This is a genomic window from Streptomyces sp. NPDC001393 (assembly GCF_053597455.1).
Window position 1 is genome coordinate 1 of sequence record NZ_JBSFIH010000043.1, and the last position, 55,837, is coordinate 55,837.

Below are 55,837 nucleotides of genomic sequence, written 5' to 3' on the forward strand. Positions count from 1 at the left end.
GACCAACGAGGCTCCCGAGCTGCTGAGTTGAGACGTCGAACACCTCTCTCAACGGAACGGGAGCCTCGTGCGTTGCGGGCGCCGGCCTCGTCACCCATCCGGTGGCCGCTCTGAAAGAGCTCAATGACTTCAATACTCGTGAATAAAGCCAGGTGACGATGCGGCCCGGCTGGGACGGCACAGCGTGCACACCGTTTTCTACACTCACCGGATGAGCAACTACACGTGCACTCATTGCGGCACCGTCGGCCTGATGGAAGGTTTCATCGAGGATGCCGGCGAGCACTCGCGTGGCTACGCGCGCTGGATAGAAGGGGCGTTGGAGCGGGGAATTTTCGGGGGCGCCAAGCGGATGGGCCGACCCCGGCGGCAGATCGAGGCGTTCCGCTGTCCCAAGTGCGGGCACCTGGAGCTGTTCGCCTCCAACGAGGCGTAGTTGACCCTCGAAGTCCCTGGACGCCCCGCACGGGCGTGAACGCGTTGCTCGCCGAGGCCCGGATGACCCGCGTCCGGGCAACGGCACGGTGACCGCGCTCAACGTCCGCGTCCGCTACCCCGGGACGAAAGCACTCGGCATCACCTGCGGCGGCAGCGGTGCACCACCGGCGGCACGACGTTCTACCAGCCGGTGCCCGAGGCGCTCAGCGCCTACGGCGTCAGCATCTACTGGACACCAGGGCACCGGCATCGAGCCGCCTGACCTGATGCTCAACGCGGCCAGGCGGCCCGGCTGTTGAGCCACCGTGGGTTCCGAGGACGGCCACCCCGAGACCATGATGTGGCCCATGAAGATTCCCGACCGACGGATCGAACTGTTCACCGGCACGGGCAGCGAACAGCGGTTCAGCGGCCCCGCCACCGGTGACGAGCGAACTATGCTGGTGGCTGTGCTGGACGCCCAGCGCGCCACCCTGAAGCTGAAGTGCTCCGGACTGGGACCGGAGTTGGCTCTGCGGTCCGTGTCCCCGTCCTCGCTGTCCCTGCTCGGCCTCGTCCGACACCTCGCCGACGTGGAACGCCGCTGGTTCCGGGCCGTGCTTGCCGGGCACGACGTCGAGCTGCGCTTCTCCACCGTGGACGTCCCCGAGGGCGACTTCGACGGCGCCGGCCCTGCCCCCGAGGTCGTCGCGGAGTCCTGGGCGGCCTGGCACGCCGAAGTCGCCTTCGCGGAAGCGTTCGTCGCCGAGGCCGCGCATCTGGACATCGAGGGCCACGACCCCTGGCGGGGAACGGTCTCCCTGCGCTGGGTGCTCATCCACATGATCGAGGAGTATGCCCGTCACAACGGACACGCCGACCTGATCCGCGAACGGATCGACGGCGCGGTCGGCGTGTGACTCCGGTCGGCCGCACCGGCAGCCCTGAGGCTCGGTGCCCCCACCGCGGCGCGCCGGCAGCTGGAGAGCCCCGTCGGACCTGTCTTTGGGCAGCCCCCGCCCTGACGAGAGTGAGGGGGGCACCCCCCGTGTGCACACCGATCGGCTCGCGGGGCCGAACCCGTTCGCCGACGGTTGTGAACAGGGACGCCGGAGCGACACCCGGCGGACGGGCCGGGGAAGACGGGCGAAAGCACGCATGAGGTGCCCCCGATGAGGTTGATCGGTGAGCACAGGCGAGGACATGCGGTCACGGTGGGCTGGACGGGCGTGACAGCACCGCTGGTGCTGTCGCATACAGTCTTCGGCCCGGTTTCGCCCCGAACCCCCGACCTTCGTGGGCGCTCGCCCTGACGAAAGTCATGGCTCAGGAGTCTGGCTCAGGAGTCGTCCAGTCCCGCGCTGTAGGCGAGGCGGACCGTCTGGACACGGCTCCCGGAGCCCAGCTTGTCGAGGAATCGAGGGCGACGACGCGCGCCCCCATGGCCTCGGCGAGATCACGCTTCGCCGCTACGGCGTAGCCCACGGCCAGCGGTCCCAGGATCAGCGCGATGGCATACCCGGCCTCGCGCACTCCGGCATTCGGCAGGCCGCCCCGCAGCCCCACGACGCCCGCCACGAACCCGGCGAGACCGAACCTGGCCAACGAACCCGGCCAACACCGGCAGGCGCCGGCACCGCGCACCCACGGTGTACATGGCCACGGCCAGCGCCACCGGGGTGAATGCCACGACATGCCCGCGCTTGATCCAGCTGTCCACGACTCCCAGGACGACGACGGTCACGGTGACGACGGCGTCCACGCGTCGCGGCGGCCGCGATACCCCAGCGCGCACGCGCATGCCGTCACCCTAGGCCGTGCACGGCGCCCCCGGCTCGCCGGGCCGACGGCCGGGCGGCCGGGCGGAGGCCCACGCGGGCGCAACCGCGTCGCACAGGTGGTGGGGGAGGCCTGGGACGTCCGTTCCAAGGTGGGCCGCGCACGCTCCCTGGCACCGGACGTGGTGCTCATGGACATCCGGATGCCGGGCGCGGACGGAATCGCGGCCACCCGCATGCGCGGGGAACTGCCGACGTCACCGACCGTAGTCGTGCTCACCACGTTCGGGTACGACGTCCACATCGAGTCCGCCCTGAAGGCCGGCTCATCCGGATTCCTGGTGAAGGACGCCCCGCCCGCCGAACTGCTCAAGTCCCTCATCTCGCTCACGGTCGGTGACGCGGCGCAGCCCGCGGACCCGGACAGCCTGCGCCTTGCATCCGATCCGGGACTGACCGAAGGCACGGTCAAAGGGCGCGTGACCCAGGTCATGGAGCGCCTCGGAGCCACCAACCGCGTGGAGGCCGCACGGGTCGCCTTCATCGGCCCCGCCCGCGCGCGGGGCAACCCTCCCGCAGGTGAATACAAGGAGTGGAAGGGGCACCGTCAGCCAGCGGACGTTCGACCGGTCTTCATTGCGAGGCACCTGAAGGCCGCGACGGCGCACCCCTAGTCTCCTAGCGCCTGATCAGAAAGGACCTGATCAGTGGACAACCTCCCTGCTCACCGCTCACACCGGAGGTCCACCGTGTCCTTGCTGTCCCGCATCAAGCGCTCGCGCCGGGCGCTCTCCCTCGCCGTCGCCCTCCCCGCCGTCCTGGTCGGAACGTGGGCCGCTGCCCCGGCTGCGCAGGCCGCCGCCCTGCCCACCCCCGACCACGTGATCGTCGTGGTGCTCGAGAACCACTCCTACGAGCAGATCATCGGCAGCACAAGCGCCCCGTACCTCAACAACACCCTCGTGGCCGGTGGCGGCAACCTCACCAACTCGTTCGCCATCACCCACCCCAGCCAGCCGAACTACCTGGACCTGTTCTCCGGGAACAACCAGGGCATCACCAACGACAACTGCTACACCCCGCAGTTCAGCAGCGCCGCGAACCTCGGCTCCGAGCTCATCGCCGCGGGCAAGACGTGGGGCAGCTACAACGAGGGGCTGCCTTCTGAAGGGTCCACGGTGTGCACCAACTCCGCCACCAAGTACGCCCGGAAGCACAACCCGTGGTTCGCCTTCAGCAACGTCCCGCTGAACACGGCGCACACCTTCACGCAGTTCCCGACGGACTACACCACTCTGCCCAAGGTCTCGTTCGTCATCCCGAACCTGTGCAACGACATGCACGACTGCTCCATCACCACTGGCGACAACTGGGTGAAGAACAACCTCAGCGCCTACGCCACCTGGGCCCGGATGCACAACAGCATCCTGGCCGTCACCTTCGACGAGGACGACAGCTCGCACGGCAACCACATCGCCACCGTGTTCTACGGTGCGCACGTCGCGCCGGGCAGTTCCACCTCGACGCACTACAACCACTACGACACGCTGCGCACCCTCGAGGACCTGGCCGGGCTGACCACGCACGCCGGGGCCGCGGCCAACGCCTCCGACATCAGCGGCATCTGGAACTGACCGTGCGGCAGGGTCCGCACACCGTCGGCCCGCAGCGGTGAAACAGCAGCAGGACCGCCGCCCCACACGAGGCGGCGGTCCTGCCACCCCGCCTCCCGGCCGTCGCCATCCCAGGCTTGCGGTGGGCGGATCCGCATCCCGGGTGGCAGGATCAGGGAGGTGTCCGTCATCAGCAAGCTTCAGATCAAGCCCGGTCAGGGTGTCGTCGTACTGGGCAAGCCCGAGGACGTCCATCTGGAGGTGGAATCCGCGGGTGACGCGGCCTCGGCCGATGCGGTGCTCGTCTTTGTGACCACCTCGGGTGAACTTCTCGGGGCGGATGCGCAGGCGGCGCTCGCCGCCGCGCAGCGCGATGCCCTCGCCTGGGTGGCCTACCCGAAGGGCGGGAGGCTCGGAACGGATCTGAACCGCGACACCCTGGCCGCCGCGCTTTCCGAACGGGGCGTGCGGCCCGTGCGACAGGTCGCCATCGACGACACCTGGTCGGCACTCCGGTTCCGCCCCGGCGCCTGACCTTCGGTTCTGCGCGGGATGGGGTAGAGACCGTGGCGTTCACGGAGCCGGGCGACGACGGTGGGTCCCTGTCCTCTCACACGTCGGCTCCCCGGCCCGAGCGGCGTTCCTGGGTGCCGCTTCTCGCGGTGTGCGCCGGGTATTTCATGGTCATCCTGGATGTGACGGTCATCAACGTCGCCGTGCCCGTGATCGGCCGGGACCTGGCGACCTCGCTCACCGGCATCCAGTGGATCACCGACGGCTACACGCTGGTCTTCGCCGGCTTCCTGCTGACCGGCGGCGCGCTGGGCGACCGGCTCGGCAACCGTCGGGTCTTCTGCTGGGGCGTGGCCGTGTTCACCGTGTCCTCGGCAGCGTGTGCCCTTGCGCCGGACGCCCCCTTCCTGGTCGCTGCCCGGCTGCTGGAGGGATTCGGCGCGGCACTGATCGTCCCCGGCTCCCTCGCCCTGCTTCAGCAGGCCTATCCGGGGCCGGCGGAACGCTCCCGGTCCTTCGGGCTGTGGGGTTCGATGGCGGGCATCGCGGCCTCGGCCGGGCCGCTGCTGGGCGGTCTGCTGGTGTCCACGGTGGGGTGGCGCTGGGTCTTTCTCATCAATCTTCCCGTCGGTGCCGTCTGCCTGCTGCTGAGCCTGCGGCACGTGGCGCGTTCACCCCGGCAGGCCGCCCGGCCCGTGGACCGGCCGGCACAGTGCGCGGTCGTCGCGGCGGTGGCGCTGCTGACCGCGGCGCTCAACGAGGCCGGACGACGAGGCTGGACGGACCCGGCCGTCCTCACCGGGGCCGGGCTGGCCGGGATGGCCGCCGCGGCCTTCGTGGTACGTGAGCGACTGGCACGCTCGCCCGTGCTGCCCCTGCCGCTGCTGCGCTCCCGGGCGATGAGCGGGGGAGCCGTCATGGGGCTGCTGTTCAATTTCGGCTTCTACGGCATGGTGTTCACCGCGAGTCTGGATTTCCAGCATCGACGCGGCTTCAGCGCCCTCGGCACGGGGCTGGCGCTGTTCCCGGCGGTGGCGATGACCATGTTCGCCTCCATCTTGTCCGGGCGGTTGTCCCGCCGTACCGGTGATCGTCCCCTGGTCATCGCCGGCATGCTGCTGGCCGCCCTGGGGCTTGCGGGCTGGGCCGCGGCGGGTGCCGAGCCCGCCTACCCGCTGCTGGTGGCCCCGATGATGGCCGCGGGATTCGGCACCTCCTTCGCTCTCACCGGCTCCACCGCGACGGTGATGGGTGCCGCGCCGCCGTCGTACTCGGGCGCCGCCTCCGCCCTGTTCAACACCGCCCGCCAGATCGGCAGCGCCACCGGCGTGGCGCTCGGGGGCAGCCTGCTCGCCACGGCCCACTTCACCACCGGTCTGCGCACCAGCATGACCGTCGGCGCGCTTGCCTACCTGACCGCAGCGCTTCTCGCATGGCTGTGCGTGCCGGCCGGGCCCCGAGGGAGGTAGCGGGCGCCGGCACGGGGCGACGCCGCCTCCCGTGTCGGCGGTACGGCGGCTCACAAGCCGGGATCATCGAACTGGTCGAGGAGGAAGTCGACCGGTGCGAGGGCCGGGGCGGCGGACGTGCCGTCGTGAAGAGCCTGTTCCGCCCAGATGACCTTGCCGCGGGTCGTGTACCGCGTCCCCCATCGCTCGGCGAACTGCGCCACCAGGAACAGCCCCCGTCCGCCTTCGTCCGTGGTCGCCGCCCGCCGCAGGCGCGGCGAGGTACCGCTGCCGTCCGACACCTCGCAGATCAGAGAGCGTCCGTGCAGCAGCCGCACGCCGACTGGCGGTGAGCCGTACCGGATCGCGTTCGTGACCAACTCGCTGACGATCAGTTCCGTGGCGAATCCCGTCTCCTGCAGTCCCCACTCCAGCAACGTCTCCCTGCACCGCGCCCGTACCGAGGGCACCACCGCCGGGTCCGACGGCACCTCCCACTCGGCCACGTGCGAGGGCGGGAACATCCGGGTACGTGCCGTGAGCAGAGCGATGTCGTCGGAGAAGTGCGACGGCTTCAGCGCGTCGATCACCGCCTGACAGGTCTCCTCCGGAGTACGGCCCCCGCAGCCGCCCAGCGCCCGGCGCAGCCTCTCCATCCCCACGTCGATGTCGTGGCTGCGGTTCTCCAGCAGGCCGTCGGTGTACAGCACCAGTTGTGAGCCCTCCGGCAGGGACACCTCGGTGGTCTCGAAGGGGTAGCCGCCCAGACCGAGGGGGGCCGACGCCGGCACACCGGGGCAGGCGACCGTTCCGTCCGGGCGCACCACCACCGGTTCCGGGTGTCCGGCACGGGCCATCGTGAAGGCACCCGCCACCGGGTCGTAGACCGCGTACAGGCACGTCGCTCCGGTCACGCCCGCCCCCTCGTGGCTGTCCGCGGCATCGTCCGTGTTCTCCTCGTTGTCCATGCGGACGACAAGGTCGTCCAGGTTCCCGAGCACCTCGTCCACGGGCAGGTCCAGGGTGGAGAAGTTGTGCACCGCGGTGCGCAGCCGGCCCATCGTCGCCGCCGCGTGCAGCCCGTGACCGACGACGTCACCCATCACCAGGGCCACGCGCGCGCCCGGCAACGGGATGACGTCGAACCAGTCCCCGCCCACCCCCGCTTCCGCGGGCAGATAACGCCAGGCCACCTCCAGCGCGTCCTGCTCCGGCTGGGCCCGCGGCAGCAGACTCCGCTGCAGTGCCACCGCCATCGCGTGCTCCCGGGTGAACCTCCGGGCGTTGTCGAGGGCCACCGCCGCCCGTGCGGCCAGTTCCTCCGCGAAGGTGAGATCCTCCGGCCCGAACGCCGGGGAATCCACGGTCCGGTAGAAGTTCGCCACGCCCAGCGCTACGTTCCGCGCCCGCAACGGCACGGTCACCAGCGACCGCAGCCCGCACTCCAGGGCCTTCCGGGCGCGCTCCGGATCCTGTGACTGCCAGCCGTGCGCCTGCCGCAGGTCCGGCTCCAGCAGGCCCCGCCCCTCCTGCAGCGTCCGCATCTGCGGGGTCCCGGCCGAGAACGTGATCACCTCGCCCAGTGGATACACCGGCATCATCCGCTGGTCACCGCCGATCGCCGCCCGGCGCAGATGCCGCCAGCCCTCCGCCGTCGGCTCCCACCCCCGCAGCACCGCCTCGAGCAGGTCGACCGTCACGAGGTCGGCGAACTGCGGAACCGTCACGTCGGCCAGCTCCTGGGCCGTACGTCCCACGTCCAGCGTCGTCCCGATCCCCACCCCGGCCTGGTACAGCAGCTGCAGCCGCTCCCGCGCGACCTCGGCCCGCCCCGACACCGCCGCCAGTTCCGTGGTGTCCCGGAGGGTCACCACACTGCCTCCCCGGTCGGCGTGCGGGTACGTCGGCCGCTTGTTCACCGCGAGCAATCGGTCCCCTGCGGGATGCACCTCATCGGTGACCGCCTCCGGTGACGAGAGCAGGCGCATGACCGGCTCCGGCAGTCCCAGCTCCCGTATCGGGCGCCCCGGCGCGTCCGCCGGCAGTCCGAGCAGCCGTATCGCCTCGTCGTTGGCCAGCAGCAGTCGTCCGTCGGCCCCGGTGATCAGCACGCCTTCCCGCACCGAGTGCAGCACCGCGTCGTGGTGCTCGTACAGCTGTGCCAGCTCCGCCGGGGCCAGGCCGTGGGTCTGCCGCCGCAGCCGCCGGGCCACCAGTATCGTTCCCGTCATGGCCAGCGCCAGTGCGGCCGCGCCGCTGGCCAGGACGATCGGCAGCTGCGGCATCCACAGTGCCGCCACGTTCCGGACCGTGATTCCGGCGGAGACCAGGCCGACCACCTTGCCGTGCGAGTCGGTCACCGGGACCACTGCCTGCACGTCCGTCCCCTTGCCCGCGGGCAGCGGCGGGCCGCCGGCCTGCTGGACGACGGTATGGCCCTGCAGTGCGGGTGCGATGGTGCCGACGAACTTCTTCCCGATCTCGCTGGGGTAGGGATACGTATAGCGGATCCCCTGCGTGTTCATGGCGACGATGAAGTCCACACCGGCGCGCTTCCGCGCCGCCTCCGCCCGCGGCTGGAGCACTGCCGTCGGGTCCCGGCTCTGCAGCGCCGCGGCCGTGCCGGGGGCGTTCGCGAACGTCTGGGCCGCGACGACCGACTGCCGTCGCCCCTGCTGCAGAGCGTCACCCGACGCCTGGAGCACCATTCCCACCACCGCGGCCACGACCAGCAGGACCACGATGACGACCTGGAGAAGGAACACCTGACCGGCCGCACTGCGCAGGTCCAGCAGGGAAGCGTGACGTTCGCGCGTGCGTCCGAAGGGCGGATGACGTTCCGGGCGGCGAGGATGCCCGGAAAATACCTCCATACACCCTTGATAGCACCGGGGTGAGTCCTCGGGGCTCGTTCCGATGGGCGCGGATTCCGCGTGAGCCAGGACTGTGCAGGGCATGGAGGCGCTCGAGGGGGACCACGGCGCGCGGGGAGCATGCGCACCCAGGGAACGAAGCCCGTTATGCCCCGATAAGATACGTTTTGTGATCAGGACAGGACGGCCTCGGCGTCATCGCCCGCCCTACGGTGGCCGACGCGAGCCCGTACTGCTGTCGCCCGTGATTCTCACCGTCCTCATCGCCGCCCTGGCCTTCGCCACCCCCCGGGAGATCGCCTTCAGCCGTCTCCTGCCCGCCGCGCCCGCCCTCGCCGCCGCGATGTGGCCCGTGCTCGCGACGATCCTGCTGGGGGCGTTCTGCCTGCTGGTGATGATCGGACTCAGCCTCGTCTACTCCGATCTGGGGACGCCGTACACGGCGGCTGCGATCGTCGCGGTCACCTTGGCGGCCGCCTACACGAGCCATCTCCGACTCCAGCGGGAGGAGACGCTCTTCCAGATCCGGCTCGTCGCCGACGCGGCACAGCAGGTGCTGCTGCGCCCGCTGCCGCGCCGGGTCCAGGACGTCGAGATCGAGTCGCTGTATCTGGCGGCCCAGGAGCAGGCCCGCATCGGAGGCGACTTCTACGAGGTGGCCGACACGCCGTACGGGGTCCGGCTGCTCATCGGTGACGTGCGGGGCAAGGGGCTGTCGGCGGTGGGCGCGGCCTCGGCGGTGATCAACTGTTTCCGGGAGAACGCGTACGACCAGCCCGACCTGAGGGGCATCATCCATCGCCTGGAGACCAGCATGTGCCGCTACAGCGTCGCGATCCTCGACCCGGATCAGCCTGAGCACTTCGCTACCGCACTGATCGCCGAGATCCCGTACGTCGGTGGGCACGTGAAGATCCTCAACTGTGGGCACCCCCCGCCACTCCTGGTGCAGAACGGAGCGATCCGCGTCGTCGAGCCCACCGTCCCCTCCCCGCCGCTCAATCTCGCGACACTCCTCGGGGAGGACTACCACGTCGACACCGTCGCCTTCGCCGCGGGCGACCAGATGCTGCTCTACACCGACGGTGTGACGGAGACCCGGGACCGCACCGGCACGTTCTTCCCGCTGCCGGAGTGGATGCAGCAGCTCGGTCCGGCGGCGCCCCGTGAGCTGCTGGACCGGCTCCACCAAGACCTGCTCCACTACAGTGGCGGCAGGCTCGACGACGACATCGCGGCCGTCGCCGTTCATCGTCATGGGCCAGGCCCAGGTCCTGGGCGCCCAGGTGACATACGTGAACCCGCATGAAGGCGGCGCCTGGGCAACCCTGGACCTGACACTCAGTGATCGCCGCTCAGCCTCGGCGGCGAGTCCGGGCCGTTAGCTGGCGGAGTACTGCGGCGCGGCGTACGGAGCCGGCGCCGCCTGCGGGGCAGCGTAGGGAGCCACCTGCGGGTCGTAGCCGGCGGCCGGCGCTGTCTGCGGGGCGGAGTACGGAGCCGACTGCGGGGCGTAGTACGGCCGGTTGTACTGGTAACCGCCCCACGTGGCCACGGCGGTGGCCTGTGAGTTGGCTACCGCGGTGCCGCCCCCGACCGCCACGGCCGTGGCCTGCGAGTTGGCCACCGCGGTGACCTGCGGCGGGGCGCCGTAGCCACCGGCAAAGCTGACTCCGGCGCCAAGGACGGAGAGCCCCGCGACCGCGGCGGCTACGACGGCAACGCGCTGAATCTTGCGCATGATTCGACCCTTTCGTACCGGGACATCAAGCCCCGGGGTTGACTACTCAACGTGAGCATATATGCCCGCTTTGTAGCAATTTGGGATCAATGGCGCTCAATATGCCGTGTCGGTCGCTGATTTCGCTTTGTATGACGAACGCCATCGAAAGGGTCGGCTTCTCTGCGTTGTCCTTTGACTCCCGAAGGGCGAGTACGACGGTGGCCGCGCCGTCGACATCATCGAGTGCTGACCGGCGCCGCCACCGCAGCAGATCACAGCGTCCCGGTCGTGCCCATCCCGGACCCGCTGCCCGCGAGCCACTCGTCCCATCCCAGGTTGAAGTCGGCGTAGCCGTTGTCGGCCGGGGCTTTCGCACGGGGCGAGCCGGTGATGGTGACGGGGTCACCCTGCTTGACCTGGCCGTAGAACCACTTGGCGTCTGACATGGACAGGTGGACGCAGCCGTGCGAGCCGCGGGCGCTGCCGCTGCCCGGATAGGGGTCGCCGGTCGAGTAGTGCACGTACGTGCCGGACTGGGTCAGGTGGACGTCCCAGGGCAGCGTCAGGTCGTAGTAGTTGGGGCTGCCCTTGTCGCAGCTGATGCCGACGCTGCAGGAGGTCATGTGGACCTTCTCCTGCTTGTCGATGACGGCCATCGTGCCGTTCCACGTCGGATACTGAGCGCTGCCCGCATTGATCGACAGGGTGCGCACCAGCTTGCCGTTCCGGGTCACCTTCATGGTGTGGCCGGTCACCGAGACGTCCGCGCGCACGTCGTCGCCGATCGTGAAGGTGTGCGTGTAGTTGTGCACGCCGTAGCGCCCGCTGCCGTTGCTGACACCCTGGAGGTCAGCCTCGATCTTCACCTTCGTGCCGGAGGGCCAGTACGTCTTCGGTCGCCAGTCGGCGCGCTGGTCGCCGAACCAGTGCCAGGCGCCCGCCACCGGCTGCGAGGCGCTCACCTTCATGTGCTTTTCCACCGTGGCTCGTGCCTTTGCCGCCACCGGGTTCGTGAAGACCACCGAGATCGGCATGGCCACCCCGACCGTGGTTCCCGACTGCGGCATGATCGAGTCCAGCAGCATCGGCGGGCCCGCGGGCTTCGTCGGTGACGGCGAGGCACTCGCACTCGGCTTGCCCGACGCCTTCGCGTCGGCCCCGCTGGCCGCGTCAGTGCGGCCCCCACCGCAGGCACTCACGCCCACCAGCATCGCACCCGTGACGAGTGCGATCCCTATGCCGCCCTTGCGCCGTCCCACGATCTGCCCCGCTCTCTCGCTCTTCGGCCCTGACGGGCCCGACTCCCTGTCAGACAGCGAGGACGTCGCCACAGTTGCGCACCCCCCGTAAAGCGTGTCCCAAATCTCGGCGCGAGCGACATCGGTGCTTCCCACCTCGAGAGCGCGTGTTCCAGGCGCTCACGGCCGCCATGCGCGTGGTCGGTGACCCGGCCCAGTCCGTGTAACCGAAGGTCGCAGGCAGCCTCTACCTGCTGCTGTACCGAATGACGGCACGCAGCCGGGGAGCCGACACCGAGCTGCGTCGTCCTACGCCTGGTTGTCGCGGGAGGTGTCCGCGCGGCGGAGGGCGTCGCGGCAGGGCCCATGGTGGTGGTGACCCGACGTGCCCTCGTGGCCGGCCGCGGGGACGCACTGCGCGCCGTGGGCGGAATCGAGACCGGGCTGCTGAGCAACGTCCTCAACCCGAAGATCGCCGTCTCCTACACCGGCCTGCTGCCCACGCCGGCCCCGCCCCACCTGCCGACCGCCTGGGCAATGACGCTCCTCGTCCTTCTCCACACCACCCTCACCCTCGCCTGGCTGGGCAGCTATGTGCTCCTGCTGGCCAAGGCCGGACACTTCCTCGAAGATCCACGGACCCGCCACGCTCGGGTGCGCCACGGGCGTCGTGCTGATCGGCTTCGGTCTCGTGATCGCGACCACGTCCGGCTGATCCGCATCCCTAGCGCTTCATCAACACCTCCAGTACTTCGTGGAGATACGCGCCGAACTCCCCGCCCTCCTCCGGGGGCAGCACCGAGGGCACCGCGTGGCCGAGTTGGGCGTGGCCCAGATAGACGGTGTACGCGAGGAGTCCGCGGCGGCGGGCCTCAGGTTCGGGGAAGCCGAGGTCGGCGAAGAGCTGTGCGACGTACGCCACCCTGCGTTCGGTCACCCGGCGCAGGGCCACCGCCACTTGCGGGTGCTTGGCGGTGGCGAGCAGCGCGACCTCGAGGGGGTCGGCCGTGGCCGACGTGACGGCTGCGGTGAAGAGCAGATGGATCCGCTTCCTGGGGTCTGGCTCCGCCTCCACCTCGCTGATGGTGCCCTCGGTGTTGATCTCCGCCCAGCGGTCGAGAGCGGCCTCGATGAGCGCGTCACGGTTGGCGAAGTGCCAGTAGAAGCTGCCCTTGGTCGTGCCGAGCCGGGCTGCCAGAGGTTCCACGGCGACGGCCGCGACACCGCCCTCGCCGATCGCGGTGAGTGCGGCGTCCGCCCAGTCCTGGGCGGTCAACCGGGCCTTTCTGTCCTGCCGTTGCTGCCGTTGCTGCCGTTGCGCCATGACCATACGCTATCGTATGGTCAACCGTACGGTGGCGTATGGAGGTGCTCGGTGACCGCGATCTGCAATGTCCACGAGCGTGTGATCGAGGCTCCCGCGGCGGCCGTCGGCGCCCTGCTCGACCGCCTCTCCGCCGCGGACGACCCGATCTTCCCGACCCCGGCCTGGCCGCGGATGCGCCTCGACGGCCCGCTCGCCGTGGGCTCCGAAGGCGGGCACGGCCGGATCCGCTACCACGTCACGGCTTACGAACCCGGGCGTCGTGTCCGCTTCGACACCCCGGCGGACGGCGGCCTCGACGGATACCACGAACTGACGGTCGCACCGCTCGGTGCCGGACGCTGCCGCGTACGCCATGTCCTCGAGTGCGAGGCGTGCGGCCTCCTGCGGCTCCAGTGGGCCTGCGTCATACGGCACATCCACGACACCATGGTCGAGGAGATCTTCGACAACATCGAGCGGGCTGCGGCCGGTGGCGTTGCCCGCCCCGCGCGCTGGACACCGTGGGTCCGGCTGCTCCACCGGCTCGGCTGGGCCCGCCCCCAGGCCGTCGCCACACCGGCGGCGGCCCGGCTGATCCGTACCTGCCTCGACCGCACCGACTACCAGGACGCGTACCAGATGGAGCTCCTGCCCGGCCTGCCGCGTGACCCGGCGGCCTGGACGGGCATCCTGCGCAGCGCCTTCCCGGTCCTCGCCCAAGCGGACGGCGAACTGCTGCTGGACGTGAACACCGCGGGTCTGACCGCCCGCGCCTCGATCCTGATCGATGAGCGGTACGTCACCCTCAGCACGGCGGTGAAGGCCGACAGCCTGCGCGCACGCCTTTACTGGGGCATCGTGAGGCGCGTACACCCCTTCATGGCCCGCACCATGTTCCGGCGTACGCATCGCAGGTTGGCCCTCGCGGCGCCCAGCGCCGGAGAGCGGAATCGGGCGGCCTCACCCAGAGTGTCCGCCCCTGGATCACCGGACGAGAAGTGAGCCGGGGCGCGTGTCCCAGCGGTTGGCATACCGCCCGCTTGTCATCCAGACCGGACGTCAGCCAGGTGATCCCGGAGGCAGGAGGCGGTGGTTGATGTGTCTGTCCGCGCGCTGGGCCCAGGCGCCGATGATCCGGCCGTTCCACCAGATGGGGTCGAGGCCGGGCCGCAGAGCCGCCGTCGGCCCGGGCGCGGCGTCGGGGGCATCGAGGTCTCGGGCAGGAGGTAGCCGGTGCAGTCAGTAATGTCGGGCAGCCATCCGTGAGCAGGTCGGGTCGGCCAGGCTGCCGACGACCACCCGGATGGCACCGGCATACGGAAATTCGGTGTCGCGGACAGCCGAGCCGTGCCTACTGTTCCGGCTCATGGACGACACCACCGCCCCGCCGCGACTAACCCAACTCAGCTTCCACGGCCCCCTCTCCGATGACCGGGCCGCCGGGATGATCCGCCGGCTCACCAATCGAACGATGCCAACCGCTTCGACTGCTGTGCTTGACATCGGCTGTGGCTGGGGCGAGTTCATGCTCCGCCTCCTTGAGGCGGCACCCGGTGCGACTGGTGTCGGTATCGACCTCAATGAGGACGACCTCGCCCGCGGGCGCGCCAACGCCGAGACCCGCGGGCTGGCCGAACGCGTCCGCTTCATCCAGGAGTCCGCTGCCGGCACCGCCCGAGGCCCTGCCGACATCGTGTTGTGCCTGGGCGCCAGCCACGCCCTCAGTGACGCCCAGCCCCCGGAGCACACCGCCGCCGCACTCCATGCCCTCCGCCGCCTGGTGGCGCCCGGCGGCCGTGTCCTTCTCGGCGAGGGCTTCTGGCAACGTACGCCCACTCCTGACGAGTTGTCGGCCATGTGGCCGGAAGCCTCTGCGTCCGAGTTCCACAACCTCCCTGACCTCGTCGACCTCGCCATCGCCGCGGGCTTTCGCCCTGCCTGGATCGAGACTGCGAGCCTTGAGGAGTGGGAGCACTTCGAGTCCGCCTACCAGTCCGACGTCGAGGAATGGCTCGCCGCCCATCCCGACCACCCCCTGGCGAAGGAGGCCCGAGCTCGTGTGGACCGTCACCGCGATACGTGGCTCCGAGGATATCGCGGTGTCATGGGCCTGGCCTACTTGACTCTCGTTCCCGTGAACTGAGGAGCCCCCAGATGAGTACGTCAGTCTCGCCCGGCTGGATCCGGGCGCGCAGGATCAGATCGCGGAAGTCGCGCCAGCCGAAACCCTTCGGCTGATCCTTGCGACCGGTGTACTCGCGGACCGCGTAGAACAGCCGCGACCGCTCACCGGGCCTGTAGCAGACCAGGCCCGTCATCGACACCCGTCCGGAGCCGCGACCACGCGCCCGCACCACCAGGGCGCGGCCGATCCTTTCCCAGGTCCTGGCATGCGACGGCGCAGCCTCGCCCCCGAAGACCAGCCAGGCTGCACGCCCGGCCGCGAGGCTCTTACCCGCGGCCAGGTCGCCTTCCTCCCCACCTTTACCATCGCCCGACAACACCCCACCAAGTTTCAGTAGGTCAGCGAAACATCCTTGACGAACACGATGGCGTCGCTGTCCGTCAGGTGGGCCGGGTCCAGCGGGGCGTAGCCGAACCAGGGTGACACACGGGGTGTCGGCCGTGTGTCACCGAGGGCGGTGGCCAGCCGCGAGGTGTCGATGACACAGCGGTCCTCCGGGAGCGGGAGCGCGTACAGGAGGCCTTCGAGGGTGTCAGGGTGCGGGGTGTCCACTCCTTGGTGCCGGATCGTGCCGAGGGCCGTGGCCACGAAGGCGTACTCCGTGCCGAGATGGGCGCTGACGATCGCGCCGGCACTCCACCACTGCACCGGCCCCTGCCACATCTGCATCGTGCTCTTCTCCCGCTGGAGATGGGAGTTCTGGGCGTGGACGAATGCCGGGCCCCGTTCGGCGAGGGCGAGGAGGTTGCGGGCCATCATCACATCCCGCAGCGCGCACAGCCGCGTCATCCGGGCCGGTGAGGTGTCGGCCATCCAGTAGTGGTAGCGCAGCAGGCCGGCGGCGGTGCGCGCGTACAGGCGGGCACGGTCCCATTCGTCCCGCGAGGTCTCCGTGATCAGGTGGGGCGTCTGTGCGTCGAGCAGCGCCACCAGATCGTCGGCGATCAGCCGCAGCCGACCGGCCTCGGCCGACCGCCCCACGGACTGGGCCGGTTCCATCATCGCGGCGGGGTTGGTCCACCGGTCGTCGGTGCCGAGCAGGCGGTCGAGTGTTTCCGCGGTGCAGGGGAGCAGGTCCGCGTCCACCCGGGCCGCGAGGTAGCCGTGCAGCGCGGTGAGAACCTGCCGGGGGCTCGCGGCGGCGGTGATCTCCAGCGGGCCGTCGAAACCGGCGAAGCGGAGCCGCTCGGACGAGGGCCGGCCGTCGTTGTAGGCGCGCATCCAGCGCACGAGTTCGCGGTTGCCCGCAAAGGCGCCCCAGCCGTGGCTGAATCCGCGCTCCATGACCTCGTCCAGGGTGCCCGCGCCGGAGGTGACGTGGTCGTCCACGACCAATCCCATCAGGCAGTCGCTCTCGATCGCGATCGTACGGTAGCCCTCCTGCTCGACGAGCTGCCGGAAGACCTCGTTGCGCAACTCCAGCAGGGTCTCCTCGCCGTGGGTGGGTTCGCCCAGGGCCAGCAGCCGGGGCCGTTGCGGCAGCAGCCTCATGACCGTGGCAGCCTCGACGGCATGGGCGGTGTCCGTGATGTCGGTAGCCATGCCTTCAACGGTATCGTTGAACCTTCGGTTGAAACTTTTCCCGCGATATCGTCGTTCCATGCGACGGAACCCTCAAAACGGTAGGCGACTCAGGCCGGTTGATCTGGCGCGTCGGCACGGTCTGTCCACGCAGGCGGTCAGGAACTACGAGGAGGCCGGCATCCTTCCGACCGCCGATCGCACCCCGCACGGCTACCGCACCTATACCTCGCTGCACGCGGGCGCCCTGCGCACGTTTCTTGCCCTGGTGCCCGGCCACGGCCACCAGACGGCGACGTCGATCATGAGGGCCGTGAACCAGGGTGCGGTCGATGAGGCGTTCCGCCTCATCGACGAGAGCCACGCCCAACTCCTCGACGACCGGCGAACCCTCCAGGCCGTGCAGGGCGCCCTGCGCGACCTGACGTCCACCACGGCGTTCGGCCCGGGCGCACGGTCCGGGCCCGGCGCGGGGTCCGAGCCGGCCGCGCTGTCCGTGCCCGGCGGCACGTTCATCGGTCCGCTGGCAGGGAAGCTCGGAATCCGGCCTGCGACGCTCCGCAAATGGGAGCGCGCCGGGCTGGTGCGCCCGCGCCGCGACCCGTTGACCGGGTACCGCGTCTACGACGAGGCCGACGTACGGGACGCCCGGCTGGCCCACCAACTCAGGCGAGGCGGCTACCTGCTGGAGCAGATCGCCCCGCTGATCGCCCAGGTACGGGCGGCCGGCGGGCTCGAACCGCTGGAGGCCGCACTCGGCGACTGGCGCGCCCGGCTGTCCGCCCGCGGGCGGGCCCTGCTGACCGGGGCCGCGGAGCTGGAGACCTACCTCCGCGAGCGCGAAGAAGCGCGCCCAGACCCGAGCGAATCCACGCCGGACTCAACGCCATAGGGAAGTCACTTGACCTGGCTGTCCGCTTCCGGTGACGTACGTCGTCAGCGAGCGTCGTGCGACCAGCGGGTGGCTGCCGTCTTCGGGCAGGACAACGAGGAAGCGCCAGTCTCCGTCTTCGATGCGGGCCAGGCCGATCGTAGTGGCGGAGTCGCAAGCCGCGGACACCGCCCACGGCCCTGGTCGAGGCACGAGGCGACGCGATGCCAGACTGGATCGGCAACTCGATGCGGGAACAGACTCAGCACCGCCGGCCCACACCGGTTCATCCACTTCCCGAGACCACCACCGCCCGTCGGGCCACCGCTGGATCAGCCTCCGTCTGGCCAAACCTCGAACCTGCCCCGCCGGTAGGGGATTTGGGCCCTCGTGGTGTGCCCGTCCTGGCCCAGTTCGAGTGCGTTGGCTCCTTCAGGGCTGACTGCTCGCATGCCGCGTCGCTGTCAGCCGGTCCGGGTGGCTGGCGAGGTGCGCGCAGAGATCATTGTCCGGCCGCGGAAGGCGCGGAACGCGCATGCGACTGATGACCGCTTCGGCCTGTGTGCGCACCGCCCACGTGACCTCAGAAAGCTCACCATGCCCGATGCCCATGTCCTACACCGCCTGCCGAAGTTCCTTCTCCCACAGCGTGAAGGACTTGGGAGCCCCACCCGGCTGCGGCTTGCCCTCCTTGTGGCCCACGATGCGGTAACCGACGTGCCGGTAGTAGGCGTTGAGCTGTGCATTGTCGGCCAAGCAGTCCAAACGCACGCATGTCCGTCCCGCCGCAGCCACTCGGCGTTCCGCGGCCCCCAGCAGCAGCCGCCCCGTCCCGGGCACGGCGATACCACGGTCAACCATGAGCCGGTGCACGTACCCGGCCACGGGAGGCTGCGGGCCCCATGCGGCCTCGTCCTCCCACCACAGCTCCCAGGCGCCTGCGATGCGCCCGCCGTCGGCCTCCGCGAGCCACACCTCGCCATGCACCATGACCCGGCGGAAGTGGTCCTCGGCCAGCTCTCCCGGCAGCCACTGGCCGGTGATGCCGCGGGCCAGCATCCAGCGGGCCGCGTCATCGCGGAGGCGGACGAGAGTCGCCAGATCGGCGTCAGTGGCAGGGCGAACGCGCAGACCATTCACCCGGTGATCTTCGCACATCCGACCCACGGCGGCTCTGTCAGACCTGGTCGCGCAGGGCGACTGCGCGTACCTGCTCCTTCGACAGCCCTGGCGGATAGGCTCGGCAACGTCCGCGATGTGACGAAGCCCTGCTTCTGGGCACCGAGGAGTGTCGATGCACCACCCGGAGCCTCGGTATTCCGCACGGCTCGCCGCGTATGGGAGTGTGGGCACGCGGCTGTCCCTGCTGAGTGACCGTCGGCTCGGCGAGGCCGTGGCTGCCGCCGACCCGCTCGGCTCGGGTATCGGCGGCAGGTCGGCGGAGCTGGACATCGATGGCACGCAGGTGTTCGTGAAGCGGGTCCCTCTGACGGACTCCGAGTTGCTGCCAGAGAACGCGCGATCGACGGCGAACCTCTTCGGGCTTCCGCTGTTCTATCAGTACGGTGTGGGCTCGGCCGGGTTCGGGGCCTGGCGGGAGCTGGCCGTGCACGTCATGACCACCAACTGGGTCCTCAAGAACGAGTACGAGGGCTTTCCCCTGATGTACCACTGGCGCATCCTGCCCGACTCCCCTCCCGAAGGATTCGCCGACGAGTTCGGAGGCATCGACGGAGCGGTCGCGCACTGGGAGGGCTCATCGGCCGTGTGTGAGCGGCTGGAGGCCATCGGCCGGTCATCGTCCAGCCTGGTGCTCTTCTTGGAATATGTCCCGCAGACACTTGCCGACTGGTTGCACGACCACCGGACCGCCGCACAGAAGGGCGCAGAGGGCTCGCCGTACCTGTGGGTGGAAGAATCCCTGGCGCGCGGCACCGCCTTCATGAGCTCGCACGGACTCGTCCACTTCGATGCCCACTTCGCAAACGTCCTGACCGACGGTCGACTGCTGTACTTCGCGGACTTCGGACTCGCCTTGAGCTCCGGCTTCGAACTGTCGGCAAAAGAGGCGGAGTTCCTCTCCGCCCATCGTGCGTATGACCGCTGCCACACCGTGAGCCATCTGTTCCGCCGGCACCTGGCCGACCGCCTCCGCGGCGGTATGGAACACGACGCGTTCCTGCGCAAGTGGATCGCCGGCCTCCGGCCGGATGGCGTACCGGACGAGATCGCCGCGATCATCGACCGGCATGCCCGAGCTGCCCTGGTGATGGGCGAATTCCAGCGCCGCCTGCTCACCGAGACCAAGCGAACGCCATTCCCGGCCGCCGACATCGAACGAGCCTGCCGCACCACTGCGGTCGCGGCGTCCCACTGACTGCCCGTTACAGAAGCTCGGCCAGGCGCGCTGAGCCGTCGAGCGCACCTTCTCCTGGCATCACCAGGAACAGGGAGAGGCTGACCTTCGACATGCCGCACGGGTGCGGGTCTTCGTCGGCTCGACGGCCAGATGGACGCGCTCAGCGGTGAAGAGGAAGGCGATGCTCCCGCCTGAGACCGATGGCTGGGATGGCCACCGGCGGTGCGGGCCGGCGGTGCAAGACAAGGGCCAGTACCTGGCCAGACCAACCGCGCCCCGCTACTTTGGTGTCTGCGCACAACTGGGCAGTAGAGGGGGCCAGGCGTGACGAGCGGGCAGGGCAGCAGAACATCTGCGACCGCAGCAGCCGATACGGACACCACACCAGCCACCGACCCGCACGCGAACCCGGATGCGCAGCCCGACCCGGGTGACGGGCCGGACCACTTAGCGGAGGGCGACCCGGGGCAAGGTGAAGCCAGCCTCGCCGAGTACCTGTTCTTCTTCCTCGGCCTGTTGCCCACGCTCATTGCCGGAACACGGATCTACCTGATCGCTCACGGCGACCGTACGACCATGCTGGAACTGCTGGGCACGCTGAACGTGACCGCCCTGGTGCTGGACACCTTCATCCGCTTCATCGGTGTGATCGGCGGGGCGGTGACGGCGTTCCTCCTGGTGCGCCTCATCCTCGAACGCCCGGAATCTCCTCCCCGCTCCTGGCTCCGCCGCGTCATCTGGGACCACCGCCGCCCGGCGCTCTGGCTGCTGGGAGGCACCTTCGCTGCGTTCATCAGTACCGCCTACGTGGAAGAGTTCTACGACACCGACCACAAGTGCACATGGCAACCCGTCGACCTCTTCAGGATCTACGCCTGGCTGGCGGTGCTGTATGTCGGCCGCGCACTGGCTCTCTGTGCTTGGCGACGCCGATCCGCGTCCCGACGACCGAGCCTGGACGGCACGACGGCCGACGCGACGGCCGACGCGACGGCGGGTACAACGGACGGGACCACGGATGACGGCGGCGGCCCGGGCCAGGCTCAGACGTCGGCTGTGCCCGCCCGGAGCCCTTGGCGTATGTGGGGAGTGGCGACGTACACACTTCTCCCCGTCGCCGTCCTGATGACGTGTTCCCTACTCAAGCAGTCCGACGATCGCATGTGGCTGCCCGCCCAGGTGATCACCCTCAACAGCGTCCCCGCCGTGGTGACGCAGGAGGGCATTCAGCAGGACCCGGAATTCCCGCACCTGAACGTCGAGCACGACGGTCACTACACGTTCGTGGGCTACGTCCTCGATGACAACGATACTTCGGAGACCATCCTGGCCTCCAACGGGTTACTGCTGTCCGTCGACTCCAAACGCGTTGTCGACCAGGAGTTCTGTCAGTACGAGCCCACCCATGACGCCGCGGACGACATCCCCCTCATCGACCGCATGCTCAACCACGACGACTCCTGGAATCCCGGGTTGACCTGTGAGGACCTGCTCAAGAAGACGTCGGCCACGGTCCGTTGGGATGCTCACCCGGCACGAGGGCATGCAAAGATCTGATGCCCGAACCACTCGCTCCTGACAGTAACCTACCTCAACGTGGTGTCGCTTGATGAGCAGACGATGTGTTGGTCAACCAGGCGTGCACCTGCCACGCACCGGCCTCACCCACGACGACGGCGAACTGCGCACCGCGCTGCAGCACCCGCTTCTCCGCTTCCCGTCCATTACGGCGGCCGGGTCGGCGTATGCGGTCCGGGCGGAACTGCCGGAAGCGGACGAGGAGTCGGCTCCCCGGGACGGTGTAGTCCCGCTGGCCCGGGGCCGCGACGTCAGGAGATGCGGATGTCCGACCAGTTCGTGGCCTTGCCGACCTGCGGCCGGTGTCGAGGCCGCCGTGGCCGTTGCCCCGGTTAAGCCAGGCGCGTCCGTCCTTGTCGAGAGAGATCAGGTCGGCCCGGCCGTTCCCGGACAGGTCAAGCCCGCCGACCACGTCCTTGTAGGAGCCGTCACCGTCGAGGTCGCCGAACGGCAGCACGAGCCCGGCCGTCGGCCAACTGCTTGCGCGCCGCCCCGCGGACAGCTTCGTCACGTCGCCCACGGACACCTTCAGTCCGTTGCCGCCCCGGCCGAACAGGTCGGCCTCGCCGTCGTCCGTGTGGTCACGCCACTTGGGCAGCGCGCGGTTGGTGGTCGTGGACTGGCAGACGCTGTCCAGGACGGTGCTGTTCGTCGCGGTCCGCTTGCACGCGTCCCAGAGCAGGACGGGTGCTCGGTCCCCGAAGGCCGCATTCCCGTGCCGAAATCATATGCCGTGCCTGCTGGATGACCGTCAGCAGGCCATCATCCAGCAGGCGCCTGTCGGCGGTCACGTAATTGGATCTGCCCGCAGCTTCGTGAATGCTCAGCCGGAAGCCGGTGAGCCGTCAGCGGGCGCCTGCCCTGTGTGCGAGGCGGGCGGCCTGCGGCGAAAGATCTCGGCCACAGCTGTATTCGCGACCACGACAACCGCCATGGCCACGGCGGCACCAGGATGCCCGACGGCGTACAAGGCCACTGCTCCACCACCCAGCACTGCCGCTTTGACCACGAGCACGAGCGACAGCCTGGGCCGCAGCCGGGCCCTGGGTGCCGCGAACAAGGACCACAGCACCATGGCCAGCAGGGGTGTTCCCGCGCCGAGCAGGATACGAAGAGCCTGGTCGTGACTCACGGCAAATCCCCACCAGCTCAGGCACGCCAGAGCGGCGAGCTCCACCACAAACGCCAGGAGTTCGTTCGCGGCGTACCAGCGCCGCTCGTCTATGACGACCGCGGCGGCAGGGCGTGTTGGCATGGAGTCCTCTCGCTGGACCAGGGAACCCAGCATGCCAAAGCGGCGCCGCGTGGGGTGGGCTTTCACAAATCAGCGGCCAGAGCCACCTAACTCCCCACCTGGAGCCCCAACTTTCCCGCCCACATGTTTGAACGAGGCGGATGCCTCTTGCGGTTGGTGATCCGCAGGAGGTTTGCTCCGGTTGGCTCAGATGATAAGAGCTAGCTCGTGCCGCGTCTCGTGCCTCAATGTTCTAGGCGTGACAGACACGGGACCTACCGAAGAAGAGACGGGCTGCTGGGCTGGTGCCTGGTGGCCAACGTGGCGAGAGAAACCGCGCACGGCGAGAGCGGCCTCGAGATCCAGCACGGCACGAAGCACTTCCGCGCAGGCGCCCTGCTGTGGCTCCCGCCCGTCCGCTGGGACCCCGGCCACGGTCGCTGGCCTGCCGTGGGCCGGCACCGAGGCAACGGCCGCCGGTACATCAACATGATCGTACGCGCGGATGACCTGGAGAACTTCAGGGTCAAGGGTGTCTACAGCGAAGCTCTGGTGCGCAGCCTCAACGGCTACAACCACGACCCGTCCGCCCCGCGGACCCTACAGAACCCGCGGACCCGCGAGCGGGCACAGGACTGGGCGGACGCCCGGAACCACTTCCGGGAGCCTGTCTTCATCGAAGGCCACCCCTATGCCCACCCGCGGGTCTCCGTTCCCAACCCTCCACCCGCAGAGATCCAGATCGACGGTGAGACCCTCCACCTCGCCCGCTACGGCACCAGAGGAGCCCACTACAGCCGCACGCACCCTCCCGCGGAATGGACTCCCGAGCCGTGATCCGCACGTTCCAACGATGGGGCGGGGAAGTCGGCGCCATGGGCGGGGAACCACCTGACGTTCCATAGCGCCACAACGCGCTCGAGGTGGTCGATCGCCGCCACCTCCTGCAAGGCTCCCCATGGCCGTGGAGAAGGCGTGCCGCCGCCACCGTCAGTGCCTACGCCAGCCTGCCGCCACAGGTGCCGAACCCCCGCGGCTGCCCTGGCCGATTCCGACTTCTCGGCTCGGCCGAGAGTCGACGAGAAGCCAATCGTCGCAGGGAGACTGCCCCTGGCTGCTTGGATGAGACAGAGGCAGCTGTGGTCCCACGCCGTTCATCACCGCTTGCTTCAGGGAGGAAACAACTGTCACGAACAGCATCTCTGGTCACATCCCGACAGCCTCAACCGACGGGGTCAGGGGGATCGCGGCCCGTATCGTGCCGCAGGACTGATGCCGTTGCCCACGGTGCAACGTGGGCCGGTCCATTCGAGGCCGAGGACGTCTCGGCGTCTCATCGAACAGGACGTTCGGTGACCGTCGGCAGGACTTTCTCGGCGATGCCGAGGAGAACGCTGTCCTCCGGGAGGGTTCCGGAGGCGCTCCACACGGTGATGTCGTAGTAGCCGCCGCGGTCCTTGCGGTCGAGGGCCACGGACAGCGTTCTTGCCAGGGGGCCCTGTTCGACCGGTCCGCCGGATCCGCCGCTGCCGAGATTGATCTTGAACTTCATGGTGTGATCCGAGGAGAGGACCGCGGGCCGGCCGAGAACCGTAAGCGTCCTGATGTCCTGCTCATCCCCGAACTTCATCAGCTTCACGTACTGGGCCGTCGACAGCTCGTTGTACGTGGCCGAGACATCCACGGTGTACGTGTCGAACGTGACCTCGGCCTCCGGCTGGGCGACCTTCCCATCAGTCAGGGGAGCGGTGTTGCTGGTGCCGGACGCCGTGGTCGCGGTCTCTGCAGGAGTTCCAAGGAGCTGGGCCAGGTCGGGCCGGTTGAGCGCCTTGCACAGTTCCTCACCGGTCACAGCCCGGGGCGTGTGCGTGTAGGCCTTTGGCAGCTCCTCGTCCTGCCTGCCCGGACACGAGGCGGGCTGCGGGGTGCTGTCGTCGTACGGCAGCACGTGCGGAGCCACCCACAGCGCGGCCGCGAGTGCCCCGAACACAGCCACGGCCGCGACGGCCTGGCCCCAGGCATTGTGGTCCTTCTCGGCAATGTCCGGGCTTGGACGCGGCCCGACTGCGGCCTGGGCCCGGACAGTGGCATCGCCTGCTGCCTCGTCCGCGGGGAGCGCCGGATTCGGGTTCCGGCGTGCGCGCAGGGCCCGGACCACCGCGTGGACGCGTATGGCGGTGAACACGAGGAACACGACGCCGAGACCGGCCGCCACCTCGTCGTGATCGCGGACGGCGAGATACATGATGCGTACGCCGAGAACGGACCCGACCGCGATGAGCAGGGGTTCGCGGACCCAGAACGGCAGGAGGCGGGGGAGGAAACCGAGCATCCGGTGATCTCATCAGGACAGGTCCGCGTTCGCCGTGGTGGAAGCCACAGTTCCGGGCACATCGTGGGCGGTTGGGTCGGGATCTGGTTCGGCAAAGTGACGGTGACTGGATTCTGTATCGCCGACCGGCCGCGGTGTCGTCCTGGCCGAGGCCCAGGAGGCTGACGGCAGCAAGCAGGTGGCGTCGGCAACCTTGCCCTGCGTGAGCGGTCTCGGGTCGACGTCGTTGCTGTATTTCCGCCCGGCCCGTCGTGCCCGGCCCGGCGGCCGCCGCCCGTCGCCTGGTTGACGGCCTGTCACCCGCCCCTACGTCAGCGGCACACGCCCGGATCCGTTGGCCTCCCGGCGAGTCGGATGACCGCGTTCTCGTCGCTGCCCCAGCCTGGCCCGGGACCCCTGGGTACGGCGGGCGGTCGTGACGTCGGTCCTCCACTGCCCGCTGACGGCCGTGCCGCCGGCCCTGAACGGCGGAGGCGGACCGGGTGCGTCGTCATGCCCGTCCGTCCGGGCGCGGGCCTGGAGGCGCAGTTCCCCGGGCTGCCGGCGTCAGTCCCGGCGCCGCCCCGTACGGGTGGATCAGCAGCTGGCCGGAGTCGACGGGTGTCGGCGTGGTGCCGTAGCGCGCCGGGGCGGGGCACGCCCAGCGCGGCGTACGGCGTACGTGCGTCGGCAGTCCGCCCGAACCCCTGGAGTGGCTCGACGCGAGCCCTGCCGCATGCAGAACTGGACGGAGTGTGCCACCCGCACCTTGATCGTCGCCATGGAAGATTGGTGATCGGTGAGGCCGTGCCGCCATGGAAGTTTGAGCGGCACGCAGTGCTGGATGTCACGAACGGCGGGTCACCATCCCGCTATCGTGGCTCCGCATGACCCCTGCCGAGATAGAGATCACCGCCGAGTTGGTCCGGGATCTGCTGCACGACCAGCACCCGGACCTGGCCGGTCTGCCTGTGCGGCTCGGCGCGCGTGGTTGGGACAACCAGCTGTGGCGGCTCGGCGACGCCCTCGCCGTCCGGCTGCCCTGGGCGACGCTGTCCGCGGACGCGCTGCTGCTCAAGGAGCACGCCTGGCTTCCCGCTCTCGCCCCGCATCTTCCCCTGCCGGTCCCCGTCCCGCAGCGCCTCGGCGAGCCCTCCGAGCGGTTTCCGCGGCCCTGGATCGTCACCACCTGGGTGCCGGGAACGCCCGCCGACCGTGCCCCCGTAACCCGCGCTGCGGAGGCAGCCGACACCCTGGCCGCCTTCCTGACTGCTCTTCACCGACCTGCTCCCGAGGGGGCGCCGGCCGGCCGTGACCGTGGGGGTCCGCTGGCCGAGCAGGCCGAGGGGTTCGCCCATGGTTTGGCCTCCGCCACCGAGTCGGGGCTCATCCCCGACCCGGACGCCGTCCGCGCGGTCTGGGAAGACGCCGTCGCCGCGCCCGACTGGACGGGGCCGGCACTGTGGCTGCACGGCGATCTGCATCCGGCCAACGTCCTCACCGCGGACGGCACCTTCTGCGGCGTGATCGACTTCGGCGACCTTTCTGCGGGCGATCCGGCCTGCGACCTCGCCGCCGCGTGGATACTGCTGCCGGACAGCGCCGTCGACCGCTTCTACGACGCCTATCAGCCGGCCCCGGACCCGGCGACCCTGCGCCGCGCCCGTGGCTGGGCGTTGTTGAAAGCCCTCGCCTGCATCCTCATCGGAGAGGCAGGCGTTCACGGCCGTCCGGGTGGGAAACGCACCTGGGGCCCGCCCGGACGGGCCGCGCTGCGACGCCTCACCGCGACGATCCGCCGCCCCAGTTTCCCCGGCGCCGAAGAAGTGACCTGATCACTCAAACTTCGGGGCCTTGCTCAGCCTTCACTGACACAGGACACGCAGTCACGGTTCCGGCACTGCGTCCGGAGAGTGGCCGGTCTCGGGCGGGACGATGAGGGCGCCGAGGTAATCCGAAAGAAGCGCCCTGCGAGTTGTTCCGAGTCTCGGTGGGTTCTCCGCTGCGGGCGAGGCCCAATCCCCGGGAGCCGGGGCGAGGGGGAGCTTGTTTGGACGCGCTCGCGTCTGCGGGATACGGCACGGAGCTGACGGCGCCGGTGTCCCGGGTCGCCCTCCCCGTCCACACCCACCACGAGGGGGGTGGGCAGAACTCCACCCTCCGCTGATGGAGCCCGCGACGTACGCCGTCGATCCCCAGCCCACCGGACCGCCCTTGCGGCTGTGGCAGGAGCCCGGCGCGGACGCGGCTGCTCGGCAGGGCGTGTTCGCGCCGGTGTACTCCGTCTTCGTCGGCGCGAGGAACAGGATCGTCATCGCCCCAGGCGACTCCCGGTCCATGACCCTGATCCCTGACGACTGCGAAGGGTACTGCCGGGGTCTGGATGGCCGGGCCGGTCCCAACCTGGCGCGCGAGGGGTGCGGGCGGGCTGTGGCTACCCGGTTGGACGACTGCGGAAGGTGGCAGTCGGTGTGGCAGGAGCCCGGCGCGGTCGTGCGCCGTCCCTCGGGCATCTCGGCCGGTCCGCCTCCCGACTGGGCGATCTGGAACGTGCTGAGCATCGCGTCCCGCCTGTCGAATCCGACGGTCGTGGAGCCGTCGCTGGGAGGCGGCGGTCGGAGTCGCACTGGCCCATCTCGTGGCGGTCACCGAAGGCCACCCGGTGAACCTTCCCGTCGGTCCCGTCGCCGAGTTGCTCGGCCACGCCGTCAGCCGGCATCTCCCCGCCGGGCCTGGCGCCGGTCCGTGGGGCTGGCGGGGCCGGGGATTCACTCCTCGCCGATACCCGCGACCGGGGTCCTCCCGGAGGGCGTCCTGCGCGACGACTACTCCCTGCCGCCGCGCCCCCGGCTGCCCAGGTATCGCGACGCGCACCGCCAGGCCGTTCCGCCTGCATCAGCGGGCTGACCAGAGGAGTTGCCTGAGACATGGAGGCCGGCCAGGCAGCTGGTGGCGGTTTTGTCGCAGCGGTTGGCGATCCCACGCCATTGCTCGAGGCGGATGATGCACCACTCGACCATCTTGCGCTGCTTGTACGCCTCACGGTTGAAGGCGGGAGGGCGCCCGCCTCGGCTGCCTCACCGCAACCGGTGGGTGCTCTGGCCTGCTTGGATCGGGGTGACCGTCTGGGTAAGACGGCTGCGCCCTGGCGATGCCCCGCCCGAGTCGGCTGACGCGAATCGTGCCTCCCCCCGACGGGATATGACTTCCCGTCCGGCCGGTCGTCCACCGGGTGAAGGCCCCTCGACTTCCGTGTTCGCGCCGAGAGGCGTCTCGGCGTCCGGCCCTATGTGCGCGTGCCGCGGAAGGGGACCTGGCCACCGAGAACGAGGCACGAAGTGGTCGAGAGAACCCGCGGGGGACTCCTACCGAGCAAGACATCGAACCAAGTGGTGCAGTCACCGGTCGAGCTGATTCGGTTCCGGTGGGGGAAGCCGGCGGTCCTCTCCTGTCGGCTGGGGGTTGAGGAGTTCGGCCATGGAGCCTTCGGAGAGGTAGCGGCGGTCGAAGACCTGTCATTCGTCATGGAGCTCGGTCAGGACCCCGGAGGCCAGCCGGTCCAGTGCCGCCCCAGAGGTCGATGTCCGTCGCAAGGCGGTCGAGGGTACCGCCCACAAGGTCCTCCTGCAGGAATCGGCCGAGGCGGACCTGATCGTCGTCGGCGCTCAGCGCCGGCACGGCCACTTCGGTCTGCAACTCGGCCGGGTCAGCCACACCCTGCTGCAGGATTGGGGAAGACCTGGACGGCGTCGGCCTACCGCTTGATTTCCCGGTTCTGCCGCTCCAGCGGTGGGTTGACGAAATCGGACAGCGGGTGCACGCCCCGAGCGGACACCCCCGTGTTCACGACCCTCGACCGACTACGCGACTCGGCGGGACACCATCCGGCGGCCTGCCAACTGTCGAAGAGGGGGACGGCTGCTGCTTCACGGTGAGGCCCTCAAGTCCGCAGACTGATTGCGTCCCGCGTCCGCGCCTGAATGCATGGCCCTTCCCCGCTGGTGCCGGCAGGGCTTGCCTTCGTCCGCTCCCTCGGGGGCAGAGCGGCAGGTCGCGCGGTGCAATGATCCGTCCAATGGCCCGTGCCGAGGGCGACCGCGGATCCCGTTCCCGGGCGTTGTTAGGGTCGGGTGGTGTTTTCCCTCCGTGAGCCCGTCTTCTTCAGCCGCCTGCGCGAGGCGCGCCGCGTCCTCGTCGCCGGTGCGGGCGGGGGCTTCGACGTCTACGCCGGACTGCCCCTGGCCCTCGCGCTGCGGTCGGCCGGTGCCGAGGTCCACCTGGCCAGCCTGTCCTTTGCCGACCTGTACGGCCTGGACCTGGACTCCTGGGTCGCGGAAGACGTGGCCGCCGTCCGCCCGGACACCCCACTGCGTGGCGACTACTTCCCCGAGCGCTCCCTCGCCCGCTGGCTCCACTCGCGGCAACTGCCCGACACCGTGTACGCCTTCCCCCGCACGGGTGTCCAGCCACTGCGCGCCGCCTACCGGGCCCTGCTCGATCACCTGGGCGGCGTGGATGCGGTCGTACTGGTGGACGGCGGGACCGACATCCTCATGCGCGGGGACGAGCACGGGCTCGGCACTCCGGAGGAGGACATGGCCAGCCTGGCAGCCGTCGCCGGCCTGGACGAGGTCCCGCACCGGCTCGTGGGCTGCGTGGGCTTCGGCGTAGACGCCTACCACGGCGTCAACCACTCACTGGTGCTGGAGAACCTGGCCGGCCTGGACCGCGCAGGTGGCTATCTGGGTGCGTTCTCGCTGCCTCGCGAGAGCGTTGAGGGTGCCGCCTATCTCTCGACGCGGTGGTCGATGCCCAGCGCAGCCATGCGAGTCATCCGAGCATCGTCCACGGGTCCGTCGCCGCCGCTGTACAGGGGGAGTTCGGAGACGTACGTTTCACCGAGCGCACCCGCGGCAGTGAGCTGTTCGTCAATCCACTGATGGCGCTGTACTTCTGTGTCGACCTGCCCGCCCTGGCGCGCGCGAACCTCTACATCGACCGGCTGGAGGACACGGTTCTGATGCGCCAGATCAGCTCCGCCATCTCCGCCTTCCGCGAGGAGCTGCCCCGGCAGCGGCCGCCCCGCGCTTTCCCGCACTGAGCCCGGAGGCAGTACGAAGGCCCCTGCCCGATGGGCGAGACTCCGAGCCTCCCCTTAACGGCACGGGAGCCCTGCTTCGTGTGGGGTTCCGCGGGTAGCAAGGCGTGCTTGTGCATACGACTGATCCTGGCACGCGACTCTGACATCCCGGCCGGGCCTGTGGATAACTCCACTCGGGCTGCACACATTGCTGTCGCGTGGATCTCGGCGATGTCCGGCAGCAGTTCGCCGACTATCCCGACGACCCAATACCGCTGTTGCGGGTCGATGGGGCGCTGACGGTCGGCTTCATGACGATGAACTCGACCGACGGGGACATCAGGACGGTGTATTACCTGGCGTGGAAGCAGTGCCCGGTCGAGTGGACCGGGCCGCACGCGTCTGACGAAGTCGGCCCAGCCCTTTGTGGCAAGCTGCTGCGAACCGTCTTCGCGCAGCCCGATGCCGATGCCGTCCAGGCCCGGATGCGGCACGTGCTTCACGTGCTGGACGTGCTGGAGACCAAGTTCCCCCAGGCCGCCCACTAGCTGGACACAGGCCAGCACGACCTGCTCGCCTTCACCCCCTTCACCGCCTTCGCGCGCGTGATCTGGCGGCAGATCTGGTCCAACAACCCTCAGGAACGCCTGAGCAAGGACATCCGCCGCAGTACCGACGTGGTCGGCACCTTCACCGACCGCACCGCCCTGATCCGCCTCGTCGGCGCGGTCCTGGCCGAGCAGAACGACGAATGGACCGAGGCCCGCCGTTGCATGAGCCGCGAACTGCTTGCCAAAGCCCACCTCCGCCTGATCGAGTCAGCAACCGACCAGAACATCCTGCGCACCGGATGACTGCATAGCACCCCAAACGAGATCATCGAGTGGCCTTCGACACACCACTCCAGAGGACGTGATCGCGCCCGGCGGGAACAGCCAGTCCGATCGAAGCTGTTGGACTGGCCGAGGGACCGGCATCGCGCAGGCGGGGAGCAGAGAGCAACAGGTCATCCGCCCTGACGTGTTCCTGGGCTCTTGTTTTTCTGCCCTACGTCTGGTCACCCCGATACTGGGGGCGACCGCCGGCCGGGGCAGGGCAGACTCGAACCGAGCACCCTTTGACCGGAGGACTGTTTCATGAATGACCGGCCCTTGACACTGATGGCTGTGCACGCTCACCCCGACGACGAGGCCACCGGAACCGGAGGTGTCCTCGCGCGCTATGCGGAGGAAGGCGTTCGCACGGTGCTCGTCACGTGTACGGACGGCGGTTGCGGTGACGGGCCGGGGGGTGTCAAGCCGGGTGAGCCCGGGCATGATCCGGAGGCCGTCGCCGCGATGCGGCGTCAAGAGCTCAAAGCGAGCTGCGAAGTCCTGAAGGTCAGTCATCTGGAGATGCTGGGCTACGCCGATTCCGGGATGATGGGCTGGCCGACCAACGACGCCCCCAGCGCCTTCTGGCAGACACCCGTGGAGGAGGGCGCAGCCCGCCTCGCCGAACTCCTGCGGTACTACCAGCCCGATGTGGTCGTGACCTACGACGAGAACGGGTTCTACGGTCACCCCGACCACATCCAGGCAAACCGCATCACGATGGCGGCGCTGGCGATGACCGGGATGGCTCCGAAGGTGTACTGGACGACGGCACCACGCTCGATGATGCAGCGGTTCGGGGAGGTCATGCGCGAGTTCGGCGCGGACTGGGAGGAGCCGGATCCGGCCGGGGACGCCGCGATGCCCGAGATCGGACTCCCGGACGAGGAGATCACCACCTGGGTGGACACCACCGACTTCGGCGGTCAGAAGTTCGATGCGCTGGCTGCGCACGCCAGCCAGGGCGAGAACATCTTCTTCCTGAGGATGGGCAAGGAGAGGTTCACAGAGCTGATGGGCGTGGAGACCTTCGTCCGGGTAAAGGACACCACCGGCGCGGCCGTGCCCGAGAATGACCTCTTCGCCGGGCTGCGCTGATCATCACCCTCGTACGGGTCCTGGTGCTCGCGGTGTCGGCTTCTTGCTCCGGGTGTCGTTGTGGAGCGTGACGGCCGATGGCTGGAGGCCCTGGGGGAGTCGGTGTCCTGACCGGAGCGGGCAGATGGAAGACTGGGCGCCTGTGACGCTTTCCCATCTTGCTCGCCGTATCCATGCCGCCTCCCATCTGACCGGGCAGTTCACGCTCCGGTCCGGGCGTTCCGCCACGGAGTACTTCGACAAGTACCGGTTCGAGGGGGACCCGGTCCTGCTGGATGACATCGCCCGGCAGATGGCTGCGCTGGTGCCGTCCGGAACCGAGGTTCTGGCCGGTCTGGAGATGGGCGGCATCCCGGTGGTGACCGCGCTCGGCCGACACACTGGCTTGCCTTGCGCGTTCGTGCGCAAGCAGGCCAAGCCGTATGGCACGTGCCGACTCGCCGAAGGCGCCGACATCGAGGGACGCCGGGTGCTGGTCGTCGAGGATGTGGTCACCAGCGGAGGACAGATCGTGCTGTCGGCCGCGGACTTGCGTGGTCTGGGGGCTCAGGTGCACGAGGCTCTGTGCGTGATTGACCGTGAGCAAGGCGGTGCCGATGCCCTCGCGGCCGAGGGCATCGGACTGTTGTCGCTGCTGACGGCAGCGGACCTGCGGGCGGCTGCCGCCTGAGCGGTGGGGACTGGTGGCCGCTCTGGCCCGCGCGTCTCGGTGATGGCGACGGGCGGGTGGAGGACTCGTCGACGAGGTGCGCCGCTCTCTGCCGCAGTCGTCTGTGGTGCGCAGAAGCGGGTGTGGCGCAGGTGGGTGTCGGGGACGGCTGATAAGCGTTACCGTGGGGACCCTCTTCTGCGGCGAGGCCGAGCCGGGCACCGGGGGAGGAGAGTGCGCCGGACAAGCTGAGCATCCGGCCCCCTTGCGAGCGGGATGTTCCAATGGATGTCGGATCATGAGCATCGGCATGGTCTGCTCCCGACCGAACCGGGATGGTCTCTATTCGTCGAGACCGGCCGACGCCGGATCGTCCTGTGGGCACGGCCCGGAGATGCGCGGGGCCGACTCCGTAAGTGCCCCGCCGCTTGCTACTACCTTGCTGCCAGGGGGTGACCTCTGCGAAGAGCAGACGCAGGTCAGGCTGGAAGATGGCGTGTTGGAGGCCGGCAAGGCCGCGCCGCGCGCACAGCGGCTGGACGCACCAAGTACGTGAAGCGGCTCATCGACGAGCGCGGGACGTTCCTTGACGGTCTGGAGGAGCAACTCGACGCCCCGTACGGCCAGCGGCAACCGGGTGCCGCCGCGTGATCCTGCACGTTGACGAGTACTGGATCCTCGAGGTGGCGGAACGATGGGCTGGCCACCGCGACCGGCCGCCGACGACTACGGCGTGCCGATCGGCGCCGTCGCCGGTGACGAAGACCGTAGTCTCGGTGGGGCCGTAGATGTTGAGCAACTGGCGTGGGCCAAGGGCCAGCACGCGGCGGGTGGCTGCCAGACCCAACTGCTCCCCTTCTACTATGAGTTGGCGCAGCAGTCGGACGCTGCCGTGATCGTCAACATCTCCTCGGTCTGCGGCACCCGAGCTCTGGGCAACTCGATCCCCTACGCCGTCAGCAAGGCCGGCCTGACCCGCCTGCTCGCCACCCAACTCGGCCCCCTCATCCGGGTCAACGCCATCGCCCCCGGCCTCATCGACACACCCTGGTACGACTAGGCCGAGCAGGTCTGGGAGAACTCCCGCGACTGGATCACCGCCAACCCCCCTGCGCCCCGTCGGTTCGCCCGAGGACGTGGCCGAGGCGGTCCACTACCTCACCAAGGCCGCGTACACCACCGGCGACGTCCTCACCGTGGACGGCGGCCGCCACGTCGTCTCAGTGCCGTCGCCCATCCCCTTCTCCTGCCGGCCGGCGCGCCGAGGACGTTGCGGTTCACCAACACGGCCCAGGCCAGGTCCACGTCGGCCTGGGCCATCAGTGCGGTGAAGACTTGCTCTCCAGTTCGTTCGACCTCCGGAGGCACACGAGTACCCTGATCGGCTCCGGCCGTGGTGTACCCGAGGTCAAGCAGACAGCCGGGAACGTCATGGACGATGACAGATTCGCCCCCGACTCCTTCGCCTTCGTCGCCCGCGTCGACAATGGCCACTTCACCTACCTGGCCTCCCTCGGCGGCCTCAACTCCTCTGCGGAACAGGCCAACTGCCGCGGCGTCTTCGCAGCAGCGCAGCACTTCCCTCCGCTGCCTGACGACACCTGACATGACGAGTCCTCTGCCGATTGAATACTGACCGCCTGCTCGTTCACAACATGTGGCGGCTCACCGGCGCCGACTGCCGAGCCCTGTCCCCGCTGTTCGCACTCGTGATCCGGCGGGTCACGGGATCTGGGCCTCGATGTCGGCGAGTTGGGCGGCGAGGATTTCCTCGAACGCGGCGCGGCGGTCTGCTCCGAGGGGGCGGATGTCGCGGGCGAAGTGGGCCAGGGCGGGGAAGTGTTCAGGATCGGCGCCGAGCACCGCGACGCGGAACTGCTCCATGCCCTGTTCGTACTCCTTGGGGGCGAGGGTGCCGATCCCGGCCTCGGAGGCGATCAGCGCAGCGAGGAGGATCACGATGCGGTGGTAGCGCACCGGGATCTTCTCGTCGGGCAGGCCGGATGCGCGCAGGGCCTGCAGCAGTTCCTCCATGACCAATCGGGATCCGGTGCCGCCGGAGGCATAGCGTCCCCACACCACGGCGAGTTGGGGTTGCTCGCCGAAGGCCTCGCGCAGGCGCAGGGCCAGGGCAGTGACACGCTGCTTCCAGTCGCCCTCGGGGCGGTGGCCGTCCATGGCGGCCAGGAGGATCCGGTCGGCGACCGCGCGCAGCAGCTCGGTCTTGTTGCGGAAGTGCCGGTAGAGGCTGGAGGAGTCGGTCCCGAGCGCTGCGGCGAGTTTGCGCACGCTGAACGACTCGGCGTCACTTGCGCGCAGCAGTTCTGTCGCCGTGTCCAGGATCTCCTCGGTCGACCATCGCCTTCGGCCCGTCATCTCGCCCCTCTCGTCCAGACTCAGCCTAACCCATGCACTTGCCGATGCACGCACTGCGTGCATACTGAGGACAACGTCCTGCCAGATCGCGACGACATCCCCGGCATTCGGCCGGGAGGGGGAGAGAAGACATGAGCGAGACCAGCGCGACGACGCGCCCGCCGGCGCCGGACTTCTCGGCGATCACGACCGAGGAACTGCACGTCTACCGCGACGCAGAGAACCGCTTCCGAGCCTCCAACGCGGCGCGGACGATCCTCGGAGAGCCGGACCCCGGCGCCGCGATCGAATGGCGGGAGATCGCGTTGCCGGGCCGCGACCTCCCGGTCCGGGTCCACCGGCCGGCTCCGACAGGAGACGACGAAGCCGCCACCGGGACCGACCTGCCACTCGTGGTGCATGTCCACGGAGGCAGCTTCGTGGGTACGGCGGTGCAGTGCGACTGGACCAACAGCCACCTTTCGGCCCGACTGCCCGCGCTAGTCGTCTCGGTCGAGCACCGCCTCCTCACCCCCGGCAGCCCGCTCGCGCATGCCGCCGACGACGGCTGGGACGTGCTCGACCACGTGGTACGGCACGCCGCGCAGTGGGGCGTCGACCCGGTCCGCACGGCCGTCTTCGGCGAGAGCTGCGGCGCGCTGATCAGCGCCCTGACGGCCATCCGGGCCAGGGAGGCCGGCCTGGAGCTGAAGGCGCAGGTGCTGGTCAACCCCGCGGTCGACGTGACCGAGACGATGTTCGACTACCCCTCGATCGCCGAGTACGCATACAGCCCGACCCGGGCCCTGCCGCAACTGCGGCTCTTCCAGCGGCTCGCCGTTCCGCCGGGAACCGACGCCAGCGCAGTCTCGCCGCTGTACGCGGACGACCTGAGCGGACTCGCCCCGGCGCTCGTGGTAGTGCCCACCCAGGACGCGGTCGCCGACCACGGCCGCCGCTACGCCGAGCGGCTACGCGAGGCAGGGACCTCCGTGCGGCTTTCCGAATACCCGGGAGCAAAGCACGCGTTCCTCACCCTGCCCGGCGTGGAACCACAGGCCGAGGCCGCCCAGGCGGAGATCCTCCAGTTCCTCTCCGCGGCCCTGGCAAAGTGACTCAGGAACGATGCGGCCCACCCTTGGCGGGCCTCCAGCAGAGTGGCCGCGGTCGCGCTGCACTGAACTGAACTGCACAGCGACCGCACCGTGCCGGCCGCGAAGACCGGCGTCCGCCGCACCGCCGAGGGCCTGGTCCCCTCCGGTTCGCCCAAAGCGGGCGGCCGCCCATGCGCCGCCACCCATGGTGGGAGGCCCGGGACTTGTCGGTGTTCGGGCTGCACCATCCGCCGTGCGCGCTCGATGATCTGGAGTGTGTCTCGGTGGCGCTCGGCTCGCTGGACCTGGAGTCGGCCGGCGCGGTGCTGCCGAAGGGCCGTCAAGCGCGGCTGCGTGACTCGCAGCGGGAGTCTCGAGAGCGTGCAGCGCGGCAGCCGAAGAGTGCCCCTGCCGCCGGTGCCACCGAGCGGGCTGCGGTGCGAGGTGTGTGACAGGCCGCTGGATCCCCGTGTCGGCACAGGCAGGGCGGCACATCCTGTGCCGAGAACCGAGCTGAACGCAGCTCGGAACGGAGTAGACGGTCGCTCCACGGACGCCGCATACGGTCATGCGAATCGAGCGTGTCAGCCGTGGTCCCGCCCCTCACGGCTGGTTCGGGGCGTCGTGCCGTGCCCGGCTGGGATCCGGCCAGGCCGAGGGTCTCTCAAGCGCCGGCACGCCTCCAGGGTGGGGCGTCAGTCCGGCTCACGTGTTCTCGTCGTCGGCGGCGAGGATGGTGCGGCTGGCCGCGAAGAGCCGTGCGCAGCGTTGTGTCATTGCTTGGGGTGACTGGTCGGGGTGGTTGACCCACCAGCGGACCAGGGCGGTGCACAGGCCGCGCCAGGCGTATTTGAGGGCGTCGGCATCGAGCGGGTCGCTGGACCCGGCCGCGCGGAGGAGGTCGGCGGTACCGATCGCGGCAAGATCATCGATGGCGCCGCGGTAGTACGCCGCGCGTCGGGCGGCGTCGCTGCCGGGCGGCAGTGTGGCGTCGTAGAGGACGAACCACCCTTCGCGCTGCCCGTCAAGAGCGGTGAAGAGGGCATCCAGCACGGGCAGGGGCGTGGGCGGCGCGTCGGTGTCTTGTTGGGCCATCGCGGCGCGGAGGGCGCTCAGCAGTCGGTCGCCGATCGGGGTGAGGCAGGCGAGGTAGAGGTCCTGCTTGCTTCCGAAGTAATGGTGCAGCAGCGGCTTGGTGACGCCGACGCGGGCGGCGATGGCGGCCACGGTGGTGGCTTCGTAGCCGTGGCGGCCGAACTCCTCGGTGGCCGCGTCCAGGACCTGTCGTTCGCGCGCGGCCCTCGGTACGCCCTTGGTGCCGGCCCTGGAGGAGAGCGTTGTCATGAACTCAATCTTACCCTAGGGTAATTTACCCTTGGGTAAATTACCGACTCGCTGGGAGCGCCATGCCTGCCACCGCGAACGCCTCCCGCACCTCTCGCACCCGCTCCTGGTGGGGCTGGGGCTACGCAGACGCCCACCCCGATGACGCCGAATGCGCCGCAATGGGGGCTCTGCTGCCGGGCACCCTGGCCCGCCCGCTGCCGGTACCCCGCATCGCCGACCTGCCCATGGCCCGCCCCCGCGTGACACCCCCGGCCGCACTGGCGCACCTGGTCACGGCCGATCCCGAAGCACGCGCGGCTCACGCCATGGGCAAGGCCTACCGCGATGTCATCCGGGCCCTGCGGGGCCGGCTCGGCCGAATCCCCGACCTGGTCGCCCGACCGACCGCCGACGCCGAGGTGACCGACCTGCTGGACTGGGCCGGCGAGCACGGTGTGGCCGTCATCCCGTTCGGCGGCGGCTCCTCGGTGGTCGGCGGCGTGGAATACCGCGGCGACGCCCACCGCGCCGTACTGTCACTCGACCTGACCTCGATGGACCGGGTCCTGGAGATCGACACCGTCAGCCGCTCGGCCCGTATCCAGGCCGGCGCGCTCGGCCCCGTGCTGGAAGAGCAGTTGCGGCCCCACGGCCTCACCCTGCGCCACTTCCCGCAGAGCTTCGAGTTCTCCACCCTCGGCGGCTGGCTCGCCACCCGGGCCGGGGGCCACTTTGCCACCGTCCACACCCACATCGACGACTTCGTGCAGTCCCTGCACGTCATCACTCCAGCAGGCCCCAACACGTCCTGGCGCCTGCCCTCATCCGGCGCCGGACCATCCCCGGACCGCCTGTTCCTCGGCTCCGAGGGCGCGCTCGGCGTCATCACGGAGGCGTGGATGCGTCTGCAGGAGCGCCCGCGATACAAGGCCTCAACGTCCGTGGCCTTCGCCGACTTCCACCAGGCGCTGGACGCGGTGCGCGCCATCGCCCAGTCCGACCTCGCTCCGGCCAACTGCCGCCTGCTCGATTCCGGGGAGGCACTGCTGTCCGGCGCCTCGCACGATGGCTCCGCTGTCCTGGTCTTGGGCTTCGAGTCCGCCACCACCCGCGTCGACGACCGCCTCACGAGCGCCCTGGACCTGGCCCGCGCCCACGGCGGCCGCAGCAGGGGGCTGACGGCGGACAACGACGCTCCGGCCGATACGGCTGCGAGCGCCTGGCGTTCGATGTTCCTGCGCATGCCTTACCTGCGCGACGGCCTGGCCCGCATGGGTGCCGTCATCGAGACCTTCGAGACCGCCGCCACCTGGGACAAGATTCCCGCCCTGATCGACACCGTCCGCACCCAGGTCGGCGCCGCCGCATTGAAGGCCACCGGACACCCGGCCACCATCAACTGCCGCCTGACCCACGTCTACCCCGACGGTGCCGCCCCCTACTTCACCGTGGCCGTCGCCGGACGACCCGGCGACGAGGTTGAGGTCTGGGACGACATCAAGGCCGCCGCGAATGACGTCCTGCACCGCTACCGCACAACCATCACCCACCACCACGCCGTCGGCCGCGACCACCGCCCCGGCTACGACCTCCAGCGCCCGGAGCCCTTCGCCCTGGCGCTGCGCGCCGCCAAGGACGCCCTGGACCCCAACCGCATCCTCAACCCAGGTGTCCTGATCGACTGACAGGACGGCGACAGAAAGCGTGAATGACGTACGGCCGGTCCGCAGCACAGCCACGATCGAGTACGGCCACCCGGCACCATCTGATGCCTGCCCCCGCCGCGGTCCTGGGTCGGGACAGAGCCCGCCGGCCGACCGAACTGTTCCCGCGCGTGGGGAACTGACCACGCTCGCATGGGGCTTCGATACGGTCGCAGGATCGTCCCCGCATGCCTGGGGAGCAACTGCTCTGCAACGGCTACGTGGACACGTCGTGGGGGCCATCCCCGCGCCTGCGGGGAGCACATGGGCCGAACCCTCACTGCCTGCCTCGCACTGCCCGGCCTCGCCGCGCATCGCGCTACCCAGCTCGGTTTCCAGCCGGCGTCCGGGGAGCGCCCCGTGCCAGCCGGCAGGAGAAGTCAGTAGAGGGCATGTGGCCTGCTCTGTTACGGTCCTGTGGCCGGCCGCGGGACTCCGGCGCGACTTCCGGAACCTGCCTCTGAAGCATTGATTCGCAGCTCGTGCCCCCATTCCCCGGCCGGCCTCCGCACCCTTGAGGAAAGAATGGGATGGATTCGTACGCGGACCTCGTCGCAGCCGACGATGTGCTGCTCTTCGTCAATGCGTCGATCACCTCCACGAGCCAGCGTGAATTCCACAGCGACGCGGACGAGCAGCGGCTGTCCTTGGACTTTCTGCATGCCTACATGCTTGGCAACTACCGTGACCTGTACGCCGCGGTCCTCGCGCTCGACATCAACGACTACAACGCGGTCCTGATCATCCGGCGCCTGCTGGAGACCACCGGTGAGGCCACGGCCGACCAGCGCCGCAGCGAGGGCCGTCTGATCGCGTCCCGTCTCGCGACGCTGCCGCCACAACGCGTGTACGGACTGTTCGATGCCCTGCGCCGGGCCAGGGTGAACAACCGTCGCACCCGCGCGATCATGCGTGACTGGCTGTCCGCCCGCCCGGACCTGGCCTTCGATGCCGTGAAGTACCGCAGCAGCCTCAAGCGAGCCCTGCGCCACGCACACCTGGCCCCCGCCACCGAAGAGCTGGGGGCGTTCGTCTTCGCGCCGCTGACCCGCCCGCACTATGCGACACCCCTCTTGGAGACGTGGCGCCGCGCGCACTACGAGCAGGCCGCCCTGTATGAGCTGCCGTATACGGCTGCCGAGGGCTTCGCCGCCAAGCACGGCATACCCCGGCATGTCTTCCTGGAGCGCATAGCCCCGCGGATGACCCGCCTGGAGACCTTGCGGTTGCAGGAGTCCGCGCACAAGCGCGGGACCACAGCGGTGCAGACCGACCTGACCGGGATGCCGCTGACCCGGTTGGCGACCTACGTGCTTTCGCTGCCGGTCCAGGAGCGCCTGCGCCGACGTGCCGAGCTGACCCATGCCCTGGAATCGGCCGCCGACCGGGTGGCCGGCTCCCACCGGGGGAGCTGGGGCAAGGTCACCGCTGTTCTGGACGACAGCTTTTCGGCCTTCGGTTCCGTTCACAAGCGTCGTCGACCGTTGGCCGTGGCGCTGGCCTGCCACTATCTGCTCGCGGCCCTTGCCGGCACCTACACCGGGCTGTGGACGTCTGGGCGGACCGACGCGCTGCTGACATATCCGTACGGGCCGACGCCACTGGGCCTGCGGATTCTCGACGCGTTGGACACCACCCCGTCCTGGCTGGTGATCGTCTCCGACGGATGGGACAACGCACCTCCCGGCCTGGCCGCCGAGGTGCTGCGCATCTGGCGGACCCGGCTCGACCTCGAGCGTCGCACCAGCATCGTGCATCTCAACCCTGTCTACGACGCGTCCGATTTCGAGGTCCGCCGACTGTCCGGGACGGTGCCCACTGCGGGCATCCGTGACGCCGAGGACCTTCCCGCACTGGTGGAACTCGCCCAGTTCGCGGAAGGCCGGACCGGCCTGGCCGAACTGATCACCTACATGGACACTCGTGCGGCCCGCATGCTGAGCGGACACCAGCAGGAGCAGGCGCGATGACCACGCTGGACCTGACCGGCCTGGCCACCCGCCCGTCCCAGGTCTGGGGTGCCGTCCGTCTGGTGCCGCTCGTACGGGACGAACCCATCGACGATCTCCGTCTGCACTCGCAGCTCTACGGCGACGTGGCCGGCCTGGTCGAGGTCGGCCCGCACCACGCCTATGTCTCCTACATCCCGCACGGATTCGTCGCCACGTGGACCGGTGACGGCACGCCTGCAGCCGCCTACGGCACCCAGCTCTGCGTCGACGGCCACGCGGCTCCCGTCGCCACGATGGGCCTGCGCTTCCACCGCAGAATGGCCCGCCGTCAGGCCAAGGACCGGCTGCGGTTCCTTCCCATGCACCTGGCGCTGGAAGGCTACCTGGCACTGCACTTCGGCGGCCCCTCGACCGCCTGGGAGGAGTGGTCGCAGCGTGCCATCCGCCAGGGGCTCTCCCCTCGCGTCGAGGAAGCCTATGCGGGTGCCGAAGTACGCGGACTTGCCGACGCACTGCGCATCTTCGAGATCCATCCCAACCAGTGCGGCGTTTTGGTCTACGTCGCCGACGCGCTCGCTGCCGCGTTCGCGGTCCCGCATCCCGACGACTACCGCGCACTCCACCCAACGCTCCTGCAGGACCTGTACGGCGAACTCATCCACCACTACGCCACCCTGATGCCGCCAGTGCCGGACTTCCGGGCCCGCATCCCCGACTCGCAGATCCGCTCCCTGGCCCACCTGCGCACGGCAGTTGCCGAGCAGGAACATGCCTGGACACAATTCCACGACACAACCATGGCGACCGGCCTGCTGGAGCACACGTACACCTGGCAGACGGTCTATCGGATGGGACGCTTCACCCTCTCCCGCTTCCTGCCGCCGTTCCGTCCCAAGCAGGAGAACCACATCGGTGAGACCATCATCGACGACGGGGGCAGGATCGCCTACCTCAAGACGTTTCGCCTGTCCGAGACCCAGGTCCGTCGCGGTCACCTTCTCAGCAGGCTTGCCGCCAACGACTGGCACCTGGCGAACACCGCAGCCGATCTCGGCATCAACGAGGCTCAGCTGGGTCTGCGCCTGGAATCTGCCGGCTTCGGTTACCTGCTCCGCCAGGACGTCTTGTACGGATACCGCAAGCAAGCACGAAACCGGACCCGATGAGCGCGGCAGCATCAACTGGCCCCAAGGAGCCCGGCGTTGTGCTCCGACTCGTTGGCATCCGACCACGGACCTCGCGCAAGAACTCGTTTGGCGGCAACCGCGAACACTGCTACGTTTCCCAAGGCCGTGCTAGGGATTCGAGGAGGTGGTACCCGTGAACGCAGTATCGACATGGGTGCTCCCCTCCGGGGTCACGGTCGGGCGGTAGGCCGTCCGGGAGCGCCGTCAGGGCAATCCCGAAAGGCACGACCATGCATTTCACCTCTGAACAGCGTCTCGACGACGGTGTCCTCGAGCGCGAATTCACCCTCGGCGAGATCCCCGGCATCCTGTGGACGCCCCCGTCCGCATCCGCACCGGCGCCGCTGATCCTGCTCGGCCACCCCGGCGGACTGCACAAGATGTACCCCCGGCTGGCGGCGCGGGCCCGGCACTCTGCGGCGGAGGGCTTCGCCGCGGCCACCATCGAGCTCCCCGGGAGCGGTGAACGTCCCCGTTGGACCGCCGCCGAGCAGGCCCGCGCCGACCTGCGCCGGGCGCTGGAGGCCGGTGAGCCGGTCGATGACGAGATCATCGACGCCCTCATCCTCCCGCTGGTCGAAAAGGCGGTCCCGGAATGGCAGGGCGCCCTGGACGCCCTCCTTTCACTGCCCGGGATCGGCGGCCCGGTCGGGTACTCGGGGGGAGTGATTTCCATCGGGATCCGGCTGGCGGTGGTCGAGCCGCGCATCTCGGCCGCCGTTCTGTTCGCCGGGAGTTTCGTACCTCGCGCCATGTTCGAGGAGGCCCGCCAGGTCACCATTCCGCTGCACGTCCTCCTGCAGTGGGACGACGAAGGGAACGACCGGCAGGCGGCCCTGGACCTGTTCGACGCCTTCGGGACCAAGGAGAAGACCCTGCACGCCAATCTCGGCGGGCACACCGGCGTCCCGCAGTTCGCAGGGGACGCCGCGGCCCAGTTCTTCACCCGGCACCTGAAGTGACGCCGGGCCGTCAGACCATCAGCAGACGGTAAGCCGCGCTGACCAGGATGCTGCTCGCCGAGGAAAGGTCCCGGCGCTCCTGTGCTGTGTGTGCCGTGGGCCCCTGCCAATTCGGCAGGGGCCCACGCTGCCCGAAGCCATGAACCGAACGTGCTGCCCTGGTCGTGGATGGTCCAGCGACCCGCGTTGTCCCGCAGCAATGCGTCCGGCGCCTGATGAGATCAACGTCGCCCCAGTCAGTCGTACATTGCCAGTGTCTGCCCCCCCCGGATGCGCGCGCCGAGGGCTGTCCCGCCCGGTCAGGCGGCGGCCAGTGCGGGGAGCCGACCGTGAGGCCGAGTGCGTCGAATGCGGCAGACGCCCCGGCCGTTACCGCCGGGCTTCCCGACGGCCAGGGACACATGCCGTCCCATCCGCGCGGCTGGGGCTCGCGCACTGACTCTCGGGGGCGCATTTCCTCTACGGGCAGGTACCCGCCGGCACTCCTGTCCGCCTGGACACGTCCGCTGTGCGACGCGGCGTCGACTTGCTGAGGCCCTTCGGCACGCTGGTCGTCGACGCAAGCGGCACCTTCCTGCCCCCGCAGGACAGCCTGCGCGCCCTGCTCGGGCGGGTCGACCACCTGGTCCTCACGTCCACCACGCGGCACCAGTACCTGGACGCCGTCCGCGAGCAGCTCAACTGGCTGTCCGAGCACGGCTACGAGGAGCTGATACGGACGGCGACCCTGGTGGTCTCGGACGTGCAAGGCTCGGCCGGGCACCAGGACGCACGGACCAGGGCCGACGGACTGGACGGCGTCGTGGTAAGCGTGTGCTCGGTTCCCCACGACACCGCCCATGCACCGGCTCGGACTCGTCGACCGCTCCGCTCTCGACCCGCGACCCGGCGCGCTCGTTGCGCGGCGGGCGGAAACGTGTCCCGATGCTGGCGGTGGACCGGGGACTGGGCGTCTTCGGCTGCCGTCGGCTCGCCGCGGCTGGGGGCGCCGCCGGGTACGGTGCGGCGGGCTGGGATCCATGCGACGGTCCGTGCGGGGATCGCGGCACTGCGATCGGCGTGGGGGAATGCCACGCCGACGACGGCTCCCGCCGGCTCGTCCTGGGCGAAACAAGTCCCGGCCCAGTGCGTCGTTCACCACATGGGAGCAGGTCGACGACACGAACCTACTGGTCTTCGACCTCGACTCAACACATAGGGGCCCGGGGCCTGGTCGGCGGCTGCAGCTCGCTCACTTCGTCAAGACGTGCCGTCGAGGGCCTGCCGGATGTTCCTCGGCACGAGTCGCGGGGTGCCCCCGGGACCTGCGGGCCGCCGCTGGGTGAAGTCGGTCTCGGCGCGCTCTTCTGCGAACGACACGCGGGGCACGCGCAGGGCCCCAGCCCCGGCGCCGGGTGTACGGCTCGGCGCCGGGACCCATGTGGGCTATTTGCCGAGGACGAGAGTGTTGTTGCACCCCAGGTCTGAGCCGAGGTTGGTGCTCTGCGCGCCAGGTGAGCCCTTGCCGTTGGACCGGTTGCCCTGTCGGCCGTTCTCGAACCCGGACTCGCCCTGTACGTCGACGTTCTTGTCGGCCGTAGTGCATGAGGTTTTCTGGTTGATGAGGACCGTCTCGCTCTCTCGACCGTGGTCCCCGTGCCCGTGCCCATGTCCGTGCCCCTGCCCGTGGGCGTAGGCGGTGCCGGTGCCGAGGAAGCCGACGGTGCCGAGAAGGACGGCCACGACGGCGGTCTTGCGAGGCTTGCGCATGTCTTCTCCGAGCGTTTAAGCGGACGCGTACGCGATCCGCCACGTCATAAGGTGACGAGAGGTTAATGCGTAAATGCCTGCTGTCTACTCGTCGGCACGCCGGATCGTCTGATCAACGATCACGGTCGTCAGCCTCGTGGCCGACCCAAGTGCCCTGCGCGGTCAAGGCATCGCGAGGCCGGATGCCGGCGTAGGCGCTCCGCGCAGAACCACCCATGTGGCTGTGCCACGAGAGCGAGGCGGCATGGGTCATGCGGCGCTGAACCAGGAATGCCGAGGAAACTTCCCTGCAGGGGCGACGAGTTCGTCTCACGGCGACGCATATCGATGAGTCGTGCCGCGTACAGCGGCTCTCGATTTTGTGTGGCAGGCTGACGATCACACTTACCCCCCGGATCGGGTCGAGCCATACTTCGTTGCCGGGCGCGGCGGCATGGAGGTGCTCTGCGATTGCCGAGAGTAGGACAATGAGGCGTTCCTGCACTTCGCGGTCTCTCGTACTTGTCCTTGGGCTTTTGGCGGCCGGTGCGCCGAAGAAGACACCGGCCATGTCGACAGCCACCGCAATCCCGGACGCGGCGGCGGCCCGCGAAGGCCGTGCGACACCTAGGCCCGGGGCGTGCGGTGGAAGGTGGCCCGGTAGGTGCTGGGGCGCTGGCCCGTGTGGCGGGCGAAGAGGGCGGCGAGGGTGCCGGGGTCCTGGTAGCCGACGGCCCCGGCGATGGCTGCGACGGTGTGGTCAGCTGGTCTCCAGGAGATGGCGGGCGCGGCGGACCCGGGAGGCCTGCAGATGGGCCAGGGGGCTGTGTCCGGTCTCTTCGGCGAAGCGGCGCAGCAGTGTGCGGTGCTGACCTGGAAGGTGCCCGCTAGTGCGGCGAGGTCGTACAGCTCGGCGAGGTTCTGGTCGAGCTGCCGCATGACCTGTTGGGAGAACTCGCGGCCGGGCTGCGGGAGGAGCTGCGCGGCGACGTAGGGGGTCTGGGAGGTCCGTGCGTCGTCGAGGAGCGCCAACCGTGTGGTGGCGCGAGCCACCCGGATGCCGTTGTGCCGGTGGATCAGGTCCAGCGCGAGGTCGTACATGGCGCTGAAGGCGGCCGTGGTCGTCACAGCCGTGTCGGTGACGACCAGTTGCTCGGGCCGCACGTCGGTGTTGGGGCAGCGCCTGGCCAACTCGCCGGCGTGCAGCCAGGAGGTGGTGGCCCGACGCCGGTCGACGAGTCCGGCCTCGGCGAGCAGGAACGCGCCGACGCAGAGGGAAACGACGGCGATGCCGGCGGCGGCCTGCCCGCGGATCGCTGCGACCTCGGGGGAGAGCCGGGAGAGCCGCGCGTCGAGGTCCGCACGTCCAGGCTCGCGCCGCCCGAGGCGATGATGTGGCTGCGGGGCGAGAGAACCGACACCCGGTAGCCGGCCGCGTCCGGACCGGCGACATGCCCGGCCATCGTCAACAGGACGGGGACGCCGAACACTTCGGAGGCGAAGCAGCCCGGGCACGCGAGAACCCCGACCCGCAGTTCACCCGGTCCGTCGGCATGGACCCGCACCGTCCGCCGCCTGCCGCGCCGTCTTGTTAATCGCCCCCATGCCCCTTCATGCCCCCGGCCGGCCCCGGGGCGCCGGCCGCGTACAGTTCGCCTGTCTCGCGGTTGCGCGAGATTACCCCTGATCTTGGCGATCTGGCCCCTCACCGGCGACCGGTCCCGAGGACAGGCTGGATCCATGAGCGACGACGATCCGATCACCGACTTCACCAGCCGGAGCGTGGCCGTTGAGGGGGTGGAGAAGACGGTGTACGTGGCCGGGGCCGGGCCCGCGGTTGTGGTGCTGCCCGAGATGCCGGGCATCAGTCCCGATGTTCTGCGGCTCGCGCGCTGGGTGTGGGATGTGGGCTTCACCGTCCATGTGCCCTCCCTGTTCGGGACGGACGATGCCTTCCCTACCGTCGAGGGCGGCCGGGAGGTCATCCGCCGCGCCTGTGTCGGCGCCGGCCGGGGCTGGGCGCGATCGGCCTGTGCTTCACCGGCAACATCGCCCTCACCATGGCCCTGGAGTCAGCGGTGATCGTCCCGGTGGTCAACCACCTGTCGCTGCTGCTCGACGACCCCGGCGGACTCGAACTCGACCCGGCGGACGCGCGTGCGGTGCGCGACCGGCTCGCCGCGACCAACTCACCGTCATCGCCTACCGCTTCGAGGGCGACCGTTGGTGCACTGGGCAGCGCTTCGCCGCCTACCGCGCGGCCCGCGACGAGATCCTCGCCTTCCTCACCGAGCGCCTGCACCCGCACGGGACGACCGCGGCCTGCCATCTGACCGGGCCTTGGTCCGCCGGACGCCGCCGCATCGCCGCCACCCCCCTCGCCGGCGCCCTTGTCCGGCTCGACACTGATCGACAAGGCGGGGTATGGGGCGGGACCGGTGGTGTCTGGCTCCGCCCGTCGTCAGGAGCTGGTCGGGCGGGGTCTGCGCCGTGAGGGAGGGGGGTGTGTCTGGGGTTTGAAGGCGGGGTGTGGGGGTGGAGGGGGTGCTTAGGCACTCGCCCGCCCGAGTACACGGTGAGTTGGGCCCGGCAGGCGTCCTTCTCCAGACTGCGGGGTGTCTCATGACACACCGGCGGCTGACTGCCTCTCTTACCGTCAAGTCATTGGAATCTCAACCCACCGGCAGTGGAGCCATGTTGGTTCCGTATTGTGCAGCACTCGACCTGCCGCACGCCTTGGTCGAGTGAGGGTCACATACTCATCGTCACCCGAGAGGGTGACCGCCGCTACGGAACCAACGAAGCCCCTGGCCGATGGCGTGTTGAGTGAGATCACCGCACCAACGACGAGGGGCTTCGTCATGTCACCGCACCTGACCAGCCCCTTTCTCGCCTGAGGCACAGGGTGAAAGAGGTTCACTGAGTCCTGCGGTGAGTTCTTGTGCGCCGGGGCGATTTTGCCGCCTCGGCTGGCCAGCAGGAGGCGGCGCGCCCCGTGGACGGCGAGGACATGGCGGGCGAGGACCGAGCCGAGGGTGCCGGTTCCGCCGGTGATCAGGATGGTGCCGTCGGGGTCCAGGACGGTGGCGTCGAGGGAGAGGGCGGTCGGCGGCGTCGAAGGCGTGGCAGGTCGGAGGCGGGTCGCGTTTGTGCCCTGCCCGTATGGAGTGCTGGTGTGTTGCGCCTGTCGGCGACGCCTGCCGTTGACCTGGGCGGGGGATGGCTTTTGCGAGCAGGGGGCCAGGCGGGGGACGTAGGCGGTGTCGCCGCGCAGTGCTCGGCATCCGCCTGCCATGGCCCCCCGGCAGGGGCCAACGCCGAGCCGGCCGGTGAGGGATCGTCGTCGTGAGGCGTCTCCATTTCTTCTGGTTCAGGCGTTGATCAGGACGATTTTCCCGTCCGCACGACCGGTCTCGCCGAGGCGGTGTGCCTGCCCGACTTGGTCGAGGGGAAAGGTGTGCACCTGGGGGAGTGAGAGGCGTCCGGTTTCGATGAGCTCGCCGAGTTCGGCGAGTACGTAGAGGGCGCGGCCGTCGTCTCCGCGGCTGAACGTCACCTGGTGCTCTTGGGCGCCGGCGAAGTCGGCGAGGGTGACGACATGCTGAGGGCCGCCAGCGAGATCGATGAGGTCGGGCAGCACTCCGCTGCCGGCGACGTCGAGGGCCCGGTCGACGCCGTCGGGCGCCAGTGCGCGGACCTCCTTCACGAGGGTCTCGCCATAGGCGACGGGCTCGGCTCCCAGTGCTCGCACGTACGCGTGCCTGGCCGGGCTGGCGGTGCCGATCACCCGCGCACCGCGCGCCACCGCGAGCTGGACTGCGGTGCTGCCGACGTTTCCTGATGCGCCGTTGACGAGGAGCAGGCTGCCGCTGACCACGCCGAGCCGGTCGAGCCCGCGCGCAGCCGTCTCGACCGCGGTCGGCAGCGCTGCAGCCTCGGCGAAGCCGACGGACGCAGGCAGCGGCGCCCAGAAGGACAGCACCGCCAGCTCGGCCTGGGCGCCGCCTTGCTCCGACAGGCCGACCACGCGATCGCCAACGGCCACGTCCGTGACGTCCTCACCGACCTCGTCCACGACGCCAGACGCCTCGTGTCCCAGTGTCTGCGGCAGCCCTTCGTCCATGAGGCCGGCGCGCTTCTTCCAGTCACTGGCATTGACGCCGGCGGCGCGTACCGCGACGCGTACCTGGCCGGGGCCCGGGTGCGGGTTGGGAACGTCCACGATCTCCAGGACCTCAGGGCCACCGAACCGGCTGAACTGCACTGACTTCATCATGGACTCCGCTCTGAACGGCAAGCAAACACACTGGAAGAGAAGAAGACGATGCCCAGGACCGCGACCCCGAGCGAGACCGAGGCTGCTGCATGGCCTCCACGGCGCCGGAGGCGGAGCCGACCTGGTCCATGGTCACGTTGGTGAGGATGGACCAGAAGAGCTGTCCGATGCTGCCGCCCGCGCCGGTGCCGATGAGGAGCAGGCCGGGCGCGAGGTCCCAGCTTGAGGCATGGGGAGCGCCGGAGAGCGTGAGGGCGAGCACAAGCCGGTCGCCTTCCTGAACGCGGCGTCGTCGTCGAAGACCTGCTTCAGCAGGCCGAGACCCTGCGGGATCATCAGCGCGCCGAACGCTTCCTTGGAGGGTCCGGAAGGCGATGACCGTGCCGATGTTCGGCGCGAGGGCGCAGGCTGCTGAGAAGAAGGTGAACCCGGCTGAGCCGACCAGGGACAACCGGCGGGGGCCAAGGGTGTCTTTCAAGCGTGCGCCGGTGATCAGCAGGACGGCGAAGAAGGCGGTAGCGCGTGTCTGGGGACGTGTGGAGGGAGATGGGGTTCATGGGGGTCCTTGTGGGAGTGGCCCAGGGGCCCACGGGAGGCCGCGTCGGGCGTGCCGATGCATCACGAACAGCGTACGTCACGAACGCCGTACATGACGAACGGCGTTCGTTTAAGATGGAGTGGCAGCCGCTTAGGGTGCTGCTCCTGCTCCCCTCCTGGAAGGCCGAACCTCGATGCCCCCCACCCGCCGTCGTTCGACCCGCGACCGTCCGGCCAAGCCGCCGCTCAGCGAGAAGGCCGTCGTCGACGCGGCCCTGGAGATCTTGAAGTCAGAGGGACTGTCGGCCGTGTCGATGCGACGGGTCGCCGCTGCGCTGGACACCGGGCCCGCCTCGCTGTACGTCTACGTGGCTAACCGCGAGGGCCTGCTCCACGCCATGCAGGACCGCATCTTCGCGATGGTCGAACTCGAGCCCGTGGATCCGGCGCACTGGCGCGATCAGTTGCACACGCTTCTGGGGCGCCTGCGCAGTGCGCTGGCGTCCCACCCCGGCATCGCCATGACAACCATGGCCGAACCGCCCAGGAGCGTAGCGAGCCTGTGCCTGCTGGAGAATCTGCTGGCCATCCTCCTCGCAGGGGGACTTGCCCCCCAGGACGCGGCATGGGCCACCGACATCCTCGCGACCTTGGTGAACCACGCGGCCATCGAAGCCGAAGCGCGGCCTGTCGGCCACCGCGAGCAGGCCGAGGACCTCTACCGGCACTTCACCGCCCAGTCGCCCGACACATTTCCCCTCATCACCGCTCACGCCGCCCAGCTCGTCGCCGGCGACGTCGAGGAGCGATTCCGCCTCGCCGTCGATGCCGTCATCGACGGCTTCCTCACCCGACCGGCGTAGGTCATTGGCTGACGGTCTTACCCGCACCTGCTGAGGACGCCTTCGAAACCGACTGAGACCGGGCCGATTCCTCCTCGTCGCCGTCCTGGGGCGCGTCCGGATCGCGCAAGGGGCACAGGACCTGGTCGGGGCCCCTGTCCTTGATGTCGAACAGGTAGCGGCCCAGGAAGTGATGTGCTGGTAGCGGGAGAGCCGGGCGACGCCCTCCTCCTTGTTGCCGAGCCCTCGGCGCGGAGCTGACCGATGGCGGCGGCAACTCCGCTGCGTCAGCAAGTACTTGGGGCAGATCGGAACTGGGTTCGGTGGCGTAGCGCTTGGGCGACGCGCCGGACGGTGTCAGCCATGGCTGCGGCCCGTTCCCACTCAGCCGGCCGAAAGTCCGCGAGGTCGATCCGTCGGCCATGGCGAGCGCCTGCCGCGCGTCGCGGTGGGACGTGTGGCCGGATACCGGAGGGCCCGAGGCACCGGTGTCGTGGGCTGCGCCTCCGGCGCGCAGGCGTTCGTAGTCCTCCTGCTCCGACGCGAAATTGGCTCGTTGGGTGCGGCCACTCAGGGCTGCATCACCGTTTCGGGCGAAGCCTTCGTCGGCGCGTGCACATTCTTGCGTGATTGTGGTGCCGTTGGGGCTGGTGTAGTAGCGCAGGGCCGTGCAGGTTTCGGCGGCCACGTCGAGTGTCAGTTGTTCGGCGCTGCCGAAGAGCTGAAGAGGTACAGTACGCGGGTTTTGTCGGTGTCGGGCCAGGAGCGGATTCCGGCGGCGGACACCTCGTGGCTGATGTCCTCGCCCCATCGCTCGCGTACGGCCGGCGGGTATAGCCGGGTCAGCAGCACGGCCGCGTTCATGCCGGGGTGATCCCCAGTGCGCGCAGGCCGGCGGCGGAGATGCGGGCCATCTGCTCGAGTTTGGCACGCAGTTGGTCACGGCCCGCGTCGGTGATCCGCATGGTGCGGTGCCGTTCCTGGGCTTCGCTCTCTTCGCCCGCGGGCCGGATCAGCCCGCGCCCCTCCAGCCGGGACAGCGCACCGTAGAGGCTGCCTGGGCCGAGTCTGCGGTCGGCCAGCTCCTCGATCGCGGTGTTGATGGCGTATCCGTGCGGCGGACCGTCCGCGAGGACGGTGAGCACGAGCATCTGGGCGTCGTTGCTGTGCATGGGGCTCCCTGCCTCGAGTCCTCATGCTACGAGCCGCGATATTACTTGTCACGTAGTACGAGGTGCGTACTATGGTTGCTCATGGAATCCATGGAGGAGAACGGGCGGGTGTCCTCGGCCGTGGTCTGGGTGAGCCTTGGTGTGGCCGCTGTGTTCGAGGCGTCGACGGTGCTGGAGACCCAGGACAAGACGGTCAGGGCGGCGAGCCCGTGGCAGGACGACCCGTACGACGTGATGGTGTCTCTGGCTCAGTTCACGGTGCCGATGCTCGCTCTGGCGATCGCGCTGCGGTTGCTCGTGTGGCGGGCGCCGGGCGGTGCGGATCGGGCGCGGCAGACGGTGCGTGCGGCAGGGGCGATGCTCACACTAGCCGGGCTCACGCTGGCCTCCGAGTGGGCCGCGGTCGTGGCCAGGAGCCCTTTCTCGGTCTCGGGATGGGCATCGGTACTGATCAGCGGGCTGGTCGTCAACTCCGTGCTTACGGTGGTGGCAGCTGCGTCGCTCGTGCGAGGGCGCCGTCGGCGCGGTCTGTGCGGCGGTTGGCGGAATGACTGGCTCGGCGACGCCGTCATCGTCTGCCGACGCGTTCCCGTGCTGCGGCGTCGGGTCGGTCCGGACGCCACGGCCTGGGTGCGCCGCCGCGCGATGACCGTGTTCGTCGCGCTGAGCGTGCTGGCAGCCACGGCGGTAACCAGTGCGCAGGCCATCGGCGAACGCTGGACGGATCCGCTGCTCATCGCCTGGTTTCTGCTCGTCGCGGCTACCTCCAACCTCGCGTTCTGTGTGATCAGCAACGCGATTGCCGGATTCATCGCGCGTCCGCCGCGCACGCGGCTCCGCCGTATCGGCGAGGCGTCGCTGGTCGCCGGATGCGTCGCGATCAGCGTGGCGACGGCGTTCCGCGACATGCTGTGGCCCGTCTTCGGATCGGGATCGCTGACGTCCGTACCGGCCCTGGTCACTCTCACGCTCGGCGCCGGTCTGGTCACGTCCGTGATCACGGCAGCTCTCCTGCTTGCCCGCACGCACGGTGCCTCGCCTCACGATCGCGACGGTGCCGCTTCTGCGTGATCGCTGCCCTCCCAAAAGAATTCCGATGTTCCGGTATGCACCGGTGAAAGGCGGGACGATGGAACCATCCAAGGCACACGGACAAACAGCCCCGATGATCTGCGCCCGTGACCTGTCCAAGCGGTACGGGCGCAGGCAGGCTGTCAGCGGGCTCGGCTTCGCCGTGGAAGCCGGCCAGATCTGCGCGCTGCTCGGCCCGAACGGAGCGGGCAAGACCTCCACAATGCGCATGCTGGTCGGCCTGTCGTCCCCGGACACCGGCAGCGCGACCGTCCTCGGCGAGCCGGTCGGCCTGGGCGCGGGCGTGTTGAGCCGCGTCGGCGTGCTCATCGACGGCCCGGCATGCGTGCCGCACCTCACCGGCCGGGCCAACCTGCGACTCCTGTGGTCGGCGACGGGGCAGGCATGGCCACCTCCCGTACTGGACGACGCCCTCGACCTCGCCGGGCTCGGCGAGGCGCTCGACCGCAGGGTCAAGGGCTATTCGATGGGTATGAAGCAGCGGCTGATGCTGGCCCACGCCCTGATGCGGAAACCGGACGTACTCATCCTGGACGAGCCGGCCAACGGACTGGACCCTGGCGAAGTCCGGGCCCTGCGCGAGTACCTGGGCGAACTGGCCCGGCGAGGTGCCGCCGTACTGGTCTCCAGTCACCAGCTCGCCGAGGTACAGCAACTGGCCAGCCACGTCGTCGTGCTGAACCACGGCCGGCTGATCGCCGCCGGACCGATGGACGAGTTGCTCGGCGCCGCCGGCACCTACCGCCTCCAGGTGGACAACACGGAGGGGGCGGCCGCCGTCCTGCGCGCGCTGCCCGGTGTTGTGACGGTCATGACACGGCTGGATGAGATCGTCGTCACGGCGCCCGGTGTGCCCTCCCGCGACCTCGTCCACGCGCTGGTCACGGAGGGTGTCGGTGTCACGTCCGTACAGCAGGAGAGCAAGTCCCTGGAAGAGGCGTTCCTGACCATGACCGAGGGAGACGGTGAGCGTGCTGCGCGTTGAACTGACCACCCAACTGCTGCGGATCCGCACCCTCGTCGTACTCGCCTGCCTGGCCGCGGTCCCTGTCATGGCCGGCCTTTCGTTCGCCTCGGACGCAGGACACCGCAACGGCCGTCAGACCGGCCTGTTCGGCGCCTCCCCCTACTCCGCGCTCAACCACGCCATGGCGAGCATGGCGTTCATCGAGCCGCTGCTCCTTCCGATCATGGTGGCGCTGCCGGCCGCCGCGATCGCCTCGTCCGACCGGGAGTGGGGAACCCTGCGCTACCTCTACGTCGCACCCGTGAGCCGAGCCCGCCTTCTGGCGGCCAAACTCGGCGCCCTGACCGTCCTCACCGTGATGGCCACCCTGTGCGTACTGACGGCCGGCCTACTCGTCGGCCTCGCCGTCTTCGGCTGGCACCCGTTCCATGTGGTCGGCGCTCCGAATCTCACCGGTGGTGAGACGGCCGCCCGTGTCCTGTTGGCCACCGGCTACTGCCTGCTGTGCATGCTGAGCATCGCGACGATCGCGTTCGCCCTGGGGCTCCTCCTGCCCCGTGGCATCGAAGCCCTCGGCGCCGCCGTGGCCTTCGTGATCGCTGGAAGCCTCTTCAACGGCTCGCGCACCCTGCACGTGGTGCAGGTCGCCCTGCCCATGCACTACTGGCAGGACTGGAACCACCTGTTCGACTCCACGGGCAACGCGCACCTCGGTACCGGCATCGTGGTCCAGATCGCCACCAGCGCGTTGGCCACCTGCGCCGCCGCCCTCGTGCTGCTGCGACGGGACCCCGCCGCATGACACCCGATGTGCCCGCGATGCCCGACCTCCGCGACGATGCCTCCTTGCGAGCTGCCACCGCCGGCGACACGGCGGACACCGCCGCGCCGGCCGCCTCTACCGCAGTATCCGTTACACGCGGCTACGCCTCGGCCACGACGATGTAGAAGGTCACCGCCGCGAAGAACGGACCCTGCGTGAGCCGGCTCAGCCAGGCCTCCGCCTCCTGGTCGCTGAAGTACCCGGCCTCGACCGCCCGGCGAGTGGTGCGTTCCAGGCCGAGAATCCTGTCCGCGACTCCGAGGTCGCGGAAGACCGGAGTGACCGGGATGACCTCGGGCACGGTGAATCCGCTCTCGGTCGCCAGGCGTGCGAGCTGCCTGCCGATGCCGGCGTTGCGTACCACACGTTCGGCCACATGGCGGGTGTAGGCGCGGGTCAGGTCGCTGTCCGGATGGTCGACGGCCAGGGTCTCCCAGTCCGGCTCGCCCATGACGAGGCGACCGCCTGGCCGCAGGACTCGGTGGATCTCGTCGAGCGCCGCCGGGGGATCAGCCACATGTTGCAGGACCCGGTCGGTGCGGGCGCGGTCGGCGGTGCGGTCGGCCATCGGCAGGTCGTGAATGTCTGCGTGCCGGACGTCCACCACGGTCTGACCGGTGGTGCGTGTCCGGGCGGCGTCCACCATGGCCCTGTCCTGGTCGATGCCGATGACGGCGCCGGCCGGGGTGACCGCTCGGGCGAGTGCCTCGAGGTCGGTACCAGGGCCACAACCGAGGTCGAGCGCCCTGTGCCCGGCACGCAGATCGAGTGCGTCGAGCATGCGGCGCTTGTAGGAGCGGCCGAGATCACTAGTGGCGAGCCGGTCGAGATAGGTGACGGAATCGGGTTTGGTCGTCTCGAACGCGGAGGACGTCATGCGCTCAAGTCAACCAACTGCGCGATGCATAAGGGGCGCGCTATTCCGGATCGGTGTCTTCGTTGAAGTTGCCCAGATGCACAGGGGGTCGGCCCAGGTCGACGGCCGTCGGTACGTCGGGCAGGAGAGAGGCCATATTCTTCGGGCGAACGACCTCCCTGGTAGTGGCCAGATCAGCTGTCGACCACCAACGATGTCCGTAACGGGCTTCCTCCGTCCGGACGTTCATCGCGCGGACGTCGTCCGCCATGACCCGGGCGAGACGGTATTCCTCGTA

The 55,837-nt window shown here is 69.4% G+C and carries 50 protein-coding genes and 6 pseudogenes (1 of these 56 cut by a window edge); 33 read left to right on the forward strand and 23 right to left on the reverse strand.

Annotated features, from left to right (window positions below; translation table 11 throughout):
• The first annotated feature begins 211 nt into the window (after nt 1-211).
• The gene (locus tag ACWC2T_RS33315; RefSeq protein WP_450674064.1) at nt 212-436 is read left to right on the forward strand and encodes a hypothetical protein; all 225 of its coding nucleotides are present in this window, start codon (nt 212-214) and stop codon (nt 434-436) included.
• Between the two features lie 349 nt (nt 437-785).
• The gene (locus tag ACWC2T_RS33320; RefSeq protein ID WP_450674065.1) at nt 786-1,337 is read left to right on the forward strand and encodes a mycothiol transferase; all 552 of its coding nucleotides are present in this window, start codon (nt 786-788) and stop codon (nt 1,335-1,337) included.
• A gap of 406 nt (nt 1,338-1,743) precedes the next feature.
• On the opposite strand, the gene ACWC2T_RS33325 is transcribed toward ACWC2T_RS33320, so the two are convergent.
• Nucleotides 1,744-2,022, reverse strand: coding sequence for a hypothetical protein (locus tag ACWC2T_RS33325; RefSeq protein ID WP_450674066.1), 279 nt, complete (start codon nt 2,020-2,022; stop codon nt 1,744-1,746).
• Nucleotides 2,023-2,110: 88 nt separating this feature from the next.
• Here ACWC2T_RS33325 and ACWC2T_RS33330 point away from each other — a divergent pair, with 88 nt between their 5' ends.
• The 4 genes from ACWC2T_RS33330 (at nt 2,111) to ACWC2T_RS33345 (ending at nt 5,790) form a co-directional block, all read left to right on the forward strand.
• Nucleotides 2,111-2,869 carry a response regulator gene (locus tag ACWC2T_RS33330; RefSeq protein ID WP_450674067.1) on the forward strand — a complete coding sequence of 253 codons (759 nt, stop codon included), beginning with the start codon at nt 2,111-2,113 and terminating at the stop codon, nt 2,867-2,869.
• Nucleotides 2,870-2,944: 75 nt separating this feature from the next.
• The gene (locus tag ACWC2T_RS33335; RefSeq protein ID WP_450674068.1) at nt 2,945-3,829 is read left to right on the forward strand and encodes an alkaline phosphatase family protein; all 885 of its coding nucleotides are present in this window, start codon (nt 2,945-2,947) and stop codon (nt 3,827-3,829) included.
• A gap of 159 nt (nt 3,830-3,988) precedes the next feature.
• The gene (locus ACWC2T_RS33340) at nt 3,989-4,342 is read left to right on the forward strand and encodes a hypothetical protein (protein ID WP_450674069.1); all 354 of its coding nucleotides are present in this window, start codon (nt 3,989-3,991) and stop codon (nt 4,340-4,342) included.
• Nucleotides 4,343-4,410: 68 nt separating this feature from the next.
• The gene (locus ACWC2T_RS33345; RefSeq protein ID WP_450674128.1) at nt 4,411-5,790 is read left to right on the forward strand and encodes an MFS transporter; all 1,380 of its coding nucleotides are present in this window, start codon (nt 4,411-4,413) and stop codon (nt 5,788-5,790) included.
• A 50-nt stretch (nt 5,791-5,840) separates the two neighbouring features.
• Here the strand turns inward: ACWC2T_RS33345 and ACWC2T_RS33350 are convergent, their stop codons facing one another.
• Nucleotides 5,841-8,642 (reverse strand): SpoIIE family protein phosphatase, encoded by a 2,802-nt coding sequence (locus ACWC2T_RS33350; protein WP_450674070.1) that lies wholly within the window; start codon nt 8,640-8,642, stop codon nt 5,841-5,843.
• Nucleotides 8,643-8,886: 244 nt separating this feature from the next.
• Between ACWC2T_RS33350 and ACWC2T_RS33355 the strand changes: the two genes are divergently transcribed.
• Nucleotides 8,887-9,951: a PP2C family protein-serine/threonine phosphatase gene (locus ACWC2T_RS33355; RefSeq protein ID WP_450674071.1), complete on the forward strand. Its 1,065-nt coding sequence runs from the start codon at nt 8,887-8,889 to the stop codon at nt 9,949-9,951.
• Nucleotides 9,952-10,023: 72 nt separating this feature from the next.
• On the opposite strand, the gene ACWC2T_RS33360 is transcribed toward ACWC2T_RS33355, so the two are convergent.
• From ACWC2T_RS33360 to ACWC2T_RS33370, 3 genes are all read right to left on the reverse strand, one after another.
• Nucleotides 10,024-10,383, reverse strand: coding sequence for a hypothetical protein (locus tag ACWC2T_RS33360; protein ID WP_450674072.1), 360 nt, complete (start codon nt 10,381-10,383; stop codon nt 10,024-10,026).
• 254 nt (nt 10,384-10,637) lie between these two features.
• The gene (locus ACWC2T_RS33365) at nt 10,638-11,624 is read right to left on the reverse strand and encodes a L,D-transpeptidase (protein WP_450674073.1); all 987 of its coding nucleotides are present in this window, start codon (nt 11,622-11,624) and stop codon (nt 10,638-10,640) included.
• 703 nt (nt 11,625-12,327) lie between these two features.
• Nucleotides 12,328-12,927 carry a TetR/AcrR family transcriptional regulator gene (locus ACWC2T_RS33370; protein WP_450674074.1) on the reverse strand — a complete coding sequence of 200 codons (600 nt, stop codon included), beginning with the start codon at nt 12,925-12,927 and terminating at the stop codon, nt 12,328-12,330.
• Between the two features lie 51 nt (nt 12,928-12,978).
• On the opposite strand from ACWC2T_RS33370, the gene ACWC2T_RS33375 reads away from it, so the two are divergent.
• Together ACWC2T_RS33375 and ACWC2T_RS33380 are read left to right on the forward strand one after the other, a co-directional pair.
• Nucleotides 12,979-13,911, forward strand: a complete 933-nt coding sequence (locus tag ACWC2T_RS33375) for an SRPBCC family protein (RefSeq protein ID WP_450674075.1) — start codon at nt 12,979-12,981, stop codon at nt 13,909-13,911.
• Between the two features lie 364 nt (nt 13,912-14,275).
• A complete protein-coding gene (locus tag ACWC2T_RS33380; RefSeq protein WP_450674076.1) occupies nt 14,276-15,052 on the forward strand; it encodes an SAM-dependent methyltransferase in 777 nt (258 codons plus the stop codon).
• A 7-nt stretch (nt 15,053-15,059) separates the two neighbouring features.
• Here the strand turns inward: ACWC2T_RS33380 and ACWC2T_RS33385 are convergent.
• Both ACWC2T_RS33385 and ACWC2T_RS33390 read right to left on the reverse strand, forming a co-directional pair.
• A pseudogene (locus tag ACWC2T_RS33385) lies at nt 15,060-15,386 on the reverse strand (IS630 family transposase); the annotation flags it as partial.
• Between the two features lie 38 nt (nt 15,387-15,424).
• Nucleotides 15,425-16,636 (reverse strand): erythromycin esterase family protein, encoded by a 1,212-nt coding sequence (locus ACWC2T_RS33390; protein WP_450674077.1) that lies wholly within the window; start codon nt 16,634-16,636, stop codon nt 15,425-15,427.
• 58 nt (nt 16,637-16,694) lie between these two features.
• On the opposite strand from ACWC2T_RS33390, the gene ACWC2T_RS33395 reads away from it, so the two are divergent.
• On the forward strand, nt 16,695-17,507 hold the full coding sequence (locus ACWC2T_RS33395; RefSeq protein ID WP_450674078.1) for a TioE family transcriptional regulator: 813 nt from the start codon (nt 16,695-16,697) through the stop codon (nt 17,505-17,507).
• A gap of 594 nt (nt 17,508-18,101) precedes the next feature.
• On the opposite strand, the gene ACWC2T_RS33400 is transcribed toward ACWC2T_RS33395, so the two are convergent.
• Nucleotides 18,102-18,644: an N-acetyltransferase family protein gene (locus tag ACWC2T_RS33400; RefSeq protein WP_450674079.1), complete on the reverse strand. Its 543-nt coding sequence runs from the start codon at nt 18,642-18,644 to the stop codon at nt 18,102-18,104.
• 136 nt (nt 18,645-18,780) lie between these two features.
• Between ACWC2T_RS33400 and ACWC2T_RS33405 the strand changes: the two genes are divergently transcribed.
• Nucleotides 18,781-19,863 (forward strand): protein kinase family protein, encoded by a 1,083-nt coding sequence (locus ACWC2T_RS33405; protein WP_450674080.1) that lies wholly within the window; start codon nt 18,781-18,783, stop codon nt 19,861-19,863.
• A gap of 306 nt (nt 19,864-20,169) precedes the next feature.
• Nucleotides 20,170-21,402, forward strand: a complete 1,233-nt coding sequence (locus tag ACWC2T_RS33410) for a hypothetical protein (RefSeq protein ID WP_450674081.1) — start codon at nt 20,170-20,172, stop codon at nt 21,400-21,402.
• A gap of 34 nt (nt 21,403-21,436) precedes the next feature.
• On the opposite strand, the gene ACWC2T_RS33415 is transcribed toward ACWC2T_RS33410, so the two are convergent.
• Nucleotides 21,437-21,934, reverse strand: coding sequence for a hypothetical protein (locus ACWC2T_RS33415; protein WP_450674082.1), 498 nt, complete (start codon nt 21,932-21,934; stop codon nt 21,437-21,439).
• Between the two features lie 312 nt (nt 21,935-22,246).
• On the reverse strand, nt 22,247-22,678 hold the full coding sequence (locus ACWC2T_RS33420) for a YrdB family protein (protein ID WP_450674083.1): 432 nt from the start codon (nt 22,676-22,678) through the stop codon (nt 22,247-22,249).
• 300 nt (nt 22,679-22,978) lie between these two features.
• Between ACWC2T_RS33420 and ACWC2T_RS33425 the strand changes: the two genes are divergently transcribed.
• Nucleotides 22,979-23,494: a hypothetical protein gene (locus tag ACWC2T_RS33425; protein WP_450674084.1), complete on the forward strand. Its 516-nt coding sequence runs from the start codon at nt 22,979-22,981 to the stop codon at nt 23,492-23,494.
• 496 nt (nt 23,495-23,990) lie between these two features.
• On the opposite strand, the gene ACWC2T_RS33430 is transcribed toward ACWC2T_RS33425, so the two are convergent.
• The gene (locus ACWC2T_RS33430; RefSeq protein ID WP_450674085.1) at nt 23,991-24,989 is read right to left on the reverse strand and encodes a DUF6215 domain-containing protein; all 999 of its coding nucleotides are present in this window, start codon (nt 24,987-24,989) and stop codon (nt 23,991-23,993) included.
• A gap of 866 nt (nt 24,990-25,855) precedes the next feature.
• On the opposite strand from ACWC2T_RS33430, the gene ACWC2T_RS33435 reads away from it, so the two are divergent.
• On the forward strand, nt 25,856-26,803 hold the full coding sequence (locus ACWC2T_RS33435; protein WP_450674086.1) for an aminoglycoside phosphotransferase family protein: 948 nt from the start codon (nt 25,856-25,858) through the stop codon (nt 26,801-26,803).
• Between the two features lie 1,563 nt (nt 26,804-28,366).
• Here the strand turns inward: ACWC2T_RS33435 and ACWC2T_RS33440 are convergent.
• Nucleotides 28,367-28,537: pseudogene (locus ACWC2T_RS33440) on the reverse strand (IS256 family transposase); the annotation flags it as partial.
• Between the two features lies 1 nt (nt 28,538).
• Between ACWC2T_RS33440 and ACWC2T_RS33445 the strand changes: the two are divergent.
• The 8 genes and pseudogenes from ACWC2T_RS33445 to ACWC2T_RS33480 all read left to right on the forward strand — a co-directional run.
• Nucleotides 28,539-28,733, forward strand: a pseudogene (locus ACWC2T_RS33445) (universal stress protein); the annotation flags it as partial.
• Between the two features lie 368 nt (nt 28,734-29,101).
• A pseudogene (locus ACWC2T_RS33450) lies at nt 29,102-30,069 on the forward strand (DUF1152 domain-containing protein).
• Between the two features lie 281 nt (nt 30,070-30,350).
• Nucleotides 30,351-30,425: pseudogene (locus ACWC2T_RS33455) on the forward strand (DUF4360 domain-containing protein); the annotation flags it as partial.
• Between the two features lie 186 nt (nt 30,426-30,611).
• Nucleotides 30,612-30,902: pseudogene (locus tag ACWC2T_RS33460) on the forward strand (transposase); the annotation flags it as partial.
• A 282-nt stretch (nt 30,903-31,184) separates the two neighbouring features.
• Complete coding sequence (locus ACWC2T_RS33465) at nt 31,185-32,018, forward strand: PIG-L family deacetylase (RefSeq protein WP_450674087.1); 834 nt, start codon at nt 31,185-31,187, stop codon at nt 32,016-32,018.
• A 124-nt stretch (nt 32,019-32,142) separates the two neighbouring features.
• Nucleotides 32,143-32,688 (forward strand): orotate phosphoribosyltransferase, encoded by a 546-nt coding sequence (pyrE, locus tag ACWC2T_RS33470; protein ID WP_450674088.1) that lies wholly within the window; start codon nt 32,143-32,145, stop codon nt 32,686-32,688.
• 673 nt (nt 32,689-33,361) lie between these two features.
• Nucleotides 33,362-33,727, forward strand: a complete 366-nt coding sequence (locus tag ACWC2T_RS33475; RefSeq protein ID WP_450674089.1) for an SDR family oxidoreductase — start codon at nt 33,362-33,364, stop codon at nt 33,725-33,727.
• Between the two features lie 371 nt (nt 33,728-34,098).
• Nucleotides 34,099-34,272, forward strand: a complete 174-nt coding sequence (locus tag ACWC2T_RS33480) for a hypothetical protein (protein ID WP_450674090.1) — start codon at nt 34,099-34,101, stop codon at nt 34,270-34,272.
• A 117-nt stretch (nt 34,273-34,389) separates the two neighbouring features.
• Here the strand turns inward: ACWC2T_RS33480 and ACWC2T_RS33485 are convergent, their stop codons facing one another.
• The gene (locus tag ACWC2T_RS33485) at nt 34,390-35,043 is read right to left on the reverse strand and encodes a TetR/AcrR family transcriptional regulator (protein ID WP_450674091.1); all 654 of its coding nucleotides are present in this window, start codon (nt 35,041-35,043) and stop codon (nt 34,390-34,392) included.
• A gap of 131 nt (nt 35,044-35,174) precedes the next feature.
• Between ACWC2T_RS33485 and ACWC2T_RS33490 the strand changes: the two genes are divergently transcribed.
• Nucleotides 35,175-36,137 (forward strand): alpha/beta hydrolase, encoded by a 963-nt coding sequence (locus ACWC2T_RS33490; RefSeq protein ID WP_450674092.1) that lies wholly within the window; start codon nt 35,175-35,177, stop codon nt 36,135-36,137.
• 684 nt (nt 36,138-36,821) lie between these two features.
• Here ACWC2T_RS33490 and ACWC2T_RS33495 read toward each other — a convergent pair.
• Complete coding sequence (locus tag ACWC2T_RS33495) at nt 36,822-37,460, reverse strand: TetR/AcrR family transcriptional regulator (RefSeq protein WP_450674093.1); 639 nt, start codon at nt 37,458-37,460, stop codon at nt 36,822-36,824.
• Between the two features lie 62 nt (nt 37,461-37,522).
• On the opposite strand from ACWC2T_RS33495, the gene ACWC2T_RS33500 reads away from it, so the two are divergent.
• From ACWC2T_RS33500 to ACWC2T_RS33515, 4 genes are all read left to right on the forward strand, one after another.
• Nucleotides 37,523-39,127 (forward strand): FAD-binding oxidoreductase, encoded by a 1,605-nt coding sequence (locus ACWC2T_RS33500; RefSeq protein WP_450674094.1) that lies wholly within the window; start codon nt 37,523-37,525, stop codon nt 39,125-39,127.
• Between the two features lie 548 nt (nt 39,128-39,675).
• Entirely contained in the window at nt 39,676-41,115 is a 1,440-nt protein-coding gene (locus ACWC2T_RS33505) for a hypothetical protein (protein WP_450674095.1), read from the forward strand.
• On the forward strand, nt 41,112-42,263 hold the full coding sequence (locus tag ACWC2T_RS33510) for an ARPP-2 domain-containing protein (RefSeq protein ID WP_450674096.1): 1,152 nt from the start codon (nt 41,112-41,114) through the stop codon (nt 42,261-42,263). The genes ACWC2T_RS33505 and ACWC2T_RS33510 overlap by 4 nt, the downstream gene beginning before the upstream one ends.
• A 251-nt stretch (nt 42,264-42,514) precedes the next feature.
• The gene (locus ACWC2T_RS33515) at nt 42,515-43,246 is read left to right on the forward strand and encodes a dienelactone hydrolase family protein (protein ID WP_450674097.1); all 732 of its coding nucleotides are present in this window, start codon (nt 42,515-42,517) and stop codon (nt 43,244-43,246) included.
• A gap of 1,425 nt (nt 43,247-44,671) precedes the next feature.
• On the opposite strand, the gene ACWC2T_RS33520 is transcribed toward ACWC2T_RS33515, so the two are convergent.
• Nucleotides 44,672-44,995 carry a hypothetical protein gene (locus tag ACWC2T_RS33520; RefSeq protein WP_450674098.1) on the reverse strand — a complete coding sequence of 108 codons (324 nt, stop codon included), beginning with the start codon at nt 44,993-44,995 and terminating at the stop codon, nt 44,672-44,674.
• 606 nt (nt 44,996-45,601) lie between these two features.
• Nucleotides 45,602-46,264, reverse strand: a complete 663-nt coding sequence (locus ACWC2T_RS33525) for a DJ-1/PfpI family protein (RefSeq protein WP_450674129.1) — start codon at nt 46,262-46,264, stop codon at nt 45,602-45,604.
• Here ACWC2T_RS33525 and ACWC2T_RS33530 point away from each other — a divergent pair.
• A complete protein-coding gene (locus ACWC2T_RS33530; RefSeq protein ID WP_450674133.1) occupies nt 46,175-46,402 on the forward strand; it encodes a hypothetical protein in 228 nt (75 codons plus the stop codon). The two genes, ACWC2T_RS33525 and ACWC2T_RS33530, sit on opposite strands and share 90 nt — an antisense overlap.
• A 312-nt stretch (nt 46,403-46,714) precedes the next feature.
• Nucleotides 46,715-47,056 carry a hypothetical protein gene (locus ACWC2T_RS33535; protein ID WP_450674099.1) on the forward strand — a complete coding sequence of 114 codons (342 nt, stop codon included), beginning with the start codon at nt 46,715-46,717 and terminating at the stop codon, nt 47,054-47,056.
• Nucleotides 47,057-47,630: 574 nt separating this feature from the next.
• Here ACWC2T_RS33535 and ACWC2T_RS33540 read toward each other — a convergent pair.
• Together ACWC2T_RS33540 and ACWC2T_RS33545 are read right to left on the reverse strand one after the other, a co-directional pair.
• Nucleotides 47,631-48,269 carry a KR domain-containing protein gene (locus tag ACWC2T_RS33540; RefSeq protein ID WP_450674100.1) on the reverse strand — a complete coding sequence of 213 codons (639 nt, stop codon included), beginning with the start codon at nt 48,267-48,269 and terminating at the stop codon, nt 47,631-47,633.
• Between the two features lie 75 nt (nt 48,270-48,344).
• Nucleotides 48,345-49,247, reverse strand: a complete 903-nt coding sequence (locus tag ACWC2T_RS33545; RefSeq protein WP_450674130.1) for an NADP-dependent oxidoreductase — start codon at nt 49,245-49,247, stop codon at nt 48,345-48,347.
• Between the two features lie 734 nt (nt 49,248-49,981).
• Between ACWC2T_RS33545 and ACWC2T_RS33550 the strand changes: the two genes are divergently transcribed.
• Complete coding sequence (locus ACWC2T_RS33550; protein WP_450674101.1) at nt 49,982-50,650, forward strand: TetR/AcrR family transcriptional regulator; 669 nt, start codon at nt 49,982-49,984, stop codon at nt 50,648-50,650.
• A gap of 1 nt (nt 50,651) precedes the next feature.
• Here the strand turns inward: ACWC2T_RS33550 and ACWC2T_RS33555 are convergent, their stop codons facing one another.
• From ACWC2T_RS33555 to ACWC2T_RS33565, 3 genes are read right to left on the reverse strand one after another with little or no spacing between them, the layout of a single operon-like run.
• Nucleotides 50,652-51,317: a hypothetical protein gene (locus tag ACWC2T_RS33555; protein WP_450674102.1), complete on the reverse strand. Its 666-nt coding sequence runs from the start codon at nt 51,315-51,317 to the stop codon at nt 50,652-50,654.
• A gap of 8 nt (nt 51,318-51,325) precedes the next feature.
• Nucleotides 51,326-51,493, reverse strand: coding sequence for a hypothetical protein (locus tag ACWC2T_RS33560; RefSeq protein ID WP_450674103.1), 168 nt, complete (start codon nt 51,491-51,493; stop codon nt 51,326-51,328).
• The gene (locus ACWC2T_RS33565) at nt 51,490-51,801 is read right to left on the reverse strand and encodes a helix-turn-helix transcriptional regulator (protein ID WP_450674104.1); all 312 of its coding nucleotides are present in this window, start codon (nt 51,799-51,801) and stop codon (nt 51,490-51,492) included. The genes ACWC2T_RS33560 and ACWC2T_RS33565 overlap by 4 nt, the downstream gene beginning before the upstream one ends.
• An 81-nt stretch (nt 51,802-51,882) precedes the next feature.
• On the opposite strand from ACWC2T_RS33565, the gene ACWC2T_RS33570 reads away from it, so the two are divergent.
• From ACWC2T_RS33570 to ACWC2T_RS33580, 3 genes are read left to right on the forward strand one after another with little or no spacing between them, the layout of a single operon-like run.
• On the forward strand, nt 51,883-52,872 hold the full coding sequence (locus ACWC2T_RS33570; protein ID WP_450674105.1) for a hypothetical protein: 990 nt from the start codon (nt 51,883-51,885) through the stop codon (nt 52,870-52,872).
• Nucleotides 52,873-52,930: 58 nt separating this feature from the next.
• Nucleotides 52,931-53,878, forward strand: coding sequence for an ABC transporter ATP-binding protein (locus tag ACWC2T_RS33575; protein WP_450674106.1), 948 nt, complete (start codon nt 52,931-52,933; stop codon nt 53,876-53,878).
• Nucleotides 53,865-54,662 (forward strand): ABC transporter permease, encoded by a 798-nt coding sequence (locus tag ACWC2T_RS33580; protein ID WP_450674107.1) that lies wholly within the window; start codon nt 53,865-53,867, stop codon nt 54,660-54,662. Before ACWC2T_RS33575 ends, ACWC2T_RS33580 begins: the two co-directional genes overlap by 14 nt.
• 121 nt (nt 54,663-54,783) lie before the next feature.
• Here ACWC2T_RS33580 and ACWC2T_RS33585 read toward each other — a convergent pair whose 3' ends face one another.
• Both ACWC2T_RS33585 and ACWC2T_RS33590 read right to left on the reverse strand, forming a co-directional pair.
• The gene (locus ACWC2T_RS33585; RefSeq protein ID WP_450674108.1) at nt 54,784-55,560 is read right to left on the reverse strand and encodes a methyltransferase domain-containing protein; all 777 of its coding nucleotides are present in this window, start codon (nt 55,558-55,560) and stop codon (nt 54,784-54,786) included.
• A 40-nt stretch (nt 55,561-55,600) separates the two neighbouring features.
• On the reverse strand, nt 55,601-55,837 hold the 3' portion of the coding sequence (locus ACWC2T_RS33590; protein ID WP_450674109.1) for an NUDIX hydrolase. Its footprint extends 270 nt past the window's final position; 237 of the gene's 507 nt are visible here — the last part of the coding sequence; its start codon lies beyond the right edge, outside the window; it ends in the stop codon at nt 55,601-55,603.

What these genes read in the sequence shown, in the direction of transcription:
- ACWC2T_RS33485 (WP_450674091.1), bottom strand. Translation starts at nt 35,043, where the DNA reads ATGACGGGCCGAAGGCGATGGTCGACCGAGGAGATCCTGGACACGGCG.
- ACWC2T_RS33390 (WP_450674077.1), bottom strand. Translation starts at nt 16,636, where the DNA reads ATGGCTACCGACATCACGGACACCGCCCATGCCGTCGAGGCTGCCACG.
- ACWC2T_RS33405 (WP_450674080.1), top strand. Translation starts at nt 18,781, where the DNA reads ATGCACCACCCGGAGCCTCGGTATTCCGCACGGCTCGCCGCGTATGGG.
- ACWC2T_RS33535 (WP_450674099.1), top strand. Translation starts at nt 46,715, where the DNA reads ATGAGCGACGACGATCCGATCACCGACTTCACCAGCCGGAGCGTGGCC.
- ACWC2T_RS33560 (WP_450674103.1), bottom strand. Translation starts at nt 51,493, where the DNA reads ATGAACGCGGCCGTGCTGCTGACCCGGCTATACCCGCCGGCCGTACGC.
- ACWC2T_RS33400 (WP_450674079.1), bottom strand. Translation starts at nt 18,644, where the DNA reads ATGTGCGAAGATCACCGGGTGAATGGTCTGCGCGTTCGCCCTGCCACT.
- ACWC2T_RS33435 (WP_450674086.1), top strand. Translation starts at nt 25,856, where the DNA reads ATGACCCCTGCCGAGATAGAGATCACCGCCGAGTTGGTCCGGGATCTG.
- ACWC2T_RS33500 (WP_450674094.1), top strand. Translation starts at nt 37,523, where the DNA reads ATGCCTGCCACCGCGAACGCCTCCCGCACCTCTCGCACCCGCTCCTGG.
- ACWC2T_RS33510 (WP_450674096.1), top strand. Translation starts at nt 41,112, where the DNA reads ATGACCACGCTGGACCTGACCGGCCTGGCCACCCGCCCGTCCCAGGTC.
- ACWC2T_RS33520 (WP_450674098.1), bottom strand. Translation starts at nt 44,995, where the DNA reads ATGCGCAAGCCTCGCAAGACCGCCGTCGTGGCCGTCCTTCTCGGCACC.
- ACWC2T_RS33350 (WP_450674070.1), bottom strand. Translation starts at nt 8,642, where the DNA reads ATGGAGGTATTTTCCGGGCATCCTCGCCGCCCGGAACGTCATCCGCCC.
- ACWC2T_RS33395 (WP_450674078.1), top strand. Translation starts at nt 16,695, where the DNA reads ATGCGACGGAACCCTCAAAACGGTAGGCGACTCAGGCCGGTTGATCTG.
- ACWC2T_RS33475 (WP_450674089.1), top strand. Translation starts at nt 33,362, where the DNA reads ATGGGCTGGCCACCGCGACCGGCCGCCGACGACTACGGCGTGCCGATC.
- ACWC2T_RS33430 (WP_450674085.1), bottom strand. Translation starts at nt 24,989, where the DNA reads ATGCTCGGTTTCCTCCCCCGCCTCCTGCCGTTCTGGGTCCGCGAACCC.
- ACWC2T_RS33490 (WP_450674092.1), top strand. Translation starts at nt 35,175, where the DNA reads ATGAGCGAGACCAGCGCGACGACGCGCCCGCCGGCGCCGGACTTCTCG.
- ACWC2T_RS33330 (WP_450674067.1), top strand. Translation starts at nt 2,111, where the DNA reads ATGCCCGCGCTTGATCCAGCTGTCCACGACTCCCAGGACGACGACGGT.
- ACWC2T_RS33480 (WP_450674090.1), top strand. Translation starts at nt 34,099, where the DNA reads ATGGACGATGACAGATTCGCCCCCGACTCCTTCGCCTTCGTCGCCCGC.
- ACWC2T_RS33565 (WP_450674104.1), bottom strand. Translation starts at nt 51,801, where the DNA reads ATGCACAGCAACGACGCCCAGATGCTCGTGCTCACCGTCCTCGCGGAC.
- ACWC2T_RS33570 (WP_450674105.1), top strand. Translation starts at nt 51,883, where the DNA reads ATGGAATCCATGGAGGAGAACGGGCGGGTGTCCTCGGCCGTGGTCTGG.
- ACWC2T_RS33360 (WP_450674072.1), bottom strand. Translation starts at nt 10,383, where the DNA reads ATGCGCAAGATTCAGCGCGTTGCCGTCGTAGCCGCCGCGGTCGCGGGG.
- ACWC2T_RS33540 (WP_450674100.1), bottom strand. Translation starts at nt 48,269, where the DNA reads ATGGCAGGCGGATGCCGAGCACTGCGCGGCGACACCGCCTACGTCCCC.
- ACWC2T_RS33465 (WP_450674087.1), top strand. Translation starts at nt 31,185, where the DNA reads ATGAATGACCGGCCCTTGACACTGATGGCTGTGCACGCTCACCCCGAC.
- ACWC2T_RS33505 (WP_450674095.1), top strand. Translation starts at nt 39,676, where the DNA reads ATGGATTCGTACGCGGACCTCGTCGCAGCCGACGATGTGCTGCTCTTC.
- pyrE (WP_450674088.1), top strand. Translation starts at nt 32,143, where the DNA reads ATGGAAGACTGGGCGCCTGTGACGCTTTCCCATCTTGCTCGCCGTATC.
- ACWC2T_RS33420 (WP_450674083.1), bottom strand. Translation starts at nt 22,678, where the DNA reads ATGCCAACACGCCCTGCCGCCGCGGTCGTCATAGACGAGCGGCGCTGG.
- ACWC2T_RS33315 (WP_450674064.1), top strand. Translation starts at nt 212, where the DNA reads ATGAGCAACTACACGTGCACTCATTGCGGCACCGTCGGCCTGATGGAA.
- ACWC2T_RS33575 (WP_450674106.1), top strand. Translation starts at nt 52,931, where the DNA reads ATGGAACCATCCAAGGCACACGGACAAACAGCCCCGATGATCTGCGCC.
- ACWC2T_RS33495 (WP_450674093.1), bottom strand. Translation starts at nt 37,460, where the DNA reads ATGACAACGCTCTCCTCCAGGGCCGGCACCAAGGGCGTACCGAGGGCC.
- ACWC2T_RS33320 (WP_450674065.1), top strand. Translation starts at nt 786, where the DNA reads ATGAAGATTCCCGACCGACGGATCGAACTGTTCACCGGCACGGGCAGC.
- ACWC2T_RS33515 (WP_450674097.1), top strand. Translation starts at nt 42,515, where the DNA reads ATGCATTTCACCTCTGAACAGCGTCTCGACGACGGTGTCCTCGAGCGC.
- ACWC2T_RS33550 (WP_450674101.1), top strand. Translation starts at nt 49,982, where the DNA reads ATGCCCCCCACCCGCCGTCGTTCGACCCGCGACCGTCCGGCCAAGCCG.
- ACWC2T_RS33585 (WP_450674108.1), bottom strand. Translation starts at nt 55,560, where the DNA reads ATGACGTCCTCCGCGTTCGAGACGACCAAACCCGATTCCGTCACCTAT.
- ACWC2T_RS33380 (WP_450674076.1), top strand. Translation starts at nt 14,276, where the DNA reads ATGGACGACACCACCGCCCCGCCGCGACTAACCCAACTCAGCTTCCAC.
- ACWC2T_RS33545 (WP_450674130.1), bottom strand. Translation starts at nt 49,247, where the DNA reads ATGAAGTCAGTGCAGTTCAGCCGGTTCGGTGGCCCTGAGGTCCTGGAG.
- ACWC2T_RS33370 (WP_450674074.1), bottom strand. Translation starts at nt 12,927, where the DNA reads ATGGCGCAACGGCAGCAACGGCAGCAACGGCAGGACAGAAAGGCCCGG.